Source organism: Nocardia sp. alder85J, from assembly GCF_020176955.2.
Lineage (GTDB): Bacteria > Actinomycetota > Actinomycetes > Mycobacteriales > Mycobacteriaceae > Nocardia.
Genome location: NZ_JAIUCZ020000002.1, coordinates 519,045 through 575,673, shown reverse-complemented (window position 1 = coordinate 575,673; position 56,629 = coordinate 519,045). Strand labels below are relative to the sequence as shown.

The following is a 56,629-nucleotide window of genomic DNA, read 5'->3' as shown; positions in this document are numbered from 1 at the left end:
TCACCGCGATGATGAGGCCGTAGATGGCGATCCCCTCGGCGAGGCCGACGATCACCATCGCGCGGCCGAACAACTCCGGCCGCTCGCTCAGCGCCGCCAGCGCGGCCGCACCGGTGTAGGCGACGGCGATCCCGGCGGCGATGGAGGAGCCCGCCACCGCGACGGCCGCGCCGATGAGGGCGGCCGAGCCGGCGCCCCCGCCGCCGGCGGCCGCTTGCGTATCCGCCAGTGCGGGACCCGCGGAGACGAGCAATACCGTCGACACGCCGCCGATCAGGACGGCGAGGGCGCCGGCGGCGGCGCACAACCGCCAGGCGCTGCGGCCACGGTGCCGTAGGGCCGCGGTGGCCAGCGCGGTGGCGACCACCAGGACGGGTATGGCGATGATCCAGGTCAGCATGGCTGCTCCGTTTCCTCGATCGGGATCCGCCACGGCGCGAACGAGCGTCCCGTCCCGGCGAAGATCCTGGAGAACAATTCGTAGAATTCCAGCCGCAGTGCCTGCACTCCGGCCACCAGCGCCTCCAATGCGAAGGTCAGCAGATTGCCGACGACGACGAACACCGCGGCGAAAGCGATTCCGACCGGCCCGTGGCCGGCGATGGCGAGGGTGCCGCGCCACACCACCCAGCCCAGCGCCGCGTGGGTCATGCCGAAGGCCGCCAGCCGGGCGAACGACACCACGTTGGCGCCGATGTGCATGACCAGATCGAGCAGGCCGATCCCGGACCGCACCACCCCGGTCGCGCCACCTCCGGACTCCCCCAGCATGCCGATCAGCGACAACACCAGCCCCGCCGCGGTCAGGGCCACACCGCCCGCGAGCACCGCCGGCAGCCGCCACTGGATCCCCGCCGCGAGCACACCGAGACCGAGAAATGTTGCCGCCCCGGCGATTCCGGATGACGAATACAGCGCCAGCCGCACGCCGCCCTCGCGCCAGCGGTTGACCGTCCCGAAGCCGTACGACAGCCCCAGCAGTCCCGCTCCGGCCGCCAGCGCCACCAGCATCAGGCGGACGGGCTCGTCGAGGGGATTCAGCCAGACCACCGGGACCAGCCCGGTGGGCCCGAAGAACTCCCCGTACAGCACACCGAATCCGGCGGCGGCCAGTCCGGCGCCGGCGACGAACACCCACAGCCGGCGCAGCGACGCCAGTCGCCTGATCCGGCCCGATCGCAGCACCGCGGCCGCCGCGATCAGCAGCAGGCCGTGTCCCAGATCGCCGAACATCATGCCGAACATCGCCACATAGGCCAGTCCGGCCGCGACCGTGGGGTCGATATCCCGATAGGGCACGACGCCGTACACGCCGACCAGCGGTGCGAACGCCCGCCGCGCCCGGGGGGCGGGATCGAGCAGGGTGGGCGGATCGATACCGTCGGGTGCGGGCAGCGGCACGGCCGCGGCGCCCAGCGGGCGCAACAGTCCGCGCAGCCCGTCGACCTCCGATTCCGGACACCAGCCGGCCCAGGCCGCGATGCGGCCACGGCGCACCGCGGCCTCCAGCTCGCCGTCGAGCAGGCGTTCGCCTGCCAGCAGATCGAGGCGGCCCGCTCGTTCCCATGCCGCGAGGTCGGGCCCGGTGCGGGACAGCACGGGCGGGGTCTCGGCGTCCGGCCGGTCTCCGGTGGTGCCGTGATCGGGCTCCCAGACACCGGCCGCGGCGACCGCGACCAGGACGTCACGCAGCGCATCCGTGGGGGCGACGACCGCGATCCGTTGCATCCGCACCGGTGCGAAATTCTCAGACCAGTTCATCGTAGGTCTCCTCGGTCGCGGCCCCGGCCGCGACTTGCAGCGCGGCCCGGACCCGCCAGGCGTCGGCGGCCAGCACGGCGACGGCGCCGACCGGGGCGGTGAAATCGAAACGCTTGGCGCCCAGCAGGATCCGTCCGTCGCGAGCCAGCCGCGCCCACCAGGCGAATTCGGCACGCCACAGGTCGGCGGCGCCGTCGGGCACCGCCCACCGTGCCCCCGCCGGCAGCGCGGCGGCGTAGGCCGACAGCCCCGTCGCCGCGACGGCCCGGTCACCCAGCAGCCGGTTCGCCTCGCGGGCAACCGATTCCGGAACAACACGAGCTTCGGCGAATCGTCGGCGAGCCACCAGCAAGGCAAGTCCGCCGGCGGCCCAGTCCCGGGCCGGGGAGACCTGCGCGGCCACCCGGCCCGCCCAGACGGCGGTGACCGCGTCGACGAGATCCGGCAGCACCTCCGTACCCGGATCTCCCCAGGTCGAATTTCGCAGTGCCGCACGCAATTCCGGTAATGTCGTGATCTCCCGCAGGCGCGGCCAGGCCCAGGCCAGCGCCCCCGCGTCGAAGGCCGGCGGCCGGGACGAGCCGGTCGTGGCGGCGGCCAGGGCGGCGATGTTGGCCACCTCGAAGCCACCGGCCAGCGTCCGGATCAGGCGCGCCCCCGCGGGCGGCTGCCAGCCCGCGAGCACCCGCAGCTGCCAGAGCGTCGCGGCGAATACCCCGTATTCACTGTCGGGCAACGACATTCCGACCGTGACATGCCGGCCGTACGGGCCGGCCGACAGCAGTCGCTGCGCCGCCGTCAGTGAACCCGCGGCAGCCAGATCCCGCGCGCCCCCGGTCCCCGGGTAGCGCCGGGTCATTGCGACGGCCCGGACGGTGGCCGCCACCCAGCCCGCGCTCATCGGTCCGCCGCTTCCGGGATCGGCGCGCACAGCTGCGCGATCAGCTCCCGAGCCACCGCCACCACTCGCTCGACCTCGCCGGGCAATCGCTCGGCGGCCCGCCGGGCGATCTCGGCGGTGTCCGGCGCAGCGCCTTCGCCGGGCGTTGCGGCGCTGCCGAGCACCTCCGCCTCCGCTTGTGCCGCAACGGATTCTGCGTTCTCCGCGGCTCGGGCCCGCACGGCCGCGGCCGCGGCCGATCCGTCCCGCCGGATCTGCTCGGCCCGGTCCAGCCCCGCGCGGCGGACGCCGTCGGCTCGTTGCTGGTCGTCGTCGAGACGGGCCAGCAGCGGCATCAGTTCCGCTGCCGCTGCGGCTGCCCGGTCCACCGGCACTCCACCCGGGACCGCAGCGCCGGGGGCGCCGGCGGGCCGGAATCGATCCAGGAAATCACGCCAGCCTGGCATTTCGTGCTCCCACTGGATCGTGGCTCATGCCGCCCATCAACCCCTCCGAATCCCGGTCGACCCGGTACGAGTCGTTACCTCCAGTCAACGGCAGCGCACCGGGTCGCGGGGAGAGCGCAAAGTCCGCCGCCATGGGGACTTCGGTCATCAGCTGGATCACCGGCCGATATCCCTCCCGGGCACGGGCGGCCCCGCGGTGCCCAGCGGTACGGACCCCCGGTTCAGCGCTGCCCCGCACCACTGCCCCCCGGTGCGACGGCCGCGGTGAGCAGCCCGTAGTGCCCGTCGTACCGGTGGTAGAGCAGACGCCCGCGCCCGGAATCGGGGTCGATGAAGAAGACGAACGGCCGGCCCGACAACTCCAGTCGCGCGATGGCCGCCGCCTCGCTCAGCACCGGTGCGGCGCCGGTGTCCGTGTCGAGGTCGACGTCGCCTCGGATGATCGTGTCGGGTCGCGGATTCGCTTGTGCCAGGCGCAATCCCGTGGTGGTGCGGTAGAGGACGCTGTCGATGCCGCTGCCGGACTCGGTGAACAGGTGGAACTCGTAGTCCATGAGGTCCATGTCCAGGGCCGCCTCGTCACAGAGTTGCGGCACCGGCGGGAACGCGGCGTGCCGATAGACCTCGCGCTGCTCCACCGGGCGCGGGAAGTAGGGCAATGGTTCCCTGCGGGGATCGCTGTGCCGCCATTCGTGTGCCGCGTGCTGGTCGTGCCCGCCGCGTGCCGTGTCACCGTGACGAGGCAACCGGCTCAGCCGGGCGGTCAGCCGCGCGGCAAGCAGGTCGACGGCCTCACGGCTGGTCGCCGCCTCGGTCCGGGCCTGGACCGGATGTCCGTTCACATTGACGTTCACATGCGCGACAACAGGTTTCGCGACCGCCGGGTCACGATGCCCGGTGAGCCGGACGTGCGCGGAGAGGACGGGTTCGGGGGTACAGCGGAGGGCGTGACCGATCTTCTCGCGGGCATAGTCCGCCGCTGCCGCGGAGACGTGCTGGTCGGCCGAGATCTGGCATTCCACGTTGGTCATCGGTCCACGATGCCGAGCCGACCGGCCGGGCCGAAAGGGCCGAAATCACTTGCCGGAAGGGACGATCGGCCGTTGCTTCCGGACGTCAGGGCAGTGGCGCGGTCCAGCGGATCCGGGTACCGGGACCGCGGGGGCCCGCGGCGGTGGCCGGGCCGATCGTGAGCTCGCCACCGGTCTGGCGGGCGCGTTGCGTGAGGTTGGCCAGGCCGCTGGGGGTGATGCCGTCGGGAATGCCGCCGCCGTCGTCCTCCACGACGATGCCGAGGTCGTCGTCGACGGTGATGTCGAGGGTGATCGTGTCGGCGTGGGCGTGCCGGACGGCGTTGCTGATCGTCTCGCGGATCACGGCCTCGGCGTGTTCGGCCAGTTCGGGGTCGATCGCGTCGAGTGGGCCGCGGATGCGGGTGCTGACGCGCAGGTCGGTGCCGTCGGTGTGCTGGCGGACGATCTCGTCGACGCGTTGCCGCAGCCGCACGGTCGCCCCACCGTCGTGCAGCTGGTAGATGGAGCTGCGGATCTCGCCGATCACCGACTGCAGGTCATCGATGACGGCGGTGAGCCGTTCGCGGACATCGTCGCGGCGGGTGCGCGCGGCCGCGCCCTGGAGGGACAGACCGACGGCGAACAGCCGTTGAATCACGTGATCGTGCAGATCGCGCGCGATGCGGTCCCGGTCGGAGAGCACGTCCAGCTCCCGCACACGCTGCTGGGTGGCCGCCAGTCGCATGGCGAGTGCGGCCTGTCCGGTGAACACCTCGACCAGTTCGACGGTTTCGGCATCGTAGGGGGCGTGCCCGGGTTCGTGCTGGATGACAAGTACCCCCAGCGCGGTGTCGCTGGTGTGCAGGGGCAGCATCAGAATCGGACCGGTCCCCACCGGCAGCCCCGTCGGGTTCTCCGGATCCACGTAGGCGTGGTGGACGGGAGTGCGACCGGTGAATGCCTGCCCGAGGGCGGTACCGGGGAGAGACACCGTGGCGGGCAGGGGCATCTCGCCGGGCCCGGAGCATTGTGCGATGACCAACTCCCGGACATCACCGGCGGGGACGTCCGGGTCCGGAGAGAGGGCGAGCAACGCGCGCCGGGATCCGGACAGTTGACGGGCACGGTCGACGAGTTGGACGAGCACCCGGTCGTAGTCGATACCGGCGAGGAAAGCAGTGGTGATGTCCCGGGTGGCCGCGATCCACTCCTGCCGAGCCTTCGCGGCCTCGAACAGGTGCGCATTATCGATGGCCACACCCGCGGCGGCGGCCAGGGCGGTCACCAGGATCTCGTCGTCCTCGGTGAACGGCAGGCCGCTGTTCTTCTCGGTCAGATAGAGGTTGCCGTAGATGCGGCCGCGGGTGTGCACCGGCACGCCGAGGAATCCGTGCATCGGGGGATGTCCGGCCGGGAAACCGACCGAGTCCGGGTGACCGGCCAGGTCGTCGAGCCGGATCACCTTCGGCTGGGCCAGCAGCAGTCCGAGCACCCCCTTGCCCTGCGGCAGCGGGCCGATCTCGCTGGTCGTGCCGGCGTCGATGCCCTCGTGGATGAATCGTGCGAGCTGTTCGTCGTGACCACGGACCCCGAGCGCCCCGTACCGGGCGTCGGCCAGCGTAATGGCGGTCTGCACGATCCGGGTCAGCGTGTCGTCCAGATCCAGGCTGGCGGTCACCGCGAGCATCGCCTCGACCAGCCCGTCCATCCGGTCCCGGGCATCGATGATCTCGTCGACCCGCCCGCGTACCTCCCCGAGCAACTCCCGTAACCGCAACTGCGACAACGTCTCACGGACCGGTCCGGCGCTCTCGACACCGACCGGTGGCACATTCGCGGCGCCGTCGAGCGAATCAGCCACGATGCCTTCGAGCGAATCAGCCACGGTACAACCTTTCTCCCTGCCCGCAGGCGGTTGACCGGCCGACACCTCAGTCTAGGGCCCGAAGTCGGTCGCTGGCATGTCGAAAGTCCCACGCGCGGTACACAAGCCGTCCAGGCCATGTCGCTGCGGAGCTGCTCCCGCGTCACCTTCCGGTGACCCCGGGACCGACCCCCGCCGACCGCCACGTCGAACGAAGTGCATTCGTCCTTTACGGGCGAGTCCATCTGCTCTGGGCGTGCGGGGCCGAGAGCGGGATGCTCACGGGTTACAAGCGATGGAAGGAGTTCGTGATGGAGTACCGGGTGGCGGTGTGCGAGGCGGTGCCGCAGGCGGTGCTGCGGGTGCCGCGGGAGGTCCGGCAGGATCGACTCGGCGCCGATCTGGCCGCGGGCATGCGGGAACTGGTGACGGTGGCCGGCCGGACCGGGCTGGTGGCGTGTGGTTCGCCCACGATCACCTATCGGCAATCGGTGCCGGACGGTGAGACGGTGGAGGTGGATTTCGCGGTGCCCGTCGAACCCGGCGCCGCCCTGGGGCCGCGGTCGGGCGCCGAGGTCATCGTGACCCCCGGGACACTGGTGGCCCGCACCTGCCATCGCGGCGGTTACGACGGGCTCGGCGGGGCCTACACGGCATTGCGCGAATGGTTGCGAATCTCCGGCCACCGCCCGATCGGCCCGCCGACGGAGGTCTACCTGGTGGGACCCGACGAGGTGGCCGACCCGAAACGGCTGTTGACCGAGATCCGCGTCCCCGTGGCGCCACCGACGGCCGTCACCGTCGACCTGGACATCGTGTTCGACCGCGCCGTCACATTGGTCCGGGAGGCACTACGGGCAGCGGGTTTCGAGATCCTCGGCGAGATGGACCTGCAGGCCACCATGCGGGACGAACTCGGCGCACCCGGCGACAGGCATCTCGTCCTCGATGCCTGTCATCCGCGACTGACCGCAAGTGCCGTGGCCGTGGACCCGCAGGCGGGTCTGCTGCTGCCGCGCGCCGTCGCGATCCGCGAGCAGGACGGACGTGTCCGGGTCGAGGCCGCGGATCCGGCGGTCCTGGTGCGCGCCACCCGGCACGACGACCTGCAGGAGGTCGCCGACGAGATGCGCCACCTGCTGGCCGCCGCGCTGGACGGGATGGGAAGGCCGGCCGACGACCTCGCCGAACTCACGGAAATGTGACCATCGGCCCGCACGACCGAGGCGGAAGCCCGTATCCGGCGGTGACCGAGCCGGACCATCCTGACGTCATGACAGCTATGGATCACGTCGCCACGACACCGATTCCGGACCGGCCCGCCGTGCAGGCGGCGCTGCGGCTGGCCGGGCGCGCTCCGTCGATCCACAACACCCAGCCGTGGCACTGGGTCTTCGACGGTGGACGTCTGCATCTGTTCGCCGATCTGGATCGGGTCCTGCCCGCGGCCGACCCGCGCAATCGACAGCAGCTGATCAGCTGCGGCGCGGTTCTGCATCACGCCCGCACCGCCTTCGCCGCGGCCGGTTGGCACACCGACACCGAGCGGTTTCCCGACCCCCACCGGCCCGACCATCTGGCGGCCATCGAGTTCCGGCCCTGGCCGGACCCGCCGGCCGGGGTGCCGCGTCGCGCGCACGCCATCGCCGAGCGGTACAGCGACCGGCTGCCGATGCTCGCGCCGCCGGAATTCGATACCACGGCGCGAGCGCTGCGCCGCCTCGCCGAACCGCATGACGTGGACTTGGACGTCCTCCCGGAGGAGAGCCGCCCCCGGCTGGCGGCGGCGTCGGAGCAGGCTGCGGCGGCACATCGCGAAGATCTGTTCTACCAGCAGGAATTAGCCTGGTGGACCGGGCATTCCGATGTCGCCGAGGGCGTCCCGGAGACCGCGCTGGTCTCCGCGGAGGAGGCGACGCGCACCGACATCGCGCGTTCGTTCCCCACTGCGCCGCACTCGGCCCGGCGCGGTGCGCTCGCCGACGCGGCGCGGCTGGTGGTGTTGAGCTGCGCGACCGACACCCGGGAGCTGTGGCTCCAGACCGGTGAAGCACTGTCGGCCGTGCTGCTGGAATGCGCCGCCGCGGGCTTGTCGACCTGCGCGCTCACCCATGTCACCGAGTCGGGCATCGCCCGGCGCACGGTCGCGGAGTTGCTGCCGCACCCGGCAGTGCCGCAGGTGGTGATCCGCATCGGCCTGGCACCGGACGACGGCCGCCCGGCTCCCACTCCCCGCAGACCGCTCGACGATTGTCTGGAGCTCCGCTCCGAGCAGTGACATCGACCACGCGGCCGCGTGATGACGTTGGTCACCGACCGCGAGGCAGGACGGCTCCGGACAGCGAACCGGATGTGGAACAGGCTGGAACACATGAACATTCGATATCTGTCCGGATGCATCGCCGCGGTGCCCGCACTCGTCGCCGTACTCGCCCGGTTCGGCGCGGTACCGGCAGTCGTGCCGTTGGCCGTGATGGGGGCGGCCGGAACAACCCTGTTGCCGGTGGTCCTGTGGCGCCCGAACCCGGTCGCCACGAACCGGTGCCGGCAGGAGGTGACCGGCCGTGCTGCGTGAAACCCTGCCCCTCGGCCGGATCGCCGGAATCCGGCTCGGCGCCCATTGGTCGGTGCTGGCCACGCTCGCCGTGTTCGCCTGGATCCTGCACAGCGCCCTCGACGGTCACGGCGGCCCGGTGTACCTGTGGATCGTGGCGGCGGCCGGCGCGGTGGTGCTGTTCGCCACGCTGGCCGGGCACGAGCTCGCGCATTCGATCGTGGCCCGCCGCCACGGTGTACGGGTCGAGCGCATCGTGTTCTGGCTGCTCGGCGGCGCCTCCGAACTCGCCGACGAACCGCCGGACGCGCGCACGGACCTGTGGATCGCCCTGGCCGGTCCGCTGGCCAGCCTGGCGACCGCGGTCGTCGCGTTCGCCGCCTCGATACTCGCCGCCGCGTTCGCACCGGACGGCGCGGTCACGCTCACGCTGGTCTGGCTGGCGGTCATGAACATCGTGCTGGCCGTGTTCAACATGCTGCCGGGTGCTCCCCTCGACGGCGGCCGGGTGCTGCGGGCAGTGGTCTGGTGGCGCACCGGCGATCGCTTGCGTGCGGCGACCGTCGCCGCCCGCAGCGGACGCTGGCTGGGAACGATCCTCATCATGCTCGGCGTGCTCGAGATCGTGTCGACGCGGCGACTGGACGGGCTGTGGCCGATGCTGCTGGGCTGGTTCCTGCGCACCTCCGCAGGCAGCGAATTGGCTGTCGCCGGACTACGTCATCGGCTGGGTGACAGCACCGTCGGCGAGGTCATGAGCAGTCCGGTGGTGGCGGTGCCGGGACGTTGGTCGGTCGACGACCTGCTGCGCTCCGAGGCGGCGAGCGGTGGCCATCGAATCTTCCCGGTCGTGGACGAGACCGGTCGGCCATCCGCGATCGCGGCGTGGCCGGACCTGGCCCGGACCCCGGCGCCGGCCCGGGGAGTGACCCCGGTCGCGGCGATCGCGCGGAACCTGCCGCCGGGCGCGGTCGTCACCGCCGACACACCGCTGGCGGACGCCGCGACCCGGGTCGTGCTGCGGCCCGATCTGGACGCGATCACGGTCGTGGACGGGCAGGGCCGGCTGATCGGCATCGTCACCGCGACGGATATGGCCACCGCCTGTGACAGGTCCGCGCTCGGGCTGCCCATCGGCCGCACCGACAGGTGAGGATCCGGGCCGGACGGCGATCGGGACCGGTGACTTTCGTCCGTATGCCGGGCGGGTCGAGGCGGTTTAAGGTGATAACCGATCCCCACAGCGATTGGATCCGTCATGATCAAGGTTTTCCTGGTGGACGACCACGAGATAGTCCGCCGCGGTCTGGTCGATCTGTTGTCCAACGACCCGGAGTTGACCGTCATCGGTGAGGCCGGCGACGTGGCCGGGGCACTGGCGCGGATACCGGCCCTGCGGCCGGACGTCGCGGTGCTGGATGTGCGGTTGCCCGACGGCAACGGCATCGAGTTGTGCCGCGATCTGCTGTCCAAGCTCGACGATCTGCGCTGCCTGATCCTCACCTCGTTCACCGACGAACAGGCGATGATGGACGCCATCCTCGCCGGGGCCAGCGGCTATGTCGTGAAGGACATCAAAGGGATGGAACTGGCCGCCGCGGTCAAGGCCGTCGGCAGCGGCCGCTCGCTGCTGGACAACCGGGCCGCCGCCGCGCTGATGGACCGGCTGCGCCGCAGTACCCAGCCGGACGGCCCGCTGGCCGGGCTGACCGATCAGGAACGCAAACTGCTGGACCTGCTCGGCGACGGCCTGACCAACCGGCAGATCGCCGAGCGCATGTTCCTCGCCGAGAAGACCGTCAAGAACTATGTCTCCCGGCTGCTGGCCAAACTCGGGATGGAACGCCGCACCCAGGCGGCGGTGTACGCCTCACAGCTGCGCACCGCCAAGGACACCGGGCACTGACGGTCAGGGACCGAGGCCCACCGGAAAAGGGACCTCGGACCGTCGACCCGGACCGGTCGAACGGCGAATCTGGTTCCAGCAGAACCTTTTCCCGACAGATCGGATAGGTGTCATGACCGACTACGTGGCCGGATTCGAAGATCTACGACTGGACGACGCGGACCGCGCCGGTGGCAAGGGGGCCAATCTCGGCGAGCTGGTGGCGGCGAAATTACCGGTGCCGTCGGGCTTCGTGATACTGCGGGCCGGCTACGAGCACGCGATCGACCATGGGGTGCACGGCCGGCAGCTGTACGCGCTGCACACCGAGGCATTGGCGGCGGCGACGGCTCGCGCACAACCGCAGCGCTTGGAAGAGCTGTGCCGTGAGATGCGAGATCTCGTGCACGACAGCGCGATCGATGCGCAGTTGCGGGCGACCGTCCTGGCCGCCTATCACGGGCTCGGTGCGGAGGTGCCGGTCGCGGTCCGGTCGTCGGCCGTCGGCGAGGACGGCGCCACCGCCTCCTTCGCGGGCATGAACGTCACGGTGACCAACGTGCACGGTGACGACGCGCTGCTGGCGGCGGTGGTCGATTGCTGGGCGTCGCTGTTCACCCCGCGGGTGCTGACCTATCGGGCGCGGCGGCAGATGCGGCAGCGGCCGGAGATGGCGGTCGTGGTGCAACGCATGGTGGTCGCGAAGGAAGCAGGGGTCGCCTTCACCGCCGACCCGGCGACCGGCGCCGACCACATCGTCATCGAGGCCGCTCGCGGACAGGGTGAGGTGGTGGTGTCCGGCTCGGTCGAACCCGACACCTACATCGTCGATCCGGCCGGCCCGACGCTGCTCAGCAGCCGCCGTGGCACCCAGGACTTCGCGATCCTGCCCGGCTCCGACGGCGACCGGCGCGTGGACCTGACCGCCGCGGACACCGCCGCACCCGTGCTCGATCCCGATCAGGTGCTCGCCGTCGCCCGGCTGGCGCAGCAGGTGCAACAACACCACGGTGGCCGGCCCCAGGACGTGGAATGGGTCTTCGACGACCGGGAGCTCTGGCTGGTCCAGGCCCGGCCGATCACCACCCTGCCGAGCCGGCCGCAGCCGATGGCGACCGCGGTCGACAGTGACGAGGTGCTGGTGCGCGGGCTGGCCGCCGCCCCCGGTGTCGCCGGCGGACCGGTCCGGGTGCTCCGCACCCCGGCGGACGGCACCGCGCTGCGCGACGGCGAGATCCTGGTGGCGCCGATGACGAACCCCGACTGGCTGCCGACCATCACCCGGGCTGCCGCACTGGTCACCGACAGCGGCGGGATGACCTGCCACGCGGCCATCGTGGCCCGGGAACTCGGCGTGCCGTGTGTGGTCGGCACCCGGTCCGCGACCACCACGCTCACCGACGGCCGCTGGGTCAGCGTCGACGGCGGTACCGGCCAGGTGCGCGCCGCCACCCCGTCGAGTGCCCCGGCCCGCCAGCAGGTCGCGGTGATTCCGCTGCGACACGACAACGAGCAGCAGCCGGTGTCCCCGGCGACGGATATCACCGCGACTCGCGTCTACGTGAACCTCGCGCTGCCCGAGGTGGCCGAGCGCGTCGCCGCCACCGATGTCGACGGTGTCGGGCTGCTGCGGGCGGAGACCCTGCTCACCCAGGCCCTGGGCGGACGGCATCCGCGAGACCTGATCGCTCGCGGCGAGGAACAGGTCTTCGTGGAGACCATGGCATCGTCGCTGTACCGGATCGCGGCGGCGTTCGCGCCGCGCCCGGTCGTCTACCGGGCAACCGATCTGCGCAGCAACGAGTTCCGGGCCCTCACCGGCGGCAGCCGCTACGAGCCCGAGGAACGCAACCCGATGATCGGCTACCGCGGCTGTTATCGATACATCCGGGAACCGGAGCTGTTCCGGATGGAGCTGGCGGCGCTCGCGCGAGTCCGAGCCCGCACCGCCAATCTGCATCTGATGATCCCGTTCGTGCGCACACGCTGGGAGCTCGAGGCCTGCCTGGAACTGGTGGACGCGAGCCCGCTGGGCCGCGACCGCGGCCTGCACCGCTGGGTGATGGCGGAGGTGCCGTCGGTAGTGCACTGGCTGCCGGAATACGTCGGTATGGGCATCGACGGAGTCTCCATCGGCAGCAACGACCTGACCCAGCTGATGCTCGGCGTGGACCGCGACAGCGAGCAGTGCGCCGAACTGTTCGACGAATCCGACCCGGCGGTGCTGCATGCGATCGGCGAGATCGTCGGCACCGCACGGCGAATGGGGATCACCTCCTCGCTGTGCGGCCAGGCGCCGTCGACCCACCCCGAATTCGCCGAGCACCTGGTACGGATGGGCATCACCTCGGTGTCGGTGACCCCGGACGCGATCGCGGCCACCCGCCGCACCGTCGCCGCCGCCGAACGCCGGCTGCTGCTCGACCACGCGCACAACAGCCTCGACCAGCGCCTGCGGTAGTCGCGGCGGCCGATGCCCGGCCGGCAGCCTGCTCCCGAATCCCGATCCCCGGCGCCGGATACAATTCGCACGAATTGTGTCCGGCGCCCGGAAGGTCGGGATTTCTGTTATGACCGCAGGCCAGGGGGACGGCTCCTACTCGGTGCGCGAGACTCTTTCGCAGTTGCGGCTGCGGGAGCTGCTGACCGAGGTGAGGGATCGGATCGAGCAGATCATCGATGTCCGGGACCGGATGGACGGACTCGTGGACGCCATGCTGACCGTCACCGCGGGCCTGGACCTGGCGGAGACCCTCACCACGATCGTCCACACCGCGACCAATCTGGTCGACGCCCGATACGGAGCGATCGGGGTGCGTGACGGGGACCAGCGCCTGAGTCAGTTCATCTATCGCGGTATCGACGAGGCCACCCGGGCCCGCATCGGGGACCTGCCCGAAGGGCACGGCGTGCTCGGGCTGCTGTTCAGCCGGCCCGAGGCGATCCGGCTGGAGAATCTCGCCGATCATCCGGCCTCGGTCGGATTTCCGGCGAATCATCCGCCGATGCGGACCTTCCTCGGGGTCCCGATCCGCATCCGCGACGAGATCTTCGGCAATCTGTACCTCACCGAGAAGGCCGGGGGGCAGCTGTTCACCGAGGACGACGAATTGATCGTGCAGGCGCTGGCCGCGGCAGCCGGTATCGCGATCGACAACGCCCGGCTGTACGAATCCGCGCGCACCCGTCAGGCGTGGATCGAAGCGATCCGGGACCTGACCACGGAATTCCTGGCCGGCACCGAGCCCGACCGGGTGCTCACCCAATTGGTCGGCCAGGCACGGGAATTGACCGCGTCGCAGCAGGTGCTGCTGGCCGTCGCCCCGGACCCCGCGACCAGTGACGAAACCGGCGTGCTGCTGGTCACCTGTGCCGCCGGCCCGGACAGCGCGCACTATGTCGACCGGCGGCTGCCGCTGGCGGGCAGCACCGTCGGCCGGGCGTTCGATCAGCGCACCCCCGTATGTCTCGAGGCGGCGCGGGGCACCGATCTGGGGGTCGTGTTCCCCGAGGCGGGCCCGGCGCTGGTACTACCGTTGTGCACCTCGGATTCGACGTTCGGGGTGCTGATCGCGGTGCGGGAGGTCGGCGGCCTGAGCTACGACCCCGAGACCGTGGATCTGGCGGCCGCGTTCACCGATCAGGCCGCGGTGGCCCGGCAACTGGCCGAAAGCCAGCATCGGATGCGGGAACTCGATGTGCTGACCGACCGCGACCGGATCGCGCGGAACCTGCACGACCACGTCATCCAGCGACTGTTCGCGATCGGAATGACGTTGCAGGGCACCGTATCCCGGACCCGCATCCCGGAAGTGCAGGTGCGGCTCACCGACGCGGTCAACGACCTCCAGGATGTCGTTCAGGAAATCCGCACGTCGATCTTCGACCTGCACGGATCGGCGGTGCCCAGCAATCGGCTTCGGCAACGCATCGAGCAGGCCATCCGGCAGCAGGCCGGCGACAGCGGCATTCGCACTTCGCTCCGTGTGGCCGGGCCGTTGTCGGTCGTCGACCCCGATCTCGCCGACCACGCGGAGGCGGTGGTGCGGGAAGCGGTCAGCAACGCCGTGCGGCATTCGGGCGCCGACACCGTCGACATCGACATCGCCGTCGACGACAACCTCACCATCACCGTGAGCGACGACGGCAGCGGAATCCCCGAGTCGGTCACCGTCAGCGGGCTGGCCAACCTCGCGCGCCGCGCCGAGGAGTGCGACGGCACGTTCGAGATACTGCCGGTCTCGCAGCACGAGATCCAGCGCAGCGGTACCCGGCTGGTGTGGTCGGCACCGCTGCGCTGAGCCGGTTCCCCGGATACTGCCCGCTACCCTGCGTTGTCCCGGGACAGCGGGTTGCGGGCGACGATGATCGGGCCAGGGACCGCGTGGGCCAGCGAATTACTGGTCGAGCCGATCAGCATGCCGGTGAAGCCACCACGGCCGTGGCTGCCGACCACGACCAGCTGGGCATGGTCCGCGGCATCCAGCAGCGCTCGGGTCGGCGAATTGCGGGCCAGGATCCGATGCACGGCGACATCCGGATAGCGTTGCGTCCAGCCCGCCATGGTCTCGGCCAACACCGCCGCCTCGGAATCGTGGATGGCGTCCCAGCCGGTGATCGACACTTCCAACCCCGCGGACAGGTCACTCCAGGCATGCACCGCCGTCAGGCCGACCTTCCGGCGTGATGCCTCCTCGAACGCGATCTCCAGCGCGGGCACGCTGTTGGCGGTCCCGTCGACGCCGACGACCACCGGCAGATCCGCCGGCTGCGTGTCGGTAGCCGTAGCAGAGTGCACGATCGCAACCGGGCAATGCGCATGATGCAGCACCGCGGAGCTGACCGATCCGAGCAACCCTCGGCCCACCGCGCCCAGACCTCGATCGCCGACGACGACCAGACGCGCGGACTTCGACAGTTCCACCAGATCGGTGACCGTGTGCTGGAGGGTGATCTCCATGGTGATCGTCGGGCCGTCATCGGGCACCGCGGCTCGGACGATCTCCGTGGCCTCGGCCAGTACCCGCTCCGCCTCGGCATGCACCCACCCGTAGTCGATACCTGCCCACGCGACGCCGGGACCGAGCCCCGAGGGTCCGGCCACGGAATGCACCAGGTGCAGGCGGCAGCCGTACAGAGCCGCGTCCGCCGCCGCCCAGGCGGCTGCTCGGTGCGACATCGCCGATCCATCGATGCCGACGATGATCGGCGGAATCGGGACCGCCGGACGGGGCTGAGTCATGATGTTCTCCCCCTACCAGTCTTCGGTGTGATGTTCGGCGGGAACCGCCACGACCTGGCCGGCGGTGGCGCCGCCGTCCACGACGAATTCGGAACCGGTCGAATAGGTGGCCTCGGTGACGATGAACCGCACCATCGCCGCCACCTCCTCGGGTTCGCCGAAGCGCGGCAGCGGCTGGGCGATCGTGACCGAGTCGTCCATCGTGGCGGTCATCGGGGTGTGGATGGGACCGGGATGCACCGAGCAGACCCGGATGCCGTCGTGCCCCAGTTCCAGCGCAGCGGATTTCGTCAGCCCCCGCAGGCCCCACTTGCTCGCCGAGTACGCGCCGAGATCGGCGTAGCCGACGAGACCGGCGGTGGAGGACACGTTGACGATCACACCGCCACCCGCGGCCCGCAGGTAGGGAACGAGCACTCGCATCCCCAGCCACGCCCCGTACAGATCGACGTCCAGAACATGCCGGAAAGCCGTGGGTTTCTCGGTATCGATGCCGCCGAAATCCACGATGCCCGCGTTGTTGACGAGCACCGCCGGCGGGCCGAACATCGCCGCGGCGTCGGCGGCGACCGCGCGCCAGTTGCCTTCGTCGGTCACGTCGAGCCGGCGGAAGATCGCGGTCGGCCCGAGCGAATCGGCGACGGCCCGGCCGTCGCGCTCGAGCAGATCCCCGATCACCACGCCGATACCCTGTTTCACGAGTTCGGCTGCGATAGCAGCTCCGATACCCCGGGCGCCGCCGGTGACGATGGCGCTTCTGCCATGAAAATTGGTCATGGACTCAGCTTCCCGCCTCGGCACCGGTCCCCGAGACGGCCGAAAGTCCTCGGTCGTGAGGTAATCCGTCCGGGAGAATCGCGCCGTTGCGACCGTGGTTCGGCAGCATCCCCGAGGTATGCCAGCGCCAGTCCAGAATCTCCGCCGGATCCTCGCCGAACCGGTAGGCATGAGTGCGTGCCCGGTCGAGCCGGTCCAGCAATTCCTCACGCAGATGGCCCATTCGCTCGTCCAGCCGGGGCACCTGCTCGAGCGCGGCGAGCGCGAGATGATAGCGATCGATACCGTTGAGCACGCACATCTGGAACGGGGTCGTGGTGGTCCCGCGGTCGTGAAATCCCCGCACGTGCATCCGGTCGTGACCGGGACGACGATAGACGAGCTGATGGATCAGCCACGGGTAGCCGTGGAACGCGAAGACCACCGGTCGGCCGGCGGTGAAGATCTCCGTGTAGGCGCGATCGGAGATGCCGTGCGGGTGCCGGTCCGGCGGGAACAAGCGCGCCAGATCCACCACGTTCACGACGCGGACCGTCACCTCGGGCGCCAGTTCCCGCAGCAACGCCACGGCGGCGAGGGTCTCCTGGGTGGGTACGTCACCCGCGCAGGCCAGCACGACATCGGTATCGCCCCCGGCGTCCGAACTGGCCCACCGCCACACGCCCAGCCCGCGGGCGCAGTGCCGGCGGGCCTCGTCGTCACCGAGATACTGTGGCGCGGGCTGCTTTCCGGCCACCACCACATTGATCAGGCCGCGGCCGCGCAGGCAGTGGTCGAACACGTGCAACAGGCAATTGGCGTCGGGCGGCAGATACACCCGCGACACCTCGGGCCGCTTGCTCAGGATGTGATCGATGAAGCCCGGATCCTGATGCGAGGCGCCGTTGTGGTCCTGCCGCCACACGTGCGAGGTGATCAGGTAGTTCAGGCTGGGAATCGGTTCCCGCCAAGGGAACTCGGCCGCGGTGTGCAGCCACTTGGCATGCTGCACCACCATCGAGTCGATGATGTGCGCGAACGCCTCGTAGGTGGAGAACACGCCGTGCCGGCCGGTCAGCAGATACCCTTCGAGCCACCCCTGGCACAGATGTTCCGAGAGCACCTCGAACACGCGACCGTCCGGCGCGAGCCGGTCGTCGCCGGGCCGGCGGCTCTCCCGCCAGCGCCGGCCGGTCACCTCCAGCACCGCGTCCAGCCGGTTGGACGTGTGCTCGTCCGGGGAAAAGAACAGCAGGTCATGGGGATTGGCGGTCAGGGCATCGCGCAGAAAGCCGCCGAGCACCCGGGTGGCCTCACCGTCGACCGCGCCCGGTGCCGGCACGGCCAGGGCATGCCCGGACACCTCCGGTAGCCGCAACTCGATCCGGGTTCGCCCATGTGCCAGTGGATTCGCGCTCATCCGCAGTTCGCCCACCGGAACGACCGACTCGAGCAGCGGCGTCGGTGCTCCGTCGGGCGCGAACAGTTCTTCCGGCCGATAGGAGCGCAGCCAGTGTTCCAGCAACGCCAGATGTCCGGGATTGTCACGCACCCCCGGTAACGGCACCTGATGGGCGCGGAACGTATCCGCCACCGGCACACCGTCGACCTCCGCCGGACCGGTCCAGCCCTTGGGGGTCGCGAGCACGATCATCGGCAGCCGCGCGGTGTGGGAACCCCCGCTGTGGCGAGTCTCGTCACGGATTTCGGAGATCCGGTCGAACACCTCGTCCAGCGCAGCCGCATACGCCTCGTGGACCTCCTGCGGGTCGCTGCCACGCACATGCCACGGCTCCCAGCCGTGCCCGAGCAGCAGGGCGTCCAGATCTCCGCGCGGCAGGCGCGCCAGCAGGGTCGGGTTGGCGATCTTGTAGCCGTTGAGGTGCAGGATCGGTAGCACCGTCCCATCGCAGACCGGGTTGAGGAACGCCGGTGCGTGCCAGCTGGTCGCGAGCGCGCCCGTCTCGGCCTCACCGTCGCCGATGACACAGGCCACCGTCAGATCCGGGTTGTCCAGCGCCGCACCGGTGGCATGTGCCAGGGAATAGCCCAGCTCGCCGCCCTCGTGGATCGAGCCCGGCAGATGCGGCGACGCGTGGCTGGGCACCCCACCGGGAAAGGAGAACTGCCGGAACAATTCCCGCATCCCGGCCGTATCCCGCGCCACCTCCGGGTGGCGTTCGCTGTAGCTGCCCTCCAGCCAGGCCGCGGCGTTCAACCCCGCGGCGCCGTGCCCGGGTCCGCACACGAACAACATCCGGCGGTGCCGTTGCCGGATGATGCGATTCAGATGGCCGTAGGTGAGGGTGATACCGGGCACGCTGCCCCAATGCCCCAGCAGCCGCGGTTTGATGTGCCGCGCGGCCAGTGGCTCGGTCAGCAGTGGGTTGTCCAGCAGATAGATCTGCCCGGCGGACAGGTAGTTCGCCGCACGCCACCAGGCGTCCAGACCGGTGAGGGAGTCGTCTTCGGTAAGCGCGGGCCGCGCCGCATCGTTGTTCATCGAGATCACTCTCATCAGTGGGGACGGACTACCATGACAGGGCAATGAGCGTGCTGCACAAGGGAATTCGAGGTCGATCCGAGCAGCAGGCCACGGAATCCACCGCGTCCGCGACTGCCGACCACCACCAGCTGAGCGCGTGTCGACCAGTCGATCAGCACGGTGGCCGGATCCAGCGGATACAGCATCCGGGTCACCGCCACCTCGGGATATTTCTCCTGCCAGCCCGCCAGCCGCTCGGCCAGCAGCGCCTCCTCGGTCACCGCGATCGCCGAGAACGATTCGAGGAGGTACGGGTCGTCGGCGTACTTTCCGAGATTGATGTCCGCCCAGACGTGGACGACCACCAGTTCGGCGCCGCGCTCCGCCGCTTCCTCGAAGGCCGCGGCGAGCGCGGGCTCGCCGACCGGATCACCGTCGACCCCGACGACGACGGGCCCCTCGGCCCGCACCTGCTTCCCGGCGTCGGGATCGGTGCGAACCACCACGACGGCGCCGTGGGCATGGCTGGTCACCGCCAGCACGATCGATCCCAGATGCGACGCCCACCCGCTCGCGCCGGTGGTTCCGATCACGACCCGATAAGCGCCGGCACTCGACCGCACCAACAGTGGGCCCGGATCGTCTTCGGACACCACCGACGACACCCGCAACCGCGGGTACCGCCGCCGCACCGCGGCCACGGCCTTGCCGGTGTAGACCTCGCCGGTGGTGCGCATGGCGTCGAGGACCGCCGGTATCGACACGTCGTATCGGTTGTAGACCTCGGCCAGCCGGTTCAGGGCCAGGCTGTGCACGATGCGCAGCTCCCGTCCGCAGCGGTCGGCCATGTCGGCCGCCCACATCAGCGCCGTCTCCGACGCCTGCGAACCGTCGATGCCGGCCACCACCGCGGCCGAGGCCAGGTGGTGCGGATCGTCGTTGTGCTGCCGGTCCATCGCAACCTCCTCGAAATTCCGGCCGATCGGCCGGATGTCCTCACCGTAGAAAGAACCGGGTCTCACCGATGCGGTCCAAAGTCCCACCTCTGTGGTCCGAACGCCTCGTTCGACCGCCACGCTCAGCGGCCGCTGTACGCGGGTCCGGGCACCGGCAGGACCGGCTCCGCCGTCTGTGCGCGCATCAGCAGTTCGGCCAGGCCGTGTTCGATTCCAGCGCTGAGCACATCGATGTCGGAAGCGCTGTCGAAGTCACCGGTGATCCCGAATGCCAGCTGGTCCGCATAGCTCAGGATCGCGATCGTGGTCCGCAATCGCATGGCGATCGGCATGCACGGCAACAGTTCCAGCACCAGCTGCCCATCGAAGGTGAGCCGGTGCCGGGGCCCGGGCACAATCGTGGCCAGCGCGGTCACCCCGCGCCGCGGATGCCGCGCCGCCAGCCGCAATGCCCAGGCGACCGCAGGAAACGGCAGCCGCTCGGCCAGGGCCAGCAGGGTCTTCTCCGCCTCGGCCACACCGCTGTCGCGTTGCGCGGCAATCCGGCAGCGAACCGCCGTGAGCCGGTCCACCGGATCGTCGACCTCGATCGGTAATTCGGTCAGCATGGCCGAAACGCCGTTGTCCATCACGCGTTTCGTGGACGTGCCGCGCGTCGACCGCGGAATCAGCACCCGCATGGTCCCGAGTGCGGTCTCGCCACGGTGTCGCAGGAGATCGCGGTAGGCGGCGGTGATCGCAGCCACGGCCACATCGTTGACCGTCGCGCCGAATGCCGTGCCGATGGCGTGAATCTCGGGCAGAGTGGTGCGCGCGATTGCGTAGCGGCGATGCCGCCCGGCCGGAGCGTTGAACGACGATGCGGCAGCCGGGCCCACCGCAGCCCAGACGACCGGTGCCACGCTGTACACCATCGACAACGCCTGGGCAGGCGCTGCCGCGGACAACCGAATCGCTCGGCCGGCGAGACGGAGCGGGTCGGCGCGCCGCGATTTTTCGGCCGATCGCACGCGCAGGCCGGAATCGGTCGGGTCGCAGAAGCTTTCGAGCAAGGCGGCGCCGGAAATGCCGTCGACCATGGCGTAGTGCGCCTGTATCAACATCGCCCAGCGATCATCGGCGAGGTGTTCGATCACCAGACACCGCCACAGTGGGCGATCCGGATCGAGGCGCCGTTCGAGTTCGACGGCGACGGCTGCCCGCAGTGCCTGGTCGTCACCCGGATCAGGCAACACCGTCCACGACAGGTGGCGGTTCAAGTCGAACGCCGGGTCGTCCGCCCATGCTGGGGCCTCCCGGTCCCGCTGGGCTCGTTGCCACCGCTGGCGCAGGCGCGGGTGCCGATCGGCAATTGCCAGGATCCGGGCCCCCAGGCGGTTCCGGGGAGGTGGCGTTCCGGCGATCACCGCCACTACGCCCACACCGAGACCGGCATGCCGATCCGCCTCCTCCAATTCGAGGAAGCCCGTGTCGATGGTGCGCAGACCAGCCATGGTGGTCACCTTCACCGGCAACCGTCGACGTCCTGGCGCCCGACTGGGAAATTGCCGATCCGTTGCGACCATCGTGTCGCGACCCGGGATTGCCGGACAGATGCCTTGGTCCTCACCACGACAGACTTCCGGCCACCACCACCGTGCCCGGCGTCCCCGATCGGCCTCCCTAGCGGGACAGCACTCCCGCGGGTGCGCTGTCCGCATCGCGCTCGGTGAGCCGTCGGTACAGTTCGGCGATGTGCTCCGGCCGTCCCGGACTGGTGCCCGGGGTGGCCAGTGCTGCCGTCGCCGCGGCGATGCCCAGGCGAACCGCGTCATCGATGGTCCAGCCACGCGCCAGCGCCACGACCAGTCCACCCACCATCGCATCGCCGGCGCCGATGCCGCTGACCACGGTCTCCGCGACGGGCGGGAACCATTGCGACCAGTCCGCGGTCACTGCGACAGCGCCGTCCGCTCCCAGCGACACGACCACGATCCGGGCGACGCCCGCATCGACCAATTGCCGGGCGGCGGCGATCTGATCAGCGCGGTCGGGCAGCGGACGACCGACACAGTCGCTCAGTTCGCGGACGCTGGGTTTCAACAGTTCCACGCCTCCGTACAGGTGCCGCAGTGCCTCGCCGGACGTATCGACAGCCACCGCGACACCGAGCAGTGCGGCCTGGTCGACCAGCCGCTGCCAGAAATCGGGCGGAGTATCCGGCGGCAGGCTACCGCTGGCCACCAGGAACCGGGCGCCGGTGGCGACGAGGGTCGTCGCGACGGCATCGAGACATTGTTGCTGTTCGACAGGGCTCAGCGATGCGCCGGGCAGCACGAACCGGTACTGCCGGTCGTCGACTCTGTCGGTGACCGAGAAGCTCTCCCGGGTCCAGCCGGCGACCGGTATCGGCCGCACGGCCACCCCGGCGTCGGAGACCAGCTGCTCGAGCAGTCGCCCGGAGTGCCCGCCCATCGGGAACACCGCCGTCGGCGCGCCGCCCACCGCCAGCACCGTGCGTGCGACATTGATGCCACCGCCTCCGGGATCGAATCGCGGTGTCTCGCAACGCATCTTCTCGGTCTGCCGCAACTGCGGGACACCCGTGGCGATATCGATCGCAGGGTTCATGGTCACTGTGACGACCGACATCGCCACCCGCCTTTCGGTCGGCCGGTCGGGACACCCGTCCCGGACCGGCTGTTCGCCGGATCCCACTTCGACCCGCACTGCGGATCTCATGTCACCCGATTCCACGCCTCCGCCGGGATTCCCGGCAGGGTCGCGAGTCGTCACTGCCCAGGACGGAAGTCCCCCGTGAGCTCACTCGGCCACATTCACCGACCCGCAACGAGGGATCTCCGGCGCTGTGGACGGCACGGTAGCCGGAGCAGGCCGGATGTGCACGACCACCGTTCGCGCATTCCGGTTCGTGACGCCCTGCCGAGCAGTTCCGCGGAGTTGCTCGGCGACACCGGATCGGGGTCGCGGGCACGAATCCGGAAATCTGTCCCAGCGGCCTGTGAACGCCATCGCCCCACCGCCGAAGGTGAGGACGATCGACCATCGTGGAATGGACCACGGGCTCTAGGGGTGCGACTCGCCGACGGCGGACGCTGGGGACATGCCCAAGAACGATGATCCTTTCGCACCCGCGCTCGACACCGCTCACGCGTGGCTTGCCACGGTGGCCTATCGGCTGAACACCGAGGATCGCCGGTTCGCCCATCGTGTGCTACGGGCCTGGCTGCATACCGTCCGGGATCGGATCGGAGTCGTCACCTCGGCGCACTTCACCGCACAACTGCCGGAGTTGCTGCGCGGTGTCTACTACGAGAGCTGGAGACCCGGCCGCGTGCCGGTCGGCCACGATCCCGCGGCATTCACGGACCAGTTCGCCGAAGCGGCGGGCGTCACCCGAGACGAGGTCCCGGCCCTGGTCGACGCGGTCACCGGCGCACTGACCGAGCTGTGCTCGCCCGGGCAACTCGGCCACGTCTTCGCCGTGCTGCCGATACGGCTACAGCAACTCGTGTCAGGTGCGGGCATCGATACGATGCCCGCAGAGGTCGGGCCGGCACCGAAGGAGCGGACAGCGGGTCTCGAGCGGCGACTGCGGTCGCTCGGCGATGCCGTCGCGATCCTCGCCCGTGGTCTGGAGGAACACCCGGTCGGGGACAGCGATGCGCTGTCCGGTGCCGCGGCGGCGCAGCAAGCGCACCGGATTCTCATGGCAGAAGGACTGACCAGCAGCGCCGGATGAAGATCCCGACGGTCGTCTCCTCGCAGACTCCGGCGGTCCGACCGCACCGGCCGCGCCCGGCCGGAAACGATGTCGATGTGCCCTCCGTTCAGGGGACCGGTGGCCCTGCCGGACGTCTCCGCCCCTCCGTAGGTTGACGAAGCAGAACGACAATGCTGACGGACCCGGAGGAATGATGTACGCACGCGATATCTCGAGTCGGCCGGTTGTGACGGTCGGTCCGCAAACACCCCTGCCGGCGGCTGTCTCGCTGATCACCGCCCATGGTTTCGCAGCGGTGCCGGTGGTCGACGATCAGGGCAGGGTGATCGGGATATTGTCGGAGTCCGACGCGCTCGGTGCGGATCCTGCCGACGAACACACCATGGTGGCGGCGGTGATGACGACGCCGGTGGAGGTTGTTTCACCGAACACGGACCTGGCCAGCATCGCGCGCCGGATGCTGACGGGCCGGTTGCGCTCGATGCCGGTCGTGGAAGCGGGAATTCTGGTCGGTATCGTGGCTCGGCGCGATCTACTCCGCACTCTGTTGCGCCCGGATCACGAGTCGGAATCCCGTGTGCGGTCCCTGCTCGACGACTACGCCGGTAGCCGACGACAGTGGACGGTCGAGGTGACCGAAGGCCGAGCGGTCATCAGCGGCGATTTCGCCGACCTCACCGAGTCTCAGGTCGTATCGACATTGGCGACGACCGTCGAGGGCATCGATCACGTGGACGTCATCGCGGCGTCCGCATCACATTCCAGGTGCACGGTCACGTCGCTGCCGGAGTGGATGCAGCGACGCACGGACGAGATCGTCGGCTGACGCAGGCTCGGCCGTTCCGCTCCGACGGGTAAAATCCCTGGTGTCAGATGGTAACGCGCCTCGATGATCGGATCCCGGGATGAGCCATCTTGCTGGAGAAAGCGCGTACTCGGTCCGTGGGACCCTGTCACAGTTGCGGTTGCGAGAGTTGCTCAGCGAGGTCAGGGGCCGGATCGAACAGATCATGGACGTCCGGGACCGGATGGACGGTTTGGTCGACGCGATGCTGACGGTCACCGCAGGCCTCGACCTGGCCGAAACGCTCACCACCATCGTCCGCACTGCCGTCGGCCTGGTGGATGCGCAATACGGCGCTCTCGGTGTGCGCGGCCAGGACAGCCGGTTGAGCCAGTTCATCTATCAGGGCATCGACGAGCCCACCCGGGCCCGCATCGGCGACCTGCCGCAGGGGCACGGGGTACTGGGTTTGTTGTTCAGCCGACCGGAGCCCGTCCGGCTGGAGAATCTGTCGGAGCACCCGGCGTCGGTCGGGTTCCCCGCCAACCATCCGCCCATGCTGACCTTCCTCGGGGTTCCGATCCGTATCCGGGACGAGATCTTCGGCAACCTGTACCTGACCGAGAAATCCGGCGGTCAATTGTTCACCGAGGACGACGAACTGATCGTGCAGGCACTGGCCGCGGCGGCCGGTATCGCCATCGATAACGCGTGCCTGTACCGGTCGGCCCGCACCCGGCAGGCATGGATCGAGGCGGTCGGCGACCTCACGACCGAATTTCTGGCCGGAACCGAGTCCGACGAGGTGCTGTCGCACCTCGTCGACCGGGCCCGGATACTGACCGACTCCTGCCGGGTCGTGCTCGCCCTGGTAGATGATCCGGAACGATTTCCCGAGGAATCCGGTCGGCTGAGAGTCACCCACACCACCAGCGCCGGCGAAGATATCGGCAAGACGCTGCCGATATCCGGCAGCGTGGTCGGCAAAGCCTTCACCGATCGCACTCCCCTGCGCATAGACGACGTGCGCGGGACCGACCTGCCGGACTTCTTCGCCGAGGCCGGTTCGGCGCTCGTATTACCTTTGCGCGCCCAGGACCTGACCTTCGGCGCGCTGATCGCCCTACGCACCATCGACCGCCCGCCCTACAACGACGAGATCCTGCGGTTGGCAGCGGCATTCACCGATCAGGCGGCGCTGGCCCGGCAGTTGGCCGAGACCCAGCACCGGGTCAGGGAATTGGACATCCTGGCCGACCGGGATCGGATCGCCCGCGATCTGCACGATCATGTCATCCAGCGCCTGTTCGCGATCGGAATGTCGTTGCAGGGCACCGTATCCCGGACAAAAGTCCCGGAGGTGCAGGCGCGGATCGGTGACGCCGTGGATGATCTGCAGGACGTCGTGCAGGAGATCCGCACCTCGATCTTCGATCTCCACGGTTCGATGCTGCCCAGCGCTCATCTCCGGCAGCGTATCGAGCAGGCGGTCCGGCAGCAGGTCGGCGACGCCGCCATCCGGACCTCCGTGCGGGTGACCGGGCCACTGTCGGTGGTGGACACCGAACTCGCCGAGCACGCGGAGGCGGTGGTTCGGGAAGCGGTCAGCAATGCCGTCCGGCACGCCGACCCCGACACCATCGACCTCGATATCACCGTCGCCGACGACCTCACCATCGCCGTGGTCGACGACGGCTGCGGCATTCCCGCCGACATCGTCGCCAGCGGTCTGGACAATCTGGTGCAGCGGGCGAAGTCCTGTGGCGGCAGCTGCACCGTAGGGCCGGTGACCGATCGCGGCGGCCGCGGCACCCGTCTGGTGTGGTCGGTACCCCTGCGCTGACTATCGCGGTTCACAACCGATGCACGAACTCGTCCAGGGGACGCCGCGGGGTCGGCGGCGGCGGTTCCGAACTCGTTGCCGCCCAGCCGATCCGGATGATCATTTGCGGAAGCCCACCGTCACCGATGACCTCGGTGCGAATTTCCGTGCGAGTGGCCGGCACTTCCAGCGGCTCGGTCAGCGGGCAGGTCGACATGCCCAGCATGGTGGCGGTCAGCAGGATCGCGCTGGTGGCCTCGCCGGCACGCAGCTGCGACAGCCGATCGTCGCCGGCGGTGGCGAGCAGCAACATCCGGTCCGCGCCCTCGGTGTCGCGCACCACCGCCTGCGCCAAGCCCGGATCGGCGAACGGCCGGGTCGTGGCATCGGTCGCGACGATCGCACTGCGGGCAGGGACCCCGGCGGTGGCCGCGTGCCGCCCGCTCCACCGGGACAGCTCGGCCCCGTAGCCGAAGTCCAGGGTGTGCTGCCATGCCGCGCGTTCGAAGGCATGGACCAATTGCGCTCGTGCCCAGCCCTCTCCGATGTCGTGGACCACGACCCCGCAGTCGGCGCCGGCAGCCACCAGCGCCGATACGTGGGCCGCGGGAACTTCCCAGGACGTGTAACGGCGGCGGTCGGTTCGCCGGTCCGGAATCGCTCTGCTGAGCCGCAGCTCGGCCATGGTCGGTGCGGCGGCACGGAACTCGACAGCGGCCAGATGATCCACGTCGTCCGGATCGGGCAGCCGGTGCACCCTGGACTCCCAGCCGAGCCCGCGTGCCGCGACCCGCAGGTGGTGCAGTGCCGCGCCACAGCTGACCACCAGGTCACGGCCGTCGGGGTCGGTACAGGGGAGCCGCCGGCCCGGATCGGCGTACAGATGAACGGAGCTGTCCCCCATCCGCCAGATCCAGGGCTGGGTGTTGTGCACCGACGGTGCGCGCGACGCCAGCGCCAACGCCGCGCGAAGGGTTTCGTGGTCGGGGTATGTCCTGGTCATGGTGGCCTCCAGCAGGCCGGGTCGGCGGTTGTGTCCGTATCTGCCTCGGATGTCCGTGTTCTGCTCCGATCCAGCATCGCGCGCGCACCCCCGCCGCCGAGACTGCCGAAAGTCCCTGTCCGCGGTGACGTCGGGCCGCAACTGGACGGAGCACAGCCCGACACGCTTCCCGGCCGCATTCTCGATCGCCGCCGGTTCCTCGAAGTACACGGGATTCACCCCGCTCGGAACGCCGAAGGGTCGAAGGTCCCGCCGAAGTAGGTGCTGCGGCCCCTGACCGCGGGCCGCGGGATCGGGGAGGCTGACAAGGCCGGCAGCTCCGAGACGCCGGTGTCACCGTCACTGTCTGAAGGGCAGGGTCATGAACGTCGAAACTCTCTCCGCCGCAACGGTCACCGTCGTAGCGACAACCGCCGACGACGACCGCCCGGTAGTGGTCCGCTGGCCCGATCCGAGCCCCCTGGAGGACTGGTGGACTCAGGTCATGGGCACCACCGGCACCGAGTGACCACAGACGATGCTGATCCTGCTGACCTCGGCCACCGTCGCCACGGTAGCGGCGGTCGCCTGGGCCGCCACCGCAGCCGTCCACTGGCGCCGAATCCACCGGCACTTCCACCGACCGCACGACATCACCGGCATTGCCGACACCTTCGACCGGACGCCCACGGCCGAGGAGCACGACCATGAGTGGGTGCCACGACTGTCCAGGCCGGATATATCGTGACAGGCGCCCGAGCCGATGGGCCCGCCTCCGGCACCGGGTATCGGCTCGGCTGTTCGCCGCGGGCCCACTACCCCACCGCGCGGCTGCGCCCGGTATCCGCGGGGCTCTGTCGACATTGTGACCAACGGCTCTACCGATCGAGGCCGAAGCCGGTATCCGGCGGTGCCGGTCTCGGGTGATGCTCTAAGCATGACAGCCGCGGATCCTGTTGCCACCGTATCGGTTCCGGACCAGCCCACCGTGCAGACGGCGCTGCGGCTGGCCGGACGCGCGCCATCGTTTCACAACACCCAGCCGTGGTATTGGGTTTTCGACGGTCACCGTCTGCACCTGTACGCCGACTCGTACCGCACCCTGTCGACGGCCGACCCGCACGGTCGGCAGCAACTGATCAGCTGCGGCGCGGTGCTGCATCACGCCCGCACGGCTTTCGCCGCCCTGGGCTGGCACGCCGATCCGCTGCGGCTACCCGATCCGTATCGGCCCGGCTACCTGGCGGTCGTCGACTTCCGGCCCTGGCCGGATCCACCGGCCGGGGTGGTGCGGCGCGCGCACGCGATCACCGAGCGGTACAGCGAGCGGCGGCCGATGCGGGCACCGGGGGATTTCGATGCGACGATGCTCTCGCTGCGTCGCCTGGCCAGGCCGCATCGGGTCGAGGTCGACGTGCTCGAGGAGAAGGCGCGTCCGCAACTGGCGGCGATCTCGGAGCAGACGGCTGCCGCGCACCGCGAAGATCAGTTCCACCAGCAGGAATTGATGTGCTGGGCAGAGCATTTCGATGACAGCGAGGGATTCGCCGAAACATCCTTGATATCTGCGGACGAAGCATCGCGCACCCATGCCGGCCACCCGTTCCCGACCGCGCCGCAGTCGGTGCACCACCGCGCGCTGACCGATGCGGCGCGGCTGGTGGTCCTGAGCTGCGCCGCCGACAACCCGGACGAGTGGCCGGCCGTCGGCGAGGCACTGTCCGCGATCCTGCTGGAGTGCGCCTCGACGGGACTGTCGACCTGCGCGCTGACCCACCTCACCGAATCGCGGATCGCCCGGGCCGCCATCGCCGTGCTGCTCCCGCATGCGCTGTTCCCGCAGGTCGTGGTCCGGATCGGCGTCGCGCCCGTCGCGCACACTCGATCGGCCCGGACCTCACGCAGGCGACTGAGCGACTGCCTGGAGATTCGCACCACACCGATCGGCGAGTGAGCAACGAAGGTGTCCGCCTCACCCGCATCCGGTGACCTTCGGCACCGGTACCGGGGCAGGACGCCTCCGGACAGGAGAACCGGTACGGAACAGGCTGAAAGGCATGGATACGCAGACACCCCGCATCGCCGTCCTCTACGCGACGGCACAGGGTTCAACCCGTGAGATCGCCGACTTCATCGGCGCCGATCTGGCCGGACGCGGCGCCTGCGTGGACGTCACCGATTTCGCACACGCACCCGATCCGAGCACGGTGGACGCCGTCGTCCTCGGTAGCGCGGTACACAATCGCGCCCTGCTGCCCGCCGTCGCCGATTACGTGCACAGCTATCGGAACGAGCTGGCCGCACTGGATGTCTGGTTGTTCAGCGTCGGCCTGGGCCCCGCCCTGCGCGGGCCGATCGGGCGCCGGATCGGCAGCCGGGTGCCGGCGCGGATCGCGGCGGTGCGGGACGAGATCGTGCCCCGGGATTATCGCGCGTTCGCCGGTCACTACGAACGCGCCGGAGTGGACCTGCCGGCGCGGATCCTGTTCCGGTTGCTCGGCGGGACCCGTTACGGCGATCTGCGTGACTGGACCGCGATCCGCGACTGGACCGACGGGATCGCCAAGGCACTACAACTGCGGCAGGCATCGACGACCACCATCCACCCCTGATCGTCCTACGCCTCGTCACCGGCGAGCCGCCGGTGGTGCTTCATCGGGCCACCCCGCAGGTGCGGGGTGCGGCCCGGATGGCTGGTCAGTTGTGTTGCCGACTGGACAGGCGGTGCCCGCCGGCGGGTGACCCACCGGCGGGCGGCGCCGCTGTCGGAACGCGCTGTCACCCAGCGTTCTCCGGCGTGAAGTGAGCGTGCCGGGCGACGATGATCGGGCAGTGGACGGCATGGGCCAGCGCATTGCTGGTCGAGCCGAGCAGCATCCCGGTGAACCCGCCGCGGCCGTGACTGCCGACCACCAGCAGTTGGGCGTGCTCGGCCGCGTGCAGCAGAGCCTGGGTCGGATGATTCCGCGCCAGGATGCGCTGCACGCCGACATCCGGGTAGCGCTCGCTCCAGCCCGCCATGCTCTCGGCGAACACCGCGTCCTCCGAATCGCGGATCTCGTCCCAGCCGGTGATCGAGGCGTCCAGACCGGCGGACACATCACTCCAGGCGTGCACCGCCATCAGGCCGGCCTTGCGCCGGGAGGCCTCCTCGAAGGCGATCTCCAGCGCGGGCACGCTGGCGGCGGTCCCGTCGACACCGACAACCACCGGCTCGGATGCCGGTTCGGGCGCAGCCGCCGCCGTGGAGTGCACGATCGCGACCGGGCAGTGCGCGTGATGCAGCACCGCGGAGCTCACCGAGCCCAGCAGCCCACGGCTCACCGCACCCAGGCCGCGGTCGCCGACGACGATCAGGCGCGCGGACTTCGACAGCTCCAGCAGATCCGCGACCGCGTGCTGGAAGGTCACCTCCGTGGTGATCACCGGGCCGTCGCCGGGCGCCGCGGCGCGCGCGATCCCGACCGCCTCGGTCAGCACCCGCTCGGCCTCGGTGTTCAGCCAGTCGAAGTCGATACCGGTCCAGGCGAGACCGGGCCCGACGGTCGAAGGACCGGCCACGGAATCGACCAGATGTAGCGGGCAGCCGTACAGCGCCGCGTCGGCCGCCGCCCACGCGACGGCGCGATACGAGATCTCCGATCCGTCGACTCCGACGACGATCGGGGGGTTGGAATCGGCACCATGGGAAGGTGACTGGCTCACGATGTTCTCCTCGGGTTGACTTTCACAGGTTCTGATTCGCCGGATCGCAGGTAGGTGACCACCTCGTCCAGCGGGCGGCGCGGGGTCGGCAGCAACGGCTGCGAACTGGTTGCCGCCCAGCCGACTCGGATGATCATCTGCGGAAAACCGCTGTCGTCGAGCACATCTCGGCTAATGGCTGCGCGAGTATCGGGCAGTTCCAGGGGCTCGGTCAGCGGGCAGGTGGCCATCCCGAACATGGTCGCGGTCAGCAATACCGCGCTGGTGGCCTCACCGGCGCGCAGCCGTGACATCCGATCGTCGGCCCCGGTGGCCAGCACCAGTATCCGTTCCACACCCTCGGTGTCCCGTAGCACCGCTTGCGGCAGACCGGGATTCGCGAACGGCCGTGCCATCGCGTCGAGCGACGCGACCGCACTGCGCGCCGGAACACCCTGGGCCGCAGCGCGTCTGCCGCTCCACCGGGCCAATTCGGAACCGTAGTGGAAATCACGGGCATGCTGCCACGCGGCCCGCTCGAAGGCATGCTCCAGAGCCGCTCGCGCAGAGCTGTTCTCGATGTCGCGGACCACGACACCGCAGGACGCGCCGGCGGCGATCATGGCGGACACCTGCGCCGCAGTGACCTCCCAGGAGGTGTAGCGGCGCCGGTCCGTGCGCCGGTCCTCGATCGCCCGGCTCAGGCGCCGAGGGTCGGTGGCCGGTTCGGCGCGCCGGAATTCGACCGCGGCCAGATGCTCGGGATCCGCCGGATCGGGCAGCCGGTCGATGCGGGCCTCCCAGCCCAGTCCGAGCGCGGCGATACGCAGATGATGCAGGGCCGCACCACAACTCACCAGCAGGTCACGCTGGTCCGGGTCGGTGGCCGGCAGGTGCTGGGTGAGGTCGGCGTAGAGGTGCACGCTGGTGTCCCCGACCCGCCACAGCCATGGCTGGGAGTTGTGTACCGAGGGGGCGCGGACGGCCAGCGCCAGTGCGGCGTGCAGGGTTTCGCGGTCGGGACGCCGAGTCGCCATCGATCGGCCCCTCACCGATTCGCGGTGCGGCGTCCGGCGCCGATACCTCGGGCACCACTGGCGATGAGGGCGTTTCCGCCATGGAAGTTTGCCATGTGTTCAGCTTCCCGTTCTGGCCTCGGTTGCCGAGACTGCCGAAAGGCCCCTGTCGTGGGGCCGTCGGACCGCTGTCTCACTGTTCCGGATGGACGACCATCACCGGGCACTGTGCATGCTGCACCAGGGAATTCGAGGTCGAGCCGAGCAGCAGCCCGCGGAATCCGCCGCGGCCACGGCTGCCGGTGACCACCAGTTGCGCCCGCGTCGACCAGTCGATCAGCACCGCCGCTGGATCCGAGGGATATGTCTGCCGGTTCACCGTCACCTCGGGGTATTTCTCCTGCCAGCCGGCCAGCCGCTCGGCCAGCACTGCGGCTTCGTCCACCGCGATGGTCGGCACGGTCTCGAGGAGGTACGGATAATCGGCGTACTGCCCGGCGTTGACATCCGCCCAGACGTGCACGGCCACCAGTTCCGTACCGCGTTCGGCGGCCTCCTCGAAGGCGGCGGCCAGGGCGGGCTCACTGCCGGGGCTGCCGTCGACACCGACGACGACCGGCCCCTCGGTCCGTACCCTGCCCTCGGGATCCGCGCGCACCACCACGACGGCGCCGTGTGCGTGGCTGGTCACCGCGACCATGATCGATCCCAGATGCGACGACCGTCCGCCCGCACCCGCGTCACCGATCACGACCCGGTACGCGTCGGCGCTGTACCGGATGAGCAGCGGGCTGGGGTCACCGTCGGACACCACGGAGGAGATCCGCAGCTGCGGATGGTGCTGCCGCACCGTGTCGACGGCCTGTCCGGTGTAGACCTCGCCGCGGTTGTGCATCGCTTCGACGACCGGCGTCAGCGAGACGTCGTAACGGCTGTACACCGCGGCCAGCTTGTTCAGCGTGAGTCCGTGCACGATGCGCAGTTCGCGCCCCCGCTGGGCGGCCAGGTCGGCCGCCCACAACAATGCCCGTTCCGACGCCTGCGACCCGTCGACACCGACCACCACGGCAGCCGATGCCAGATGATGCCGATCGTCACTGTCTCGCCGGTCCATCACAACCTCCTGGGATGCTTCCGGCGCTGCGCCGGGTTCCCTTACCGTAGGAAGTACGGTGGGGCCGCCGATGCGGTCGAAGGTCCCGTCCTCGTGGTCCGATCGCCCTGTCCGCCGGTGACGTTCACTCGGCAGGGCCGCGTTCGAGCGGGGGTGTCGTCGCTGCCGCCTGCGCTCGCATCAGCAGTTCGGCCAGGCCGTGTTCGATGCCGGCGCTCAGTACGTCGATGTCGGGGGTACTGTCGTAGTCGCCGGTGATGCCGAACACCAGTTGGTCCGTATAACTGAGAATTGCGATCGTGGTCCGCAGTCGCATGGCGATCGGCATGCAGGGCAACAATTCCAGCACCGGCCGACTGTCGAGGGTGAGCCGGCGCCGAGGTCCCGGCACGTTGGTGGCGAGCGCGGCCACCCCTCGCTGGGGATAGTGCACGACGAACCGCAACGCCCAGGCGACCGCGGGGAACGGTAACCATTCGGCGAGGGCCAGCACTGTCTTCTCCGCCTCGGCCGCACCGCTGTCCCGCTGCGACGCGACCCGCCGGCGCACGGCCACGAGCCGGTCCACCGGATCGTCGACCTCGATCGGCAGTTCGGCGAGCATCGCCGAAACCCGGTTGTCCAGAACGTGTTTCGCACGCTGCCCGCGCATCGACCGCGGAATCAGCACCCGCATCGTGTCCGTCGGAGTCTCGCCGCGCCGGCGCAGCACCGCGCGATAGGCGGCGGTGATCGCGGCCACCGCGACATCGTTGACGGTCGCGCCGAACGCCGCGCCGATGGCCTGTACCTCCGGCAGACCGGCCCGCGCGATCGCGTAGCGGCGTTGCCGGCCGATCGAACCGTTGAACGAGGAGGGTGCGCCGGGCCCCGCGGCGGCCCACACCACCGGCGCCAGGCTGCGCGCCATCGACAAGGCCAAGCCGGGAGCCTGCATCGACAGGCGCAGTGCCCGGCTCGCGAGGTGCAGTGCGCCGAGGCGGCCCGGCGTTGTGGCCGACGGCATTTTCCGACCGGAATCCGTTGAATCGCAGAAGCTTTCGAGTAGAGACACGCCGGAGATCCCGTCGACCATGGCGTGGTGTGCCTGGATCATGATCGCCCAGCGCTCACCGGCGAGGCGTTCGATCACCAGGCACCGCCACAGCGGGCGATCCGGGTCCAGGCGCTGTTCGAGTTCGGAAGCGATCAGTTCCCGGAGTACCCGTTCGTCACCCGGCTCCGGCAGCGCCGTCCAGCGCAGGTGATGATCCGGGTCGAACGCCGGATCGTCCACCCATGCCGGTGCGCCCAGGTCCCACTGGGACCGTCGCACCCGCTGGCGCAGTCGCGGCTGCCGATCGGCGATATCCGCTATCCGGGCTCGCATCCGATCCCGGTCCGGCGGTGTTCCGGCGATCACGGCCACCACGCCGATACCGAGACTGATATGCCGATCGGCCTCCTCCAATTCGAGGAAGCCGGTGTCGAGGGGATGCAGACCGGCCATGACCACGACCTCCACCGGCAACCGTCGGCGGCCTGGCGCTCGACTGGGGAATTGCCGATCCGTTGCGACCATCCTGTCGCGATCCGGGAACGCCGGACAGATACCTTGGTCCTCGCCCGGAGCGACTTCCGACCACGGCGGACCGGGGCAGGCTGCCGATGCCCTTCGGGCCGGACTACTCGCCGGGGTTCGCCTCGACTCGCGGCACGGGTTCCGCCGTGGTCGATTCCACCGTGGTTTCCGGCAGGTCGGCGGCCGTTACCCCGGGGACGGAAGTCCTCGCGAACGGCGGTCGACGGCAGCGACCGGCAGCATCTGACCACGGTCGTCCGGTCGGGGTGGATTGCCACACACGAGTACCGGGCACAGCGCGCGATGCAGCATGTCCCGGCTCGTCGACCCGAGCAGGACCGCCGCGGCGGCGGTGCGGCCCCGGCTGCCGAGCACCAGCATCTGGGCATTCGCCGACCGCGCCGCCAGCACCGCGATCGTGTTGCCGGCTGCGGCCACCGCGTGGACCTCGACATCGGGGAACCGCGCCCGCCAGGGGGCCACGGACCGTGACAGCAGCGCACGTGCCGCCGCGGCGCCGTCCGGCTGGCCCAGCGGGGCGATCCCGGGCGCCCACGCATGGACGGCGACCACTCCCACCTCCAGCGCCGACGCCAGTTCGAATGCACAGCCGACGGCATGATCACCGATCTCGGTCCCGTCGACCCCCACGAGAACGGGATCGTGCCGTGGAATCGGCCGGCCCGCGACGCCCCGCCACACCCCGACCGGGCACTGCGATCCGATGGTCACATGGCTGGTCGTCGGCCCGATCAACCGGGAGTGGTGGACCGACTGCGCGCCCACGATCACCAGCCGCGCCCGTGCGCTCGCCTCGATCAAGGCGGAATCTGCTGGGCCAGAGCATATTCTGCCGTCGATCCGCAGATGGTCGGTGCACGTCCGCGCCAGCGCGACCGCCTGCCCGAGGACGCCGGCGGCGGCCGACGAGGTTGCGAGGACGGCCTGGTGCCGCGGGTGCGGGACCGGCTCGGCGGACAAGACCGTCAGCGAGGTGCGCAGCCCCGCGGCGAGGTACGCTGCCCACCTGACGGCATTCATGGCGGTGGAGGATCCGTCGACCCCGACCACGACGGGACGTCGATCCGGGCCCTCGGCATTGCGGATCACGCTCCCGGCCCGCGCACGACGACGATCGGGCATTCCACCACATGCGCGAGCGCACTGCTGGTCGACCCGATCAGCATGCCGGTGAACCCGCCACGGCCGTGACTGCCCACCACCACCAGCTGTGCTTCCTCCGAGACGTCCAGGATGGCGCGGGTCGGGTGGTCGCGGGCCAGGATCCGGCGCACCGGCACATCGGGGTAGCTCTCGGTCCAACCGGCCATGCTCTCGGCGAACACAGCGTCCTCGGTGTCACGGATGGCATCCCAGCCGCTGATCGAGATGTCCAGCGCGGCGGACATGTCGCTCCAGGCGTGCACCGCGACCAGGCCGACCTTGCGGTGGGACGCCTCCTCGAAGGCCAGCCGCAACGCCGGGATGCTGTTGGCGCTGCCGTCGACACCGACGACCACCGGCCGACCCAGCAGTATCGGATCGGTGGCGGAAATGGAGTGAACCACCACCGCCGGGCAGTGCGCATGCCGGATCACGGCGGACCCGACCGACCCCAGCAGGCCGCGGCCCAGCGCGCCCAGACCGCGGCTGCCGACGACGACCATCCGAACGGTCCGGGACCGCTCCACGAGTTCCCCCACGATATGCCGGGTGGTCACTTCCTTCGTGATCGACAACTCGTCGCCCGGCACGGCCGTCCGTGCGATCCGCTCGGCCTCGGTCAGGATGCGTTCGCCCTCCACGCGCAGCCAGTCCAGCTCCGTCATCATCGCCGCGCCGAAGCCCGGTGGTACCGCGACAGAGGTGATCAGGTGCAACCGGCAGCCGTACAGGGCGGCGTCGGCCGCCGCCCACGCGGCAGCACTGTAGGACACCGCCGACCCGTCGACCGCCGCGATGATCGGCGCCGACGGATCCGGTGTCGGAGGGGCGTTGTGCTCGGTCATGAGAACCTCCTGTCGAAACGGTCCGGACGGGCGTCAGCTGCCCTGCCCGAGCGGATGGTCGTCCAGCGTCCGCCACTGCCGCGTCCACTCGACGTCGTGCAGTCGCAGTACCCGGCGGTGGATCAGTGCGACGAGACCCACGACCGCCGCCCACACCGCCGCCAGCAGCGTGACGCCCGCGCCGATACCGCGCGAGGCGGCCGCGTCCGATCCGAGCGGCGCACTGGTCCACCGCCCGTCACGGTCGACCCAGATCGAAACGGCGTCGCCGGGCCGGGCCGAACGGCCCACGCCGACCACGGCCCGGCCCGGCTGTCCGTGGAAGGTCCAGGACACGGTCGCGTCGGTCTGCGAGAACACATGCCCCGTCATGTCTCCGTGAGACTCCGTCACCGGATTATCCGAGATCGTGGCCGGGATCTGCGTTTTCGCCGCGTTCTCGGCAGCGATGGAGACCTGGGCGGACGCGTACTCCGCGGTCCCGGCCGCACCGGCCACCGGAACCGCGGCCAGCATCACGACCATGGCCACGATGCGGATCACCCCTTCCACCCGGTCCGACGGCCGCATCAGGGGGCTGTGGCTCCACGGCAGTTCTCTCAGGACCCGTACCGGCAGCGATGGGTACCGCGACACGGTGAACACCTCTCTCCATTCCTCGAATCGGTTCACAACCGATGGACGAACTCGTCCACCGGACGGCGCGGCGTCGGTGTCAGCGGCTCCGAACTCGTTGCCGCCCAACCGACTCGGATGATCATCTGGGGAAATCCACTGTCACCGATCACCTCTGTCCGAATGTCGTCCCGGGTGTCGGGCAGTTCCAGTGGCTCGGTCAGCGGGCAGGTCGCCATGCCCAGCGTGGTGGCGGTGAGCAGGACGGCACTGGCGGCCTCACCGGCCCGCAGCCGGGACAGCCGATCGTCGCCGGCGGTGGCGAGCAGCAGCAATCGGTCCGTACCCTCGGTGTCACGCAGAACCGATTGCGGCAGAACGGGATCGGCGAACGACCGGGTCATCGGGTCGGTCGCGACGACCGCGCTGCGGGCCGGGACCCCGGCCGGTTCGGCATGCCGGCCGCTCCAGCGATCCAGTTCCGCCTCGTAACCGGCGTCCCGGGCGTGCTCCCGGGCAGCGCGCTCGAACGCGTGGGTCAGCCGCGCTCTCGCCCCACCGTCCTCGATGTCGTGAACGATCACGCCGCACGCGGCGCCGGCGGCCACCATGGCCGTCACGTGCGCAGCGGGCACCTCCCAGGAGGTGTAGCGACGACGATCGGTGCGCCGGTCCGTGATCGCCCGGCCGAGCCGCACGGCGGCCGCGGTCGGCTGGGCCGCACGGAACTCGACGGCGGCCAGATGGTCCGGATCATCCGGATTCGGCAATCGGTGAACAACGGGCTTCCAGCCGAGCCCCTGCGCCGCGACCTGGAGATGGTGCAGCATCGCACCGCAGCTCAGAATCAGGTCGCGGCCGTCGGGATCGGTGTGCGACAACTGCCGCCCGGTATCGGCGTACAGCTGGACGGTCTTGTCACCCACTCGCCACAGCCAAGGCTGGGTGTTGTGCACCGAGGGCGCGCGTGCCGCCAGCGCGAGCGCTGAGCGGAGCGTCTCGTGGTCGGGATGTGTGATGGTCATCGTGGCTCCAGCAGGCCGGCCGGTCGCATCCGGTATGTCCCGAATGCCTCTTCCGAACTCAGCATCGCGCGTGGGCCCGGTCCGCGGGGACGGCCGAAAGTCACCGACAACGAGGACATGGGGCACGACCGAGGTCGCAACCAGCCACAACCCTCAGCCTGATCACATGCGCATCATCGCCCGGAACGAAGCCGCCGCGTGCCACCGAGCGGCCGAGGGTCCCCCGGACCCCGATGGCCGTGCATCGCACGGGACCAGGCTGCGGCCAACCACTCACCTGAGCACCGATTTCAGCCGAGTCAGGCGCTCTCGAGCGTGCCGTCGAGCCGCCTAGAACGTCCAGCGTGTGGTGCCGCCGGGCGCGACGGTGGACACCGATACCGCCGACCGGGGCGCGATCCGGTAGATGTACCAGGGTGCCGGACCGGTCGCGGGCGCGTTGAACGGCGCCGTCAGCCCTGTCCCGGATTCGTCCACTTCACACGGCCAGCCACCCTCGGCCCAGATCGCCGCGATGCGCCCGACCGTGGCCGGGTCGGAGATCTTCTCGGCCGTCCCGTTGATGACGAGATCGAATTCGTTCGCCGAGACGCTCACGGAGCAGCGCGGGTCGCGCGTCACGTTCCTCCCCTTCTGGGTGGCGTCGCCTGTTTGAAACCAGTACGTGCCGTCGACCCATACTGCGCCGACCGCGGTGACATGTGGCGTTCCGTCGGCGTTGATCGTGGTGAGCCAGGTCGTGTGCCTGGTAGGCCCGCCGCTTTCCGGTGCCTGATCAATGTCGCGGCCGAGCACCGCCGTGACGCCGTCCCAGTTCTGGATCTGCATCCCGTTGGAGTCGTCGAGATTCCTGGCTTTCATCGCTCATCCTTTCCGCGGTTTACCCGGGTAGACGACTCCCGCCGGCCGAACTCATCGCGGGACCAGGCTCATCCCACCCTGCGAATATGCCATATGGCCGCTGGCCCGACGAAGCGGTTGTCCGGCGCAGCACGACGAGATCCGGTCCGGGAAATCAGGACCGATTCGAGATGGGTGGCATACAACTGCCAGGCGGATGTCAGTGGGTCGCCGGTGCGAATGCGCCGTGAAGTTCGGCGGCGACCACCGCGGTTCGTCGTTGCTGCCGTGGCGCCGACACCGGTGACGGTGCCGACGTTGCGGGCCGACACGATGGTCACCGAGGAGAACAGGAGCAGGATCAGTCGTCGTCGTTGTCGTCGGCCTGTTCCCGCTGCTGCTGCTGGATCTGGCAGGCCCAGACGGGCATGGCGTCGAGGCACTTCTGCCAGATCCCGGGTTCGTCGGCGGACTCGACGTTCGAGGTCGCGATGCCGGCGGCGATCCCCGCTCCCAGCAGTGCGCCGGACACGCATCCGACCGGAATGGTCACGAGCTCGATCGGTGGCAGGGCCAGACCGGTGATCGCCCCGAACACGCAACCCGGCACGACACCGGCTGCGGCACCGGCCAATCCCGCACTCGCCGCCGCCGCGTTCTCCTGATTCTGTTCGTCGGCGACAGCGCTCTCGTAGTCGTCCAGGGCATCGACCGGATGTACCGCCGCGACCGAAGCAGACGGCGCGACAACCGTTTCCGCACTCGCCGTCCCCGCCGCGACCGCTGCCGCGGCCGCCGTCGACACCAGCACCACCACGAGGTGACCGATCCTCATGACCATGTCCTCCCTGCCGAATCCCGTTTCCGCACAGTGGGAAACGGTAGGGACCGCTGCCACCCTACCGATCACAGGTTTGTCAGCGCGCCCGTTGCTTCGATCGCGTTTTTCATCTCGGCGATGCCGATCCGGGTGCGGATGTGGATCTCGGGCGCGACGGCATCGGGCAGGACGTCGGTCGTCCACGCTGGAAGCCGGTTGCCCGCGTCGCCGCCCGGTGACAACCGGTGGCGACCCGGGCGAGTATTCCGGATTACAGCACGCGCAGCCTGGGGGCGAGGTCGCGTTCGAACATGCGCAGGAAGCGCTGCTGGTCGTGGCCGGGGGCGTGGAAGACCAAGTGGTTCAGGCCCGCCGCGATGTACGGCTGGATCTGTGCCACGGCCTGGTCCGGATCCGAGGCGACGATCCAGCGCTTGGCGACCTGCTCGATCGGCAGGGCGTCGGCGGCGGCCTCCATCTCGATCGGGTCGGTGATGGAGTGCTTCTGCTCGGCGGTCAGCGACAGTGGCGCCCAGAAACGCGTATTCTGAAGTGCCAGTCCGGGATCGGTGTCGTAGGAGATCTTGATCTCGATCATGCGGTCGATGTCGTCGAGGGTGCGGCCCGCCTTCGCCACTCCCTCGGTCACCGCGGGCATCAGCTTCTCGGTGTAGAGATCCATGCCCTTGCCGGAGGTGCAGATGAATCCGTCACCGGCCCGGCCCGCGTAACGGGCCACCACCGGGCCGCCCGCGGCGATGTACACCGGGATGCCGCGTGTGGGCACGTCGTAGATCGAGGCGCCGACACACGTGTAGTACTCGCCGTCGAAGTCGACACGCTCACCGGTCCACAGCGCCCGCATGAGTTCCACGGATTCGCGCAGCCGCGCGAAACGCTCCGTGAACTCCGGCCATTCGCCCTTGTACCCGGTGGCGATCTCGTTGAGCGCCTCGCCGGTGCCGACACCGAGCATGATGCGATCCGGGTACAGGCAGCCCATGGTGGCGAACGCCTGCGCGATCACCGCCGGGTTGTAGCGGAAGGTCGGCGTCAGCACCGAGGTGCCGAGCCGGATGCGGCGGGTGCGCTCCCCCGCCGCGACCAGGAACGCCAGCGAGAAGGGCGCGTGCCCGCCGTGGTGCCGCCAGGGCTGGAAGTGGTCCGAGACCGTCACGCTGTCGAAGCCGTGTTCCTCGGCGGCGACGGCCAGTTCCACCAGTTCCCGCGGCCCGAACTGTTCCGCCGACGCCTTGAGGCCGAGTGTCACGCTCACTGATCGGTCCGGACTTCGCTGCGATCTCCGCTCCACAGCGTGTGGTAGTTGCCTTCGGCGTCGACGCGCTCATAGGTGTGCGCACCGAAGAAGTCGCGCTGCCCCTGGGTGAGGGCCGCGGGCAGCCGCTCGGCGCGCAGAGCGTCGTAGTAGGACAGCGAGGAGCCGAAGGCCGGCACCGGGATACCCAGCTGGACCGCGGTGGACACCACCCGGCGCCAGCTGTCGACGCCCTGTTCGATGGCCTCGCGGAAGTAGGGGGCCAGGATCAGGCTCGGCAGGTGCGGGTCGGCCTCGTAGGCCTCCTTGATGCGATCGAGGAACCGCGCCCGGATGATGCAGCCACCGCGCCAGATGGTGGCCAGGTCGCCCGGGTGCAGGTTCCAGTCGTATTCGGCGCTGCCCGCGGCGATCTGGTCGAAGCCCTGCGCGTAGGCGACGATCTTCGACGCGTACAGCGCGCGCCGGATGTCCTCGGTGAATTGCGCCGCGTCGCCGGGCTTTTCCGCCAGGCTACCGGCGGCCAGGCCGTGCGCGGCCTTGCGCTGCGCGCGCGAGCCGGACAGTGCGCGGGCGAAGACCGCCTCGGCGATGCCGGTCACGGGGATACCGAGATCGAGGGCGGACTTGACCGTCCACCGGCCGGTGCCCTTCTGCTCGGCGGCATCGACGATCACGTCGACCAGCGGCTTGCCGGTCTTCGCGTCGACCTGCTGGAGCACCTGCGCGGTGATCTCCACCAGATAGCTTTCCAGCTCACCGGAATTCCACTGCGTGAACACCTCGGCGATCTCCGGCGCGCTCGCGCCGAGCGCGTCGCGCAGCAGGTGGTAGGCCTCACCGATGAGCTGCATGTCGGCGTACTCGATACCGTTGTGCACCATCTTCACGAAGTGACCGGACCCGTCCGGGCCGATATGGGTGCAGCACGGCACCCCGTCGACCTTCGCGGCGACCGATTCCAGCAGCGGCCCCAGCGATTCGTAGGACTCCTTCGGACCACCCGGCATGATCGCGGGCCCGTTCAGCGCGCCCTCCTCACCACCGGAGATACCCGCGCCGACGAAATTCAGCCCGCGCGCGGCCATCGCGGCCTCGCGCCGGATGGTGTCGGTGTACAGCGCGTTACCGCCGTCGATGATGATGTCGCCGGGCTCCATCACCGCCGCGAGCTCCTCGATCACCGCGTCGGTGGCCGCGCCCGCCTTCACCATGATCAGCACCCGCCGCGGCTTCTCCAGCGCGCCGACGAACTCCTCGATCGTCTCGGTGCGGACGAATTCGCCGTCGCCGCCGTGTTCGGCGAGCAGGGCATCGGTCTTGGCCACACTGCGGTTGTGCAGAGCGACGGTATAACCGTTCCGCGCGAAGTTGCGGGCGATGTTGCTGCCCATGACGGCAAGACCCGTCACACCGATCTGAGCAATGGCACCTGAGGAAGTCATGATCCAGATCCTTTCATCCGAGGGTCGTGAGGGAACGGTCGGCCGTGACCGACTGCCGGTTCACACACGGCGGCCTCGGCGCCCGATCCCGGGAAGCGGCCCGTCGCTGATCCGCTGCCCGGATGCGGCCTACCACCCGTTCCAGTGGGTGAGCCGCTCGGCGGGCAGGCGCTGCGCCGGCCGGAAATCGGTGCCCTGCGTGTACCCGATCGGGAACAGCCCGCCCTGGCTGTACCGGTCGAACGGGATACCGAGCAGATCGGCGGCCCGCTTCTCCCCGTCACCGACGAGATGCAGTGTCGTCCACGCCGACCCGAGTCCGCGCGACCGCAACGCCAGCATGAAACTCCACACCGCGGGCAGCAGCGAACCCCAGAAACCCGCGCTGGACCCACCGGCATTGTCCACCCGGCCCTCCAGGCACGGGATCAGCATGACCGGCACCTCGTGGAGATGATCGTTGAGATACCGCGCCGAGTCGTACACCCGAGGCCGGCTCAGATCCCGCTCGTCCCCGAACGCGGGCTTCGGCGCATCGAGATACGGCGTCGCATACGTCCGATAGATGTCGGCCAGCGCCTTCTTCTGCTCGGCATCCTCGACGAATACCCACTGCCACCCTTGGGAATTCGAACCCGTCGGCGCCTGCAACGCCAATTCCAGGCACTCCAGCAACACCTCCCGCGGCACCGGCCGACCGAGATCCAGCCGCTTACGCACCGAACGCGTGGTGGACAGAACTTCATCGACGGACAGATTCAACGCGTTCCCGATAGTCATTCCGCCATCCTTTCGCGGGCCCACGTCACAGGCAAGCTCCCCGGATGTGAGCCGCTCCTCGCCGTACGCACGCCGGCGAAGTGTCAGCGGGCGGCGGCTGTGCCGGGCGATCGGGGCTGATGATTAACTCGTCGGGGCGGCGGTGTGTGTATACCGCGGCGTATCGAACAGGCTCGACGGCCTGCCGTGCGGAGGTCCGGAGGCGATCATGACGATTCTCGATGAGGGTGGGCGCAGCGCGGCGTTCTCGGCGGGGATCGCGGTCAGCCCGATCGGGGAGAACGCGTTTCGGGGGGCGGCGCAGGCGGGGGCGCGGCGGCGGACGTACGGGGGGCGGATCGCGGCGCAGGCGTTGCTGGCCGCGGGGGCGACGGTGGCAGCCGATCGGCCTGTCCACTCGGCGCAGACGTCCTTTCTGCTGCCGGGTGACACCTCGGTGCCGATGGATTTCGCGGTGGGGGTGCTGCGGGACGGTGAGTCCTTCTCGACCCGCAGTGTCGAGGCGGTCCAGGGTGGGCGGGTGATCTTCACGATGGTCGCGTCGTTCCATCGGCGGGAGACCGGGGTCGGGCATCAGGTGGCCGGGCTCGACGGGCCCGGTCCCGAGGAACTCGCCGAGGTCACCGACACCTTCGCCGACGATGCGGACACTCTGCGCTGGGCCCTCGGGCTGATGAACACCATCGGCGCCGAGGTCCGGTTCCCGGAACTTCCGGTCCGGGCGTACGCGGCGCGCGGTGAGACCACGCCGCCACGCCAGAGCGTGTGGATGCGTACCACCGGCGCGGTGTCCGACGACGAACTGGGGCAGGCCGCCGGGGTGATGTACCTCAGCGACGCGCTGCTGCTGTCGGCCGCGCTGGGGCCGCACGGACGGACCTTCCAGGACGGCGGAATCCAGTTCGCCACCCTCACCCATTCCGTCTGGTTCCATGCCCCGCTGCGGGTGGACGACTGGTTCCGGTACGACCAGAGCAGCCGCTGGTCCGGCGCGGCGCGGGCGCTGTGCCACGGCGAGATGCTCGACCGCTCCGGGCGGCTGTGCGCCACCACCGCTCAGGAGGGTCTGCTGCGCACGCGGTGAGCTCCGCGCGTAGCCGGAAATTACGGCAGGGCAATGTATTTGGTCTCGAGGTATTCGTCGATGCCCTCACGGCCGCCCTCCCGGCCCAGGCCGGATTCCTTCACACCGCCGAACGGAGCGGCGACGTCGGAGATCACGCCGCGGTTGACGCCGACCATGCCCGACTCGATCCGCTCGGCGACGCGCAGCGCCCGCTCGAGACTCTCGGTGTAGATGTAGGCGGCCAAACCGTATTCGGTGTCGTTGGCGGCGGCGATACCTTCCTCCTCACCGTCGAAGCCGATGACGGCGGCCACCGGGCCGAAGATCTCCTCCCGCAGGATTCTGGCATCCGCGGGCAGATCGGCCAGGACGGTCGGCTCGTAGTAGTAGCCGATCTCGCCGGTGCGCGCGCCGCCGGTGGTGAGGACGGCGCCCTTCGCGACGGCGTCGTCGACCAGCTCGGCGACCGCATCGCGCTGCTTCTCGCTGACCAGCGGGCCGACCTGCACATCGGGCCGGTCCCCCGGGCCCAGCGTCAGCGACTTCATCGAATCCGTCAGGCGCGCGGTGAATTCCGCGCGCACCCGATTGTCGACGTGGAAACGGTTCGCCGCGGTACACGCCTCACCGATGTTGCGCATCTTCGCCAGCATCGCACCGGCCACCGCGGCATCGAGATCGGCATCGTCGAACACCACGAACGGCGCATTGCCGCCGAGCTCCATCGAACTGCGCAGCAGACGGTCGGCGGCCTTGGCCTGCAACAGCTTTCCGACCTTCGTCGAACCGGTGAAGGTGATCTTCCGGAGCCGATCGTCGCGCAGCAGCGGCTCGGTCAGACCGGCGGAGTTCGAGGTCGGCAGGATCGACACCACCCCCGCCGGAACACCCGCCTCGGCGAGCACCTGCCCGAGCAGAAGCATCGTCAGCGGGGTCTCGGCGGCCGGTTTCACCACCATCGTGCAGCCCGCGGCCAGCGCGGGGGCGAGCTTGCGAGTTCCCATGGCCAGCGGGAAGTTCCACGGCAGGATCGCGAGGGTGGGACCGACGGGCTGCTTGGTCACCAGGATGCGGCCCCTGCCCGACGGCGAGGGCGCGTAGCGGCCGCTGATCCGCACGGCCTCCTCGGCGAACCAGCGCAGGAATTCCGCGCCGTAGGTCACCTCGCCGTAGGACTCGGCCAGCGGCTTGCCCATCTCCAGCGTCATCAGCAGCGCGAAGTCGTCGGCCGCGGCGATCACCAGTTCCCATGCCCGGCGCAGGATCTCGGAACGCTCACGGGCCGGGGTGGCAGCCCAGCCGGCCTGCGCCGCGACCGCCGCGTCCAGGGCGGCCCGGCCGTCGTCGGCGCTCGCGTCCGCGACCTCCGCCAGCACCTCGCCCGTCGCCGGATTGCGGACCGCGAACGTGCGGCCGGTCCGCACCTGTGTACCGGCCAGCCACAGCCCGGTGGGCACGTCGATCGGCAGCGCCCTCGTGTCCGACATACGTCAGTTCTCCTTCACACCAGTGTGGTTGCCCGCGCACAGCGCCTGTTCGAGGACGTCCAGTCCGTCGGACAGCAATTCGTCGCCGATCACCAGCGGCGGGAGCAGGCGGATCACGTTGCCGTAGCTGCCGCAGGTGAGGATCACGACACCCCGGGCGAGCGCCTCGGCGGCAACCGCTTTCGCCAGTTCCGGCGCGGGGTCGGCGCCGCCGGGGCGGACCAGTTCGACGGCGAGCATCGCCCCGCGCCCGCGCACATCGCCGATGATGTCCAATTCCTTTGCCAGCGTGCGCAATCGAGGCAGCGCGAGCTGCTCGATCCGGCGGGCACGGGCCGGGAGATCCTCGGTGCGCATCACGTCGATCGTCGCCAGGGCCGCCGCGCAGGCGACGGGATTGCCGCCGTAGGTGCCGCCGAGCCCGCCGGGGTGCACGGCGTCGAGCAGTTCCGCGCGGCCGGTGATCGCCGCCAGCGGCATACCGCCCGCGATCCCCTTCGCCATGGTCACGATGTCGGGCACGACGCCCTCGTGCTCGCTGGCGAACCATGCACCGGTACGGGCGAATCCGGTCTGCACCTCGTCGGCGATGAACACCACCCCGTGCGCGGCGGCCCATTGCGCCAGTGCCGGAAGGAATCCCGGGGCGGGCACGATGAAACCGCCCTCGCCCTGGATCGGTTCGATGATCACCGCGGCGACGGAGTCGGCGCCGATCTGGCGTTCGATCAGCTCGACGGCCCGCGCCGCGGCCTGCGCGCCGGACAGTCCGGGCCGATCGCGGTACGGGTAGGACATCGGCATGCGGTAGATCTCGGGGGTGAACGGCCCGAAATGGGACTTGTACGGCGACGCCTTGGCGGTCAGCGCCATGGTGAGATTGGTCCGCCCGTGGTAAGCGTGATCGAAGGCCACCACCGCGCCGCGGCCGGTCACCGACCGCGCCACCTTGATCGCATTCTCCACCGCCTCGGCGCCGGAATTGAACAGGGCACTGCGCTTGGCGTGATCGCCGGGTGTCAGCGCCGCCAGCTCCTCGGCCACCTGGATATAGCCCTCGTACGGCGTCACCATGAAGCAGGTGTGGGTGAACCGCGCGGCCTGCGCGGCGACGGCGGCCGCGACCGCGGGGTGCGAGGCGCCGACCCCGGTCACCGCGATACCCGACCCGAGATCGATCAGCGAGTTGCCGTCGACGTCGAGGATGATCCCGCCGTCGGCATCGGCGGCGTACACCGGCACCGACGAGCCGACCCCCGCGGCGACGACCGCGGCCCGGCGGGTGGTCAGCGCCTGTGACCGCGGGCCCGGCAGCGCGGTGACGAGGGAGCGCCTCTGCGGCAGTCGCTGGGTCATCGGTGGCTCCTGTCGGGTTGGGGTGCGATATGCAGAGTCTGTTCCACCGCGCAGACCTGCGGATAGTGCCTTTCTGTACAATTTCGAGCCGTGAGCACTCCGTTTCGTCCAGCCGGACCGCACGACGCCGCGGCGTCCGGCGGAGACCATCGGTGACACCGGCGGTCTCGCTGCGCTGGGTGCTCGCGCAATCCGATCTGGGATTGCGCCTGCGCAGCGGTGATCAGGGGTTGGACCACCCGATCGACCTGGTCCTGACCACCGAACTCAGCGAGCCCTTCCCGTGGCTGGCGGGCGGCGAGCTGGTGCTCACCACCGGTCTGCGACTACCGGCCTCGCGCCACGGCCGCACCGCCTATCTTCACGGACTCCAGGCCTGTGGTGTGGCCGGGCTCGGATTCGGTACCGGTTTGTCGCATCCGGAGATCCCCGCCGACGTGATCCGGGCCGCCGACCGGATCGGCCTGCCGCTGCTCGAGGTCCCGCTGCCGACCCCGTTCGCCGCCATCATCCGGCGGGTCTCCGAACGGCTGGCCGAACTGCGCTACGAGGAGGCCCTGCGCGCCTCCCGCGCCCAGCCCCGGATCACCCGGGCCGTGGTGGACGACGGTGCACCGGCGGTCGTCCGGGAACTTGCCACCGCACTGGACGGGCGGATCGTGATGCTCGATCGGGCCGGCGCGGTCCTGCACGCGGACCGGGACGACTCGACCCCGGAACTACCGGCCGAGGTCGAGTCCGCCGACAGCGGTGTGTCGACCGATTCGCGCGGCGAGACGGTGACCTGGCAGCAGATCGCCGTGGGCCGCAGGCGCTACGGGGTGCTGATCGCGATCACCGGGGCGCCGCTGAGCAATGTGGGCCGAATCCTGCTGGGGCACGCCGGATCTCTGCTCGCCCTCGATTTCGCGAAGTCGGCCCGGCTCGCCTCCGCCCAACAGGCCCTGAACACCCGGGCCCTCGCCACCGCACTGGGCACGGACCCGGGCTCGCCGGACATCCCGGACCCTCTCATGGCCGCGGCCGATCCCCGGGGCCGGATCCGGGTATTGGTCACGACCTGCCCGACCGATGCGGAAACCGCTGCCCTGCAACAGGATATCTCCGACGCCTTCGAGGACACCGAACTGTCCCGATTCACCACCGTGGCCGGACGCCGGACCATCGTGGTGCTGCCGGCCTCCGACGGCGTGCCGTTCGCGCACCGACTGTCGGACCGGATCCGCGACCCGCTGCGGCGAGCGGTCCGCATCGGGATCAGCGCGGCGCATCCGCTCGCCCGGCTGGCCGACGCCGTCGATGCCGCGACCCTGGCCGCCGCGGCGGCCGTACCCGGCACCGCCCCAGTGGAATTCGGCGCCACGATCGGCACCGCCCTGCTGGCGTCGACAGCCGGCCGGGACGTGCTGGACACCATCGCCACCGTGCTGGATCCTCTGCTCGAACACGACCGGGAGCACGGCAGCGACCTGTTCGGATCGCTGCGCGCCTTCCTGGAGGCCAACGGCCACTGGGAGTCCGCGGCCGCCGAACTCGGTGTGCACCGGCACACGATGCGCAGCCGCCTCGCCACCGTCCGGTCGATTCTCGACTGCGATCTCGACCTCGCCCGCGTCCGCGCGGAACTGCTGCTGGCGATCCTGTCCCACAGCACTCGAACCGGGTGAGGGCCCGCCACCGGTGGGAGTTCCGCTGTGCGGCAGCGTATTCTGCAATACAACCCGCCCGGCGACGATCCGTCCATCCTGCCGGACCAGACCGGACCGGACCCTCGCAGCCGGGTCCGGATGCGAGGGATTCCCCTTCGGGTCAACAGGTTCCGGCGATACCCGCACTGGTGAAGACGGCGAGCTGTTCCACGAAATCGGGGTCGAGGCCGGACTCGCGCAGTGGTCGCCCGTACACAGGCTGGTCGACCCGGGTGAGTGTCTCGAGCATGCTGAGCATGCCGAGCACCACCCGGCGGCGGCCGCCCGCGGTCGGCGCGTCCCCGAGTGCCCGCTGGGTGACCTCGGTGAACAGCCGCGACACGCCGGGATCGAAGCCCGGGACGAAGTGGGCGAAGTCCTCGGTCTGGCTGAAGGTCAGGAAGACCCGCATCCAGCGCACGCCCACGACGGGTTCGCGCTCGATGAGTTCGACGATGGGTGTCAGCAGGGCGTCGACGGCCTCGCGCACGGTGACGGCTCCCGCCCTGTCGCGCAACGGGATCAGGCGTTCGGTGATGCTCGCCGAGATCGCGCCGGACCGGCGGCGGACGACGGCCTCGAGCAGGCTGCGCTTGGTCGGGAAGTGGTACGACAGCGCGCGCGGCGCGATATTCGCCTCCCTCGCGATAGCGCGCAGCGAGACGGCGTCCGGATTGGTGTGCCCGGCCATCGCCTCGGTGACGTCGAGGATGAGTTCACGCACGTCGACATCGCTGCGCGGTCCCCGGCGCCTGGACCCCTGCTCGCTCATGGCACCTCGCTGTCGTATCCCGTCGTGGTTCCGGCCACCGTTCGACGGGATCGACCGGTCAGCCGCGTATCACTTGCCGAGCGGGTTCTGCGTGATGTACTTCCCCTGCTCGACCTGCGGCGGCCACAGGGTGGACGGCAGGTCCGCATAACGGTAGTGCCCCGGCATATCCATCCCCTTCTGCCCGATCCGTTGCAGGAATGCCTCGGGCGCCTTCCCGGACTTCGCGATCGTCAGGAAGGTGTGCGCGGTCGAGCCGAGATCGAACCAGTCGCGCTGCCACGCGAAGCGGATCCTGCCGTCGGTCTCGTCGCGGGCGATCCCGAACCAGCTGCCGCCGATCCCCCGGATCTCGATCTCCTGCCCGTCGTCGTCGCGAATGCCCGAGCGCTGCTTCCAGAAGCCGATGATCATGGCGTTCTCCTCGTCGAGGACGGTGGCCATGTAGTCGTAGTGCCAGCCGTCGAGCCCCGCCATCTCGGTGCCGAGCGCGTAGCGGCGGATCTCCTCGCGGCCGACGGCCATGAAGTGCTCGTCGGGGGTGAACATCCAGCCGTAGGTGGCGTCGGCCAGATAGGAATCGGCCAGGATCCCCCAGTCGCCGGTGCGCTCGGCCTCGCGGTTCACCTCCAGCCATTCCTCCCAGAACCCCTTGATGTCCGCGCGGGTGAAGGTGTCGCTCATGGTGTTCCTCTCGTGAACCGGGGGCCGTGGATCGGGACGACCGGACTCGCTGCCATCCTGATGGACCACGACAGATTTAGTCAAGTGAGGAAATAGCGCCTCCCGGCGGACATCGGGGCCCGTCGCGCGGCTATTTCATGTGCGACAGCAGGCCGAGTTCCTCGTGCAGAGCGCCGTCCTGACCGAGGGCGCGGAAGTCCGCCTCCACCTCGGTGCGGTCGAGCCTGCCCCGCGCGGACCGCCTCGTAGCGCACATACGACCACAGGAACACGTCGAGATTGTCGAAGCGAGTGGCTTCCTCGAGCACTTCCTCCTCGTGGAACCAGAGCGCGACCTGGCCGTTGGTCAAGACGCAGAACAGGTTTCCGCCGCCGTCGGCGCCGACGGAGTAGACATCAGCGTCGGTCAGTTCGGTCTCGTAGTCCGAATCCAGTATGCGGCAGTCGTTCTCGGCAAACCCGAAGCCGTAGGACCAGTCGCGGATATCGAGGATCTCCGGCATCGCACCCGAGCGGACCCGCCGATCCAGCGCGGCCAACGCGGCGGCGTCGGCGGGCTTCAGCCGGGCGAGAAACGGTGTCACCGACCGGGTTTCCTCCGGAACCTCGATCGGGGCGGCGTCGGAGAACCAGCGGGTGAGATCGGCGTCGAGATCCCGGTCGATATAGCCGACGAGGTCGGCGAGAGAGAGCGTCACGCGAGGATCGTAAACGGCGGGGAGCACATCGGGCCGGTGCCGAGACTCGGGTGGCCGCACCGTGATCCGCACCACGCGCCGGCACGCCGTCGTCCCTGGACGGCCTGGCCGACGCCCTGGTCGCCACCGCGGTGGCGGAGGGTGTGGAAACCTCCGGCCCGGCAGCACATCCGATACTCAGGACCGGATGAATTCCAGCAGGTCCTTGTTGATCGTCTCGGCCTGGGTGGTCGGCATCCCGTGCGGGAAGCCGGGATACGTCTTCAGCGTGCCGTTCTGCACCAGTTCCACGGCGCGCGGGCCGGAGGTGGCGTAGGGCACGATCTGGTCGGCGTCACCGTTCATGACCAGGACCGGCACGGTGATCTTCTTCAGATCGTCGGTGTAGTCCTCGCGGATGAACGCGAAGATGCACTCGTACTGCCCCTTCGCGCCGCCCATCATGCCCTGCCGCCACCAGTTCGCGATGACGGCCTCCGACGGCTCCACGCCCGGCTGATCGAAGTTGTAGAACGGTCCCGAGGGCACGGCCCGGTAGAACTCCGAGCGGTTCGCCGCCAGCGCGGCCTGCAAACCCTCGAAGCAGATCGCCAAGCTCAGCCGGGTGTCACCGGCGACGGTGTACGCGCAGTGCGGCGGTAAGCAGGGGCTGCTGCGCTCGCTCATGGACGACTGGACGCAGGCTCCGCTGATCACCGACGCGCAGCAGCAGTTGATCACCGGTGACGATGCCGCGCAGACCATGGCGGCGCTCGGCACCGCTTATCTCCGGATCACCAAGCAGTGGGGCGACATCATCCAGGTGGTGATCGACACCGCGCCGCACGACGACGAATCCGGGGCGGTGCTCGCCACCGCGCAGCGGCGGCACAACCGCAGCCTCACCGCCGTCTGCCGTCATCTCGCGAGCATCGGCGCACTGCGCGACGACGTCGACGCGCCGCTGGCCGGCCGGATCATCACCTACTACTACGGCATCGACGGCCTGCTGCGGACCCGCAGGGTGTTCGGCTGGTCGCTGGAGCGTGCGAACGAGTGGCTGCTGGCTCACACCTCCGCGGCGGTCCTGCGGTCACCGGGCGAGCCGCCGAACCGGAACTGACCGGGGGCCGGCCGAGCGGACTGGAGCGCGTCGCCCTCGATATCGAAATTCGGCACGATCTTGTCGAACCACCGTGAGTGCCACCACATCCGGCGGCCGAGCAGGCTCATCACCGCCGGGATCAGGGTCAGCCGGACGACGAACGCGTCGAGGAACACCCCGACCGCCAGGGACAGTCCGATCGACTTGATGATCGGATCGCCGGCGGTCAGGAAGGCGATGAACACGCCGAACATGATCAGTGCCGCGGCGGTGACCACCCGGGCCGACAGTCCGACCCCGTTGCGCACCGCGTCCTGCGCGTCGCCGGTGCCGCCGTACTCCTCCTTGATCCGGGAGACGACGAAAACCTCGTAGTCGCTGGACAATCCGAAGACGATGCCGAGCACGATGATCGGCAGGAAGCTGATCGTCTCGCCCGGGGTGATGCCGAGCAGGCTTGCGCCCCAGCCCCATTGGAACACCGCGACCTGGATTCCGATGGCCGCGAACACCGACAGCAGGAATCCGGCGATCGAGGTGAGCGGCACCAGCGCGGCCCGGAAGGCGATGGTGAGCAGGACGAACGCGAGTCCGACGACCACCACCAGGAAGACCGGCAGGGCCGAGGCCAATTTGCCGGAGGTGTCGATGTTGGAGGACGTGGTGCCGCCCACCATGAGGGTGGCGCCGGTGCCGCCCGCGATGGTCGCGCGATCCTGCCGGATCCGCCGGACCAGGTCCGCGGTGGCCGGTTCGTTCGGTCCGGTGGACGGGATGACCTGGATCAGCGCGGTGCCGCCGCGAGACGGGCCGGGGCCCGCGGCGACCACGCCGGGTTCGTGCTGGAGGTTCGACACCAGCACCGGCAGCGCGGCGGCGGGGTCGGCGTTCGGCGGCAGGTCCGCCACCACCAGCAGCGGCCCGTTGAAACCGGGGCCGAGGTGGGCGGCGGTGAGGTCGTAGGCCCGGCGCGAGGTGTTGGATTCCGGCTGGGACGCACCGCTGGGCAGCCCCAGATGGATGCCGAGTGTGGGCAGACCCGCCGCGATCAGCAGGGCCGCGCCGGCGAGCAGCAGCGGCAGCTGGAACCGGACCACGAAGCGGGCCCAGCGGGCGCCGAGCGTGCGGTGCGGGGCGAAGGCGGCGGTCCGGGCGACCTGCCGCGCGCGGCCGGGACGCAGCGGGGTGGGGATGAACCTCGCGACCCGGTCACCGGCGAATCCCAGCAGCGCCGGCAGCAGCGTCACCGCGATGAGCAGCGCGACCAGCACCGACCCCGCGGCGGCCAGGCCCATGGCGGTCAGGAACGGGATGCCCACGACCGACAGGCCGCACAGCGCGATGATCACGGTGACCGCCGCGAACACCACCGCACCGCCCGCGGTGCCGACCGCCAGCGCGGCCGCCTCGGGTAGCGGGATGTGGCGGAGCACGTTGGTGCGATACCGGTTCAGGATGAACAGCGCGTAGTCGATCCCGCACGACAGTCCGAGCATCAGGGCCAGCGACAGCGCCGCCGACGGCATGTGCACCACCGCGGCGGCCGCGTAGATCCCGAGCGCGCCGATACCGACGCCGACAGAGGCCGTGATGATCGGCAGTCCGGCGGCGACGACGGCACCGAAGGTGACCAGCAGGATCACGAAGGCGGCGAGGATGCCGATGATCTCCGGAATCTCCGGCACCTTCACCTGATATCCGGGATACGCGCTGCCGGAGTATTCGACCTGCACGCCGGCGGACCGCGCCGGTGTCATCGCCGTCTGCAACGCGTTCAGCGACGACTCCTCCACCTCACCGGGCGGGTCCGACCACTGCACGGTGGCCAGCCCGAGGCGGCCGTCCGGCGACAGCTGCCGCGTCTGTTCGGGGGTCGCCACCGCGGCCACGTGCGGCACCGCGCGCAGGCCCGCCAGCGCCGCGTCGATGGCGGCCGCGACCGCGGGATCGAAGACCCTGGCGCCGGCGCCGGTCGCGAACACGATCTGGGTCTGCGCTCCGCCGTATTCCGGCATCGTCTGCCGCAGGTGCTCGACAGCGCGCTGGGATTCGGTGCCCGGAATCGTGAAATCGTCCGTCGGCCGCCCGCCCGCCGTCAGCCCCGCGATCGCCATGGCCGCGAGGATCACCAGCCAGACGATCGACACCGGCCATCGGTGCCGAAAGCTGAAGGCGCCGAGAGCGTACAGATAACGCGACATCACGTGCCTCCTGGGAAGTACGAGCCGGAATCCGCGGCTTCCACTGTGCACTGCCCCGCGCGCTACCGGGCTACCCGCCGCCTTCCGCTTCCGTGATGTGATCTTCGCCGGGCCCGGAATCGGTCAATATTCGACCCGATCGGCGAAATCGGCCCAGGCGAGGAAGGGCGCCCGGCGGGCATCGATCGGCCGATGGGTGACCCGGATCGGCCAGGCCGGGCCGTCGGTTTCGAAGAGCCGGTAGAAGGCCAGATCGTCGAAACCCGCCTCGGCCGCGTCGTATCGGTCGGCGGCGTAGACGACCTGATCGACCCGCGACCACAAGGCCGCGGCCAGGCACATCGGGCACGGTTCACACGAGCTGATCAGCAGGCAGCCGGCCAGCGAGTGGGTGCCCAGCGCGCGGCAGGCGGCGCGGATGGCCACCACCTCGGCGTGCGCGGTCGGATCCAGGTTCGGCACGACCTGGTTGGCGCCGGTGGCGACGACGACGCCCGCGCGGAGCACCGTGGCCGCGAACGGGCCGCCGCCGGTGTGCACGTTCGCGTTCGCCTGCCGGACGGTCTCGGCCAGCCACGCCTGCTCGGCGTCGTCCAGGGCGGTCATGCGGTGAAGAATTCGCTCAGGCCCATCCGGCGCAGTGCGCGGCGGTAGGCGACGGAACTGCGGTCGGCCGGGATGTTGACCTCGATGCCCGGAGCCAGCGGCAGGTTCTCGGGCTTCTGGATCTCGACCACGGCCCGGTCCTCCTCGAAGATGCGCAGGTTGAACGCGTAGACGTCGGTGACCGGCTGGTCGGTGTCGAAGTTGCGGGCGATCGGCGCGAACATGCGGGTCCGGCGCGCGGAGACCGGCGAGGCCGCGTTCATGATGCTCAGCAGGCCACCGTCGGGGAAATGGATGGTGATGGTCGCGGTGAACGGTACGAATGTCTCGAAATGCCGCAGCCACAGGAATCCGGGTTCACCGACCTTGCCGCCGTGCGGATAATTGCCCACCGAACTCGGATAGTCGACCTCGAAGCCGTATTCGGTGACCACCGGCCGGTAGTCGGGCACCTCGACATTGTCAGGATCGCCGAAGGTGCCCTCGTGCACGAAACCGAAGTGCGCGACATCGAGAAAGCCCTCGACCTGACGGCCCGCGAACGCGGCGATATCGATACTCGGGCAATTGATCTGCTGGAACCCCTCGGCGTCCCAGCACGGCATGGCCGGCATCGCCGCGGGATCGGCGGCCCGGTCGAGGCTGGTCCACACCAGCCCGAAGCGCTGGATCACCGGATACGGATCCAGGTGCATGCGGGCGGGAATCCTGCCCTGGGGATGCGCGGGAATCGCCACGCAGCGTCCGCCCGCGCCGAACCGGATGCCGTGGTAGAGACAGGCGACGGTGGCTCCGTCGCCCCTACCCGCGCTGAGCGGGGTGCCGCGGTGCGGGCACAGATCGTTCGCGACCACGATCTCCGCACCCGCCCGGTACACGACCAGCGGCTCGTCGAGCAGGGTGGCGGCGATCGGGGCCGCGGTCACCTCCCTGACCAGGGCGATCGGATACCAGTGGCGGGCCAGGATCTGCCAGTCGGACGGCTCGAAGGTGCAGTCACGGGGCAGCGGCAGGGGTACGACGAACTCGGGTGCTTCGATGGTCACGGTCGGCTTCTTTCTCGCAGGCGGACAACGGAATCCGAAGCCGGGCCGCGATCGGCCCGGCCGGATTCGGTTATGCCCCGTGCGCGATGCAGCCGATCGGCCACGCGGTCCGATGGGCCTGCTGCCGGAGATCGGCCGGACGGGCAGCGACGATCATCATGATCGGGTCACCACCTCTCCGCCGTCCGGCACCGTCCATGTACAGCGGCACCGCCGCCGTGGCCAGTCATGTTTCCGGCCCGATGTTGCCGCCGGCCACCCGTCGTGTAGCCGTCAGGTAACCGCCCGCCGGGTGGCGGCGAGCCCGCGCCCGGCAGCAACTCCTGAGCATGATTTTCCACGCCTGTAGCATGAGCGCGTGTCCGCTACCTGGGGAGAATCCGCGCAGCGCGTGCGCGACTGGGCCGAGAGCGGAGTACCCGCACTCACCGGATTCGCCGACGGACCGCCGCTGGTTCCGCCCGGGTCGGCGGCGTCGGTCGCCCGCCGCCGCACCGATCGGATTGCCGAGGTGACCGGCGGCCGGGTCCGGCTGGACGGGGCACGGCTGCTGTCCGAACGGGCCGCCTTCACCGGGTACG

At 69.8% G+C, this 56,629-nt stretch carries 55 protein-coding genes and 1 pseudogene (2 of these 56 only partly in view); 18 read left to right on the top strand and 38 right to left on the bottom strand.

Annotated elements, in window-relative coordinates; translation table 11 throughout:
- The 6 genes from LBW94_RS08820 to LBW94_RS08795 all read right to left on the bottom strand — a co-directional run.
- Positions 1-400, bottom strand: the 5' portion of a protein-coding gene (locus tag LBW94_RS08820; RefSeq protein ID WP_225055527.1) for an ATP synthase subunit C. Its footprint begins 20 nt before the window's first position; the window shows 400 of its 420 coding nt (coding positions 1-400); the start codon lies at positions 398-400; its stop codon lies beyond the left edge, outside the window.
- A complete protein-coding gene (locus LBW94_RS08815; protein WP_225055525.1) occupies positions 394-1,761 on the bottom strand; it encodes a V-type ATPase 116kDa subunit family protein in 1,368 nt (455 codons plus the stop codon). Before LBW94_RS08815 ends, LBW94_RS08820 begins: the two co-directional genes overlap by 7 nt.
- The gene (locus LBW94_RS08810) at positions 1,748-2,662 is read right to left on the bottom strand and encodes a hypothetical protein (protein ID WP_225055523.1); all 915 of its coding nucleotides are present in this window, start codon (positions 2,660-2,662) and stop codon (positions 1,748-1,750) included. The genes LBW94_RS08815 and LBW94_RS08810 overlap by 14 nt, the downstream gene beginning before the upstream one ends.
- Entirely contained in the window at positions 2,659-3,030 is a 372-nt protein-coding gene (locus LBW94_RS08805; RefSeq protein ID WP_225055521.1) for a hypothetical protein, read from the bottom strand. Before LBW94_RS08805 ends, LBW94_RS08810 begins: the two co-directional genes overlap by 4 nt.
- Before the next feature lie 299 nt (positions 3,031-3,329).
- Positions 3,330-4,139, bottom strand: a complete 810-nt coding sequence (locus tag LBW94_RS08800) for a sigma 54 modulation/S30EA ribosomal C-terminal domain-containing protein (protein ID WP_225055519.1) — start codon at positions 4,137-4,139, stop codon at positions 3,330-3,332.
- 85 nt (positions 4,140-4,224) lie between these two features.
- The gene (locus LBW94_RS08795) at positions 4,225-6,006 is read right to left on the bottom strand and encodes a GAF domain-containing protein (RefSeq protein ID WP_416276857.1); all 1,782 of its coding nucleotides are present in this window, start codon (positions 6,004-6,006) and stop codon (positions 4,225-4,227) included.
- 290 nt (positions 6,007-6,296) lie between these two features.
- On the opposite strand from LBW94_RS08795, the gene LBW94_RS08790 reads away from it, so the two are divergent.
- The 7 genes from LBW94_RS08790 (at position 6,297) to LBW94_RS08760 (ending at position 14,725) form a co-directional block, all read left to right on the top strand.
- Positions 6,297-7,190: a DUF302 domain-containing protein gene (locus LBW94_RS08790; protein WP_225055517.1), complete on the top strand. Its 894-nt coding sequence runs from the start codon at positions 6,297-6,299 to the stop codon at positions 7,188-7,190.
- A 68-nt stretch (positions 7,191-7,258) separates the two neighbouring features.
- Positions 7,259-8,263 (top strand): Acg family FMN-binding oxidoreductase, encoded by a 1,005-nt coding sequence (locus LBW94_RS08785; RefSeq protein ID WP_225055516.1) that lies wholly within the window; start codon positions 7,259-7,261, stop codon positions 8,261-8,263.
- Positions 8,264-8,356: 93 nt separating this feature from the next.
- Positions 8,357-8,560 (top strand): hypothetical protein, encoded by a 204-nt coding sequence (locus LBW94_RS08780; protein WP_225055515.1) that lies wholly within the window; start codon positions 8,357-8,359, stop codon positions 8,558-8,560.
- Entirely contained in the window at positions 8,550-9,692 is a 1,143-nt protein-coding gene (locus LBW94_RS08775; RefSeq protein ID WP_225055514.1) for a site-2 protease family protein, read from the top strand. The genes LBW94_RS08780 and LBW94_RS08775 overlap by 11 nt, the downstream gene beginning before the upstream one ends.
- A 105-nt stretch (positions 9,693-9,797) precedes the next feature.
- Positions 9,798-10,445 (top strand): response regulator, encoded by a 648-nt coding sequence (locus tag LBW94_RS08770; protein WP_225055513.1) that lies wholly within the window; start codon positions 9,798-9,800, stop codon positions 10,443-10,445.
- A 112-nt stretch (positions 10,446-10,557) separates the two neighbouring features.
- Positions 10,558-12,885, top strand: coding sequence for a phosphoenolpyruvate synthase (ppsA, locus tag LBW94_RS08765; protein WP_225055512.1), 2,328 nt, complete (start codon positions 10,558-10,560; stop codon positions 12,883-12,885).
- A gap of 109 nt (positions 12,886-12,994) precedes the next feature.
- Complete coding sequence (locus tag LBW94_RS08760) at positions 12,995-14,725, top strand: GAF domain-containing sensor histidine kinase (protein ID WP_225055511.1); 1,731 nt, start codon at positions 12,995-12,997, stop codon at positions 14,723-14,725.
- 23 nt (positions 14,726-14,748) lie between these two features.
- On the opposite strand, the gene LBW94_RS08755 is transcribed toward LBW94_RS08760, so the two are convergent.
- The 6 genes from LBW94_RS08755 to LBW94_RS08730 all read right to left on the bottom strand — a co-directional run bounded on the left by LBW94_RS08755 (position 14,749) and on the right by LBW94_RS08730 (position 22,494).
- Positions 14,749-15,666 (bottom strand): universal stress protein, encoded by a 918-nt coding sequence (locus tag LBW94_RS08755; RefSeq protein ID WP_225055510.1) that lies wholly within the window; start codon positions 15,664-15,666, stop codon positions 14,749-14,751.
- Between the two features lie 12 nt (positions 15,667-15,678).
- Positions 15,679-16,443, bottom strand: a complete 765-nt coding sequence (locus LBW94_RS08750) for an SDR family oxidoreductase (RefSeq protein ID WP_225055509.1) — start codon at positions 16,441-16,443, stop codon at positions 15,679-15,681.
- A gap of 4 nt (positions 16,444-16,447) precedes the next feature.
- Positions 16,448-18,925 (bottom strand): phosphoketolase, encoded by a 2,478-nt coding sequence (locus LBW94_RS08745; protein ID WP_225055507.1) that lies wholly within the window; start codon positions 18,923-18,925, stop codon positions 16,448-16,450.
- A 14-nt stretch (positions 18,926-18,939) separates the two neighbouring features.
- Positions 18,940-19,863 (bottom strand): universal stress protein, encoded by a 924-nt coding sequence (locus LBW94_RS08740; protein WP_225055506.1) that lies wholly within the window; start codon positions 19,861-19,863, stop codon positions 18,940-18,942.
- Positions 19,864-19,985: 122 nt separating this feature from the next.
- The gene (locus LBW94_RS08735; RefSeq protein ID WP_225055504.1) at positions 19,986-21,356 is read right to left on the bottom strand and encodes a wax ester/triacylglycerol synthase domain-containing protein; all 1,371 of its coding nucleotides are present in this window, start codon (positions 21,354-21,356) and stop codon (positions 19,986-19,988) included.
- 169 nt (positions 21,357-21,525) lie between these two features.
- Positions 21,526-22,494: a 1-phosphofructokinase family hexose kinase gene (locus LBW94_RS08730; protein WP_225055503.1), complete on the bottom strand. Its 969-nt coding sequence runs from the start codon at positions 22,492-22,494 to the stop codon at positions 21,526-21,528.
- Between the two features lie 472 nt (positions 22,495-22,966).
- Here LBW94_RS08730 and LBW94_RS08725 point away from each other — a divergent pair, with 472 nt between their 5' ends.
- The 3 genes from LBW94_RS08725 (at position 22,967) to LBW94_RS08715 (ending at position 26,214) form a co-directional block, all read left to right on the top strand.
- Positions 22,967-23,605: a DUF2267 domain-containing protein gene (locus LBW94_RS08725; protein ID WP_225055501.1), complete on the top strand. Its 639-nt coding sequence runs from the start codon at positions 22,967-22,969 to the stop codon at positions 23,603-23,605.
- A gap of 172 nt (positions 23,606-23,777) precedes the next feature.
- On the top strand, positions 23,778-24,413 hold the full coding sequence (locus LBW94_RS08720; RefSeq protein WP_323137811.1) for an HPP family protein: 636 nt from the start codon (positions 23,778-23,780) through the stop codon (positions 24,411-24,413).
- Between the two features lie 79 nt (positions 24,414-24,492).
- Positions 24,493-26,214 carry a GAF domain-containing protein gene (locus LBW94_RS08715; RefSeq protein WP_225055499.1) on the top strand — a complete coding sequence of 574 codons (1,722 nt, stop codon included), beginning with the start codon at positions 24,493-24,495 and terminating at the stop codon, positions 26,212-26,214.
- Positions 26,215-26,224: 10 nt separating this feature from the next.
- Here LBW94_RS08715 and LBW94_RS08710 read toward each other — a convergent pair whose 3' ends face one another.
- Positions 26,225-27,196, bottom strand: coding sequence for an Acg family FMN-binding oxidoreductase (locus tag LBW94_RS08710; RefSeq protein ID WP_225055498.1), 972 nt, complete (start codon positions 27,194-27,196; stop codon positions 26,225-26,227).
- A gap of 361 nt (positions 27,197-27,557) precedes the next feature.
- Here LBW94_RS08710 and LBW94_RS08705 point away from each other — a divergent pair, with 361 nt between their 5' ends.
- The 4 genes from LBW94_RS08705 (at position 27,558) to LBW94_RS08690 (ending at position 29,787) form a co-directional block, all read left to right on the top strand.
- The gene (locus LBW94_RS08705) at positions 27,558-27,704 is read left to right on the top strand and encodes a hypothetical protein (protein ID WP_225055496.1); all 147 of its coding nucleotides are present in this window, start codon (positions 27,558-27,560) and stop codon (positions 27,702-27,704) included.
- A gap of 9 nt (positions 27,705-27,713) precedes the next feature.
- Positions 27,714-27,923 (top strand): hypothetical protein, encoded by a 210-nt coding sequence (locus LBW94_RS08700; RefSeq protein ID WP_225055495.1) that lies wholly within the window; start codon positions 27,714-27,716, stop codon positions 27,921-27,923.
- 189 nt (positions 27,924-28,112) lie between these two features.
- The gene (locus LBW94_RS08695; protein WP_225055493.1) at positions 28,113-29,129 is read left to right on the top strand and encodes an Acg family FMN-binding oxidoreductase; all 1,017 of its coding nucleotides are present in this window, start codon (positions 28,113-28,115) and stop codon (positions 29,127-29,129) included.
- A gap of 103 nt (positions 29,130-29,232) precedes the next feature.
- On the top strand, positions 29,233-29,787 hold the full coding sequence (locus LBW94_RS08690; RefSeq protein WP_225055492.1) for a flavodoxin domain-containing protein: 555 nt from the start codon (positions 29,233-29,235) through the stop codon (positions 29,785-29,787).
- Positions 29,788-29,792: 5 nt separating this feature from the next.
- Here the strand turns inward: LBW94_RS08690 and LBW94_RS08685 are convergent, their stop codons facing one another.
- From LBW94_RS08685 to LBW94_RS08610, 16 genes are all read right to left on the bottom strand, one after another.
- The gene (locus LBW94_RS08685; RefSeq protein WP_225055490.1) at positions 29,793-29,957 is read right to left on the bottom strand and encodes a hypothetical protein; all 165 of its coding nucleotides are present in this window, start codon (positions 29,955-29,957) and stop codon (positions 29,793-29,795) included.
- Positions 29,954-30,880 (bottom strand): universal stress protein, encoded by a 927-nt coding sequence (locus tag LBW94_RS08680; protein ID WP_225055488.1) that lies wholly within the window; start codon positions 30,878-30,880, stop codon positions 29,954-29,956. The genes LBW94_RS08685 and LBW94_RS08680 overlap by 4 nt, the downstream gene beginning before the upstream one ends.
- Positions 30,877-31,896, bottom strand: a complete 1,020-nt coding sequence (locus tag LBW94_RS08675; protein ID WP_225055486.1) for an Acg family FMN-binding oxidoreductase — start codon at positions 31,894-31,896, stop codon at positions 30,877-30,879. The genes LBW94_RS08680 and LBW94_RS08675 overlap by 4 nt, the downstream gene beginning before the upstream one ends.
- 172 nt (positions 31,897-32,068) lie before the next feature.
- Complete coding sequence (locus LBW94_RS08670; RefSeq protein ID WP_225055485.1) at positions 32,069-32,989, bottom strand: universal stress protein; 921 nt, start codon at positions 32,987-32,989, stop codon at positions 32,069-32,071.
- 124 nt (positions 32,990-33,113) lie between these two features.
- The gene (locus LBW94_RS08665) at positions 33,114-34,478 is read right to left on the bottom strand and encodes a wax ester/triacylglycerol synthase family O-acyltransferase (protein WP_225055483.1); all 1,365 of its coding nucleotides are present in this window, start codon (positions 34,476-34,478) and stop codon (positions 33,114-33,116) included.
- A gap of 258 nt (positions 34,479-34,736) precedes the next feature.
- Positions 34,737-35,693: a universal stress protein gene (locus tag LBW94_RS08660; RefSeq protein ID WP_225055481.1), complete on the bottom strand. Its 957-nt coding sequence runs from the start codon at positions 35,691-35,693 to the stop codon at positions 34,737-34,739.
- Positions 35,657-36,559: a universal stress protein gene (locus tag LBW94_RS08655; protein ID WP_225055479.1), complete on the bottom strand. Its 903-nt coding sequence runs from the start codon at positions 36,557-36,559 to the stop codon at positions 35,657-35,659. Before LBW94_RS08655 ends, LBW94_RS08660 begins: the two co-directional genes overlap by 37 nt.
- A gap of 33 nt (positions 36,560-36,592) precedes the next feature.
- A complete protein-coding gene (locus tag LBW94_RS08650) occupies positions 36,593-37,195 on the bottom strand; it encodes a hypothetical protein (RefSeq protein ID WP_225055477.1) in 603 nt (200 codons plus the stop codon).
- 32 nt (positions 37,196-37,227) lie between these two features.
- Complete coding sequence (locus LBW94_RS08645; RefSeq protein ID WP_225055475.1) at positions 37,228-38,199, bottom strand: Acg family FMN-binding oxidoreductase; 972 nt, start codon at positions 38,197-38,199, stop codon at positions 37,228-37,230.
- A 330-nt stretch (positions 38,200-38,529) separates the two neighbouring features.
- Positions 38,530-39,060: a pyridoxamine 5'-phosphate oxidase family protein gene (locus LBW94_RS08640; protein ID WP_225055473.1), complete on the bottom strand. Its 531-nt coding sequence runs from the start codon at positions 39,058-39,060 to the stop codon at positions 38,530-38,532.
- A gap of 68 nt (positions 39,061-39,128) precedes the next feature.
- Positions 39,129-39,380, bottom strand: a complete 252-nt coding sequence (locus tag LBW94_RS08635; protein WP_225055472.1) for a hypothetical protein — start codon at positions 39,378-39,380, stop codon at positions 39,129-39,131.
- A 20-nt stretch (positions 39,381-39,400) separates the two neighbouring features.
- Complete coding sequence (locus LBW94_RS08630; RefSeq protein WP_225055470.1) at positions 39,401-39,874, bottom strand: hypothetical protein; 474 nt, start codon at positions 39,872-39,874, stop codon at positions 39,401-39,403.
- A 71-nt stretch (positions 39,875-39,945) separates the two neighbouring features.
- Positions 39,946-40,101: a hypothetical protein gene (locus LBW94_RS08625; protein ID WP_225055468.1), complete on the bottom strand. Its 156-nt coding sequence runs from the start codon at positions 40,099-40,101 to the stop codon at positions 39,946-39,948.
- A gap of 29 nt (positions 40,102-40,130) precedes the next feature.
- Complete coding sequence (gene fgd / locus LBW94_RS08620) at positions 40,131-41,135, bottom strand: glucose-6-phosphate dehydrogenase (coenzyme-F420) (RefSeq protein WP_225055466.1); 1,005 nt, start codon at positions 41,133-41,135, stop codon at positions 40,131-40,133.
- On the bottom strand, positions 41,132-42,580 hold the full coding sequence (gndA, locus tag LBW94_RS08615; RefSeq protein ID WP_225055464.1) for an NADP-dependent phosphogluconate dehydrogenase: 1,449 nt from the start codon (positions 42,578-42,580) through the stop codon (positions 41,132-41,134). Before gndA ends, fgd begins: the two co-directional genes overlap by 4 nt.
- 129 nt (positions 42,581-42,709) lie before the next feature.
- On the bottom strand, positions 42,710-43,360 hold the full coding sequence (locus tag LBW94_RS08610; protein WP_225055463.1) for a nitroreductase family protein: 651 nt from the start codon (positions 43,358-43,360) through the stop codon (positions 42,710-42,712).
- A 208-nt stretch (positions 43,361-43,568) separates the two neighbouring features.
- Between LBW94_RS08610 and LBW94_RS08605 the strand changes: the two genes are divergently transcribed.
- A complete protein-coding gene (locus tag LBW94_RS08605; protein ID WP_225055461.1) occupies positions 43,569-44,444 on the top strand; it encodes an acyl-CoA thioesterase in 876 nt (291 codons plus the stop codon).
- A 20-nt stretch (positions 44,445-44,464) separates the two neighbouring features.
- Here LBW94_RS08605 and LBW94_RS08600 read toward each other — a convergent pair whose 3' ends face one another.
- Together LBW94_RS08600 and gabT are read right to left on the bottom strand one after the other, a co-directional pair.
- Positions 44,465-45,913, bottom strand: coding sequence for an NAD-dependent succinate-semialdehyde dehydrogenase (locus LBW94_RS08600; protein ID WP_225055459.1), 1,449 nt, complete (start codon positions 45,911-45,913; stop codon positions 44,465-44,467).
- Positions 45,914-45,916: 3 nt separating this feature from the next.
- Positions 45,917-47,269 carry a 4-aminobutyrate--2-oxoglutarate transaminase gene (gene gabT / locus LBW94_RS08595; protein WP_225055457.1) on the bottom strand — a complete coding sequence of 451 codons (1,353 nt, stop codon included), beginning with the start codon at positions 47,267-47,269 and terminating at the stop codon, positions 45,917-45,919.
- A gap of 152 nt (positions 47,270-47,421) precedes the next feature.
- On the opposite strand from gabT, the gene LBW94_RS08590 reads away from it, so the two are divergent.
- A complete protein-coding gene (locus LBW94_RS08590) occupies positions 47,422-48,936 on the top strand; it encodes a PucR family transcriptional regulator (RefSeq protein WP_225055455.1) in 1,515 nt (504 codons plus the stop codon).
- Between the two features lie 142 nt (positions 48,937-49,078).
- Here the strand turns inward: LBW94_RS08590 and LBW94_RS08585 are convergent, their stop codons facing one another.
- From LBW94_RS08585 to LBW94_RS08570, 4 genes and pseudogenes are all read right to left on the bottom strand, one after another.
- On the bottom strand, positions 49,079-49,729 hold the full coding sequence (locus LBW94_RS08585; RefSeq protein WP_225055454.1) for a TetR/AcrR family transcriptional regulator: 651 nt from the start codon (positions 49,727-49,729) through the stop codon (positions 49,079-49,081).
- Between the two features lie 69 nt (positions 49,730-49,798).
- On the bottom strand, positions 49,799-50,413 hold the full coding sequence (locus LBW94_RS08580) for a nuclear transport factor 2 family protein (RefSeq protein ID WP_225055452.1): 615 nt from the start codon (positions 50,411-50,413) through the stop codon (positions 49,799-49,801).
- A gap of 80 nt (positions 50,414-50,493) precedes the next feature.
- Positions 50,494-51,111 carry a hypothetical protein gene (locus LBW94_RS08575; RefSeq protein WP_225055450.1) on the bottom strand — a complete coding sequence of 206 codons (618 nt, stop codon included), beginning with the start codon at positions 51,109-51,111 and terminating at the stop codon, positions 50,494-50,496.
- A 177-nt stretch (positions 51,112-51,288) separates the two neighbouring features.
- A pseudogene (locus tag LBW94_RS08570) lies at positions 51,289-51,693 on the bottom strand (alpha/beta fold hydrolase); the annotation flags it as partial.
- 22 nt (positions 51,694-51,715) lie between these two features.
- Here LBW94_RS08570 and LBW94_RS08565 point away from each other — a divergent pair.
- Complete coding sequence (locus LBW94_RS08565; RefSeq protein WP_225055448.1) at positions 51,716-52,213, top strand: hypothetical protein; 498 nt, start codon at positions 51,716-51,718, stop codon at positions 52,211-52,213.
- Here LBW94_RS08565 and LBW94_RS08560 read toward each other — a convergent pair.
- The 3 genes from LBW94_RS08560 to LBW94_RS08550 form a co-directional block, all read right to left on the bottom strand.
- Positions 52,159-54,396, bottom strand: coding sequence for an MMPL family transporter (locus LBW94_RS08560; protein WP_225055447.1), 2,238 nt, complete (start codon positions 54,394-54,396; stop codon positions 52,159-52,161). The two genes, LBW94_RS08565 and LBW94_RS08560, sit on opposite strands and share 55 nt — an antisense overlap.
- A 123-nt stretch (positions 54,397-54,519) precedes the next feature.
- Positions 54,520-55,002 carry a nucleoside deaminase gene (locus tag LBW94_RS08555; protein ID WP_225055445.1) on the bottom strand — a complete coding sequence of 161 codons (483 nt, stop codon included), beginning with the start codon at positions 55,000-55,002 and terminating at the stop codon, positions 54,520-54,522.
- Positions 54,999-56,048 carry an aromatic ring-hydroxylating dioxygenase subunit alpha gene (locus tag LBW94_RS08550; RefSeq protein WP_323137810.1) on the bottom strand — a complete coding sequence of 350 codons (1,050 nt, stop codon included), beginning with the start codon at positions 56,046-56,048 and terminating at the stop codon, positions 54,999-55,001. The genes LBW94_RS08555 and LBW94_RS08550 overlap by 4 nt, the downstream gene beginning before the upstream one ends.
- A gap of 358 nt (positions 56,049-56,406) precedes the next feature.
- Between LBW94_RS08550 and LBW94_RS08545 the strand changes: the two genes are divergently transcribed.
- On the top strand, positions 56,407-56,629 hold the 5' end (the start) of the coding sequence (locus tag LBW94_RS08545; RefSeq protein ID WP_225055443.1) for a CoA transferase. Its footprint extends 980 nt past the window's final position; the window shows 223 of its 1,203 coding nt (coding positions 1-223); it begins with the start codon at positions 56,407-56,409; the stop codon falls past the right edge of the window.

Bases quoted from the DNA above. Each gene is read 5' to 3' on its own strand.
- LBW94_RS08815 (WP_225055525.1), bottom strand. From the start codon at position 1,761: ATGAACTGGTCTGAGAATTTCGCACCGGTGCGGATGCAACGGATCGCG.
- LBW94_RS08810 (WP_225055523.1), bottom strand. From the start codon at position 2,662: ATGAGCGCGGGCTGGGTGGCGGCCACCGTCCGGGCCGTCGCAATGACC.
- LBW94_RS08800 (WP_225055519.1), bottom strand. From the start codon at position 4,139: ATGACCAACGTGGAATGCCAGATCTCGGCCGACCAGCACGTCTCCGCG.
- LBW94_RS08790 (WP_225055517.1), top strand. From the start codon at position 6,297: ATGGAGTACCGGGTGGCGGTGTGCGAGGCGGTGCCGCAGGCGGTGCTG.
- LBW94_RS08785 (WP_225055516.1), top strand. From the start codon at position 7,259: ATGACAGCTATGGATCACGTCGCCACGACACCGATTCCGGACCGGCCC.
- LBW94_RS08780 (WP_225055515.1), top strand. From the start codon at position 8,357: ATGAACATTCGATATCTGTCCGGATGCATCGCCGCGGTGCCCGCACTC.
- LBW94_RS08770 (WP_225055513.1), top strand. From the start codon at position 9,798: ATGATCAAGGTTTTCCTGGTGGACGACCACGAGATAGTCCGCCGCGGT.
- ppsA (WP_225055512.1), top strand. From the start codon at position 10,558: ATGACCGACTACGTGGCCGGATTCGAAGATCTACGACTGGACGACGCG.
- LBW94_RS08760 (WP_225055511.1), top strand. From the start codon at position 12,995: ATGACCGCAGGCCAGGGGGACGGCTCCTACTCGGTGCGCGAGACTCTT.
- LBW94_RS08755 (WP_225055510.1), bottom strand. From the start codon at position 15,666: ATGACTCAGCCCCGTCCGGCGGTCCCGATTCCGCCGATCATCGTCGGC.
- LBW94_RS08750 (WP_225055509.1), bottom strand. From the start codon at position 16,443: ATGACCAATTTTCATGGCAGAAGCGCCATCGTCACCGGCGGCGCCCGG.
- LBW94_RS08745 (WP_225055507.1), bottom strand. From the start codon at position 18,925: ATGAACAACGATGCGGCGCGGCCCGCGCTTACCGAAGACGACTCCCTC.
- LBW94_RS08740 (WP_225055506.1), bottom strand. From the start codon at position 19,863: ATGGACCGGCAGCACAACGACGATCCGCACCACCTGGCCTCGGCCGCG.
- LBW94_RS08735 (WP_225055504.1), bottom strand. From the start codon at position 21,356: ATGGCTGGTCTGCGCACCATCGACACGGGCTTCCTCGAATTGGAGGAG.
- LBW94_RS08730 (WP_225055503.1), bottom strand. From the start codon at position 22,494: ATGTCGGTCGTCACAGTGACCATGAACCCTGCGATCGATATCGCCACG.
- LBW94_RS08725 (WP_225055501.1), top strand. From the start codon at position 22,967: ATGCCCAAGAACGATGATCCTTTCGCACCCGCGCTCGACACCGCTCAC.
- LBW94_RS08720 (WP_323137811.1), top strand. From the start codon at position 23,778: ATGATGTACGCACGCGATATCTCGAGTCGGCCGGTTGTGACGGTCGGT.
- LBW94_RS08715 (WP_225055499.1), top strand. From the start codon at position 24,493: ATGAGCCATCTTGCTGGAGAAAGCGCGTACTCGGTCCGTGGGACCCTG.
- LBW94_RS08710 (WP_225055498.1), bottom strand. From the start codon at position 27,196: ATGACCAGGACATACCCCGACCACGAAACCCTTCGCGCGGCGTTGGCG.
- LBW94_RS08705 (WP_225055496.1), top strand. From the start codon at position 27,558: ATGAACGTCGAAACTCTCTCCGCCGCAACGGTCACCGTCGTAGCGACA.
- LBW94_RS08700 (WP_225055495.1), top strand. From the start codon at position 27,714: ATGCTGATCCTGCTGACCTCGGCCACCGTCGCCACGGTAGCGGCGGTC.
- LBW94_RS08695 (WP_225055493.1), top strand. From the start codon at position 28,113: ATGACAGCCGCGGATCCTGTTGCCACCGTATCGGTTCCGGACCAGCCC.
- LBW94_RS08690 (WP_225055492.1), top strand. From the start codon at position 29,233: ATGGATACGCAGACACCCCGCATCGCCGTCCTCTACGCGACGGCACAG.
- LBW94_RS08675 (WP_225055486.1), bottom strand. From the start codon at position 31,896: ATGGCGACTCGGCGTCCCGACCGCGAAACCCTGCACGCCGCACTGGCG.
- LBW94_RS08670 (WP_225055485.1), bottom strand. From the start codon at position 32,989: ATGGACCGGCGAGACAGTGACGATCGGCATCATCTGGCATCGGCTGCC.
- LBW94_RS08665 (WP_225055483.1), bottom strand. From the start codon at position 34,478: ATGGCCGGTCTGCATCCCCTCGACACCGGCTTCCTCGAATTGGAGGAG.
- LBW94_RS08660 (WP_225055481.1), bottom strand. From the start codon at position 35,693: ATGCCCGATCGTCGTCGTGCGCGGGCCGGGAGCGTGATCCGCAATGCC.
- LBW94_RS08655 (WP_225055479.1), bottom strand. From the start codon at position 36,559: ATGACCGAGCACAACGCCCCTCCGACACCGGATCCGTCGGCGCCGATC.
- LBW94_RS08645 (WP_225055475.1), bottom strand. From the start codon at position 38,199: ATGACCATCACACATCCCGACCACGAGACGCTCCGCTCAGCGCTCGCG.
- LBW94_RS08640 (WP_225055473.1), bottom strand. From the start codon at position 39,060: ATGAAAGCCAGGAATCTCGACGACTCCAACGGGATGCAGATCCAGAAC.
- LBW94_RS08630 (WP_225055470.1), bottom strand. From the start codon at position 39,874: ATGAGGATCGGTCACCTCGTGGTGGTGCTGGTGTCGACGGCGGCCGCG.
- gndA (WP_225055464.1), bottom strand. From the start codon at position 42,580: ATGACTTCCTCAGGTGCCATTGCTCAGATCGGTGTGACGGGTCTTGCC.
- LBW94_RS08610 (WP_225055463.1), bottom strand. From the start codon at position 43,360: ATGACTATCGGGAACGCGTTGAATCTGTCCGTCGATGAAGTTCTGTCC.
- LBW94_RS08605 (WP_225055461.1), top strand. From the start codon at position 43,569: ATGACGATTCTCGATGAGGGTGGGCGCAGCGCGGCGTTCTCGGCGGGG.
- LBW94_RS08600 (WP_225055459.1), bottom strand. From the start codon at position 45,913: ATGTCGGACACGAGGGCGCTGCCGATCGACGTGCCCACCGGGCTGTGG.
- gabT (WP_225055457.1), bottom strand. From the start codon at position 47,269: ATGACCCAGCGACTGCCGCAGAGGCGCTCCCTCGTCACCGCGCTGCCG.
- LBW94_RS08585 (WP_225055454.1), bottom strand. From the start codon at position 49,729: ATGAGCGAGCAGGGGTCCAGGCGCCGGGGACCGCGCAGCGATGTCGAC.
- LBW94_RS08580 (WP_225055452.1), bottom strand. From the start codon at position 50,413: ATGAGCGACACCTTCACCCGCGCGGACATCAAGGGGTTCTGGGAGGAA.
- LBW94_RS08560 (WP_225055447.1), bottom strand. From the start codon at position 54,396: ATGTCGCGTTATCTGTACGCTCTCGGCGCCTTCAGCTTTCGGCACCGA.
- LBW94_RS08555 (WP_225055445.1), bottom strand. From the start codon at position 55,002: ATGACCGCCCTGGACGACGCCGAGCAGGCGTGGCTGGCCGAGACCGTC.